This is a genomic window from Acidovorax sp. LjRoot204, from assembly GCF_056175785.1.
Genome location: NZ_JBGFFF010000021.1, coordinates 1 through 45,132, shown reverse-complemented (window position 1 = coordinate 45,132; position 45,132 = coordinate 1). Strand labels below are relative to the sequence as shown.

Genomic DNA, 45,132 nt, shown 5'->3' with positions numbered 1-45,132 from the left:
GGGCTCAAAACACCGGGGCAGCGTGGTTTTTCGGGGAATTTCAGGGCAAACCATAAGGTAAAATCTGGGGGTCTTTGGGGAGTAGCCCGCCCGGCCGCGCAATGCGCCGGGGGCATGCGTCAACACACTTGGGTTCTTTGAGACCTATGGCGTATGCGGCTTTTTGAGCTGGGCGAGACCATTGACTGCAAACCGATCCACGTGGCCGGAGTCGGGGTGCAGTCAATGCGTTTTCCACCCATCCGGCCGGATAGGACCCCCTCCCCCATGGAAGCCTTCTTCATTTCCACCGCCATCGTCGCGCTCGCCGAGATGGGCGACAAGACGCAGCTGCTCGCTCTGGTGCTCGCGGCACGCTTTCGCAAACCCTGGCCCATCGTGCTGGGTATCCTGGTGGCCACGCTGGTCAACCACGGCCTGGCCGGCGCTGTCGGTGCCTGGGTGACCACCTTCCTGGGCCCCCAGGTGCTGCGCTGGATTTTGGGCGCCTCGTTCATCGCCATGGCGGTCTGGATGCTGATCCCCGACAAGCTGGACGAAGGCGAAGCCGACGGATCGCCACGCTGGGGGGTGTTTGGCACCACCGTGGTCGCATTCTTCCTGGCTGAGATGGGCGACAAGACCCAGATCGCCACGGTCATGCTGGCTGCCAAATACAACGCTTATCTCTGGGTGGTAGCGGGCACCACGTTGGGCATGATGCTGGCCAATGCGCCCGTGGTCTGGCTGGGCGAGCGCATCACGCGCAAAGTGCCCATCCGCGCGGTGCATCTGGTGTCTGCCGCCATCTTTCTGGTGTTGGGGCTGCTGGCGATTTTTTCGTCTGCAGGCTGACCTGATCGGTGCGGCGGGCTGGGCGACGCGGCGCTGCTTTGGTATATTTGCCAGACGCGCCGATTTGCCACAGCTTGCGGGCGCTTTATAAATTCTGCTAAAGACCCGTCCGACACACCTGCCCGGCCTCGTTTTTAGCGACGCCGGGTATTTTTTTGCCGAGGTTTTGCCCTCGGTGACAGCGGCTCCTCGAGGGGCTTGCGGCGTGTGCAAGCGGTGGAACGTGAGGGCTTACCAGTTCCAACTATGTCGTTCATCGCCACACCCCAGTCCATGCATTTCCCGGATGCGCTGCCGCTGCAAAGCGGCGCGTCCATCCGCGACTACCACCTGGTCTTTGAGACCTACGGCGCGCTCAATGCCGACCGCTCGAACGCCGTGCTCGTGTGCCACGCCCTCAACGCCTCGCACCATGTGGCGGGCGTGTACGCCGGGCAGGACAAGAGCGAAGGCTGGTGGGACAACATGATCGGCCCCGGTAAGCCCGTGGACACCGACCGCTTCTTTGTCATCGGCGTGAACAACCTGGGCTCGTGTTTTGGCTCCTCCGGGCCCATGCACCACCACCCGGACACCGGCGAGGTTTATGGCGCGGACTTCCCCGTGGTCACAGTGGAAGACTGGGTCAACGCCCAGGCGCGGTTGCTGGACCGTCTGGGCATCCAGCAACTGGCGGCTGTGCTGGGTGGCAGCCTGGGCGGCATGCAGGCGCTCAGCTGGACGCTGCAGTACCCCGAGCGCATGCGCCACGCGGTGGTGGTGGCCAGTGCGCCCAACCTCACGGCCGAGAACATCGCCTTCAACGAAGTCGCCCGCCGCGCCATCGTGACCGACCCGGACTTCCACGGCGGCCACTTTTACCGCCACGGCGTGATCCCCAAGCGTGGCCTGCGCATTGCCCGCATGATCGGCCACATCACGTACCTCAGCGACGACGTGATGAACGAGAAGTTCGGGCGTCAGCTGCGTGAAGGCATCGACCTGAAATACAGCACGCAGGACATCGAGTTCCAGATCGAAAGCTACCTGCGCTACCAGGGCGACAAGTTCAGCGACTACTTCGACGCCAACACCTACCTGCTCATCACCCGGGCGCTGGACTACTTCGACCCCGCGCGCACCCATGCCGGCAACCTCACACGGGCCCTGGCCCGGGCGCAGGCCAGGTTCCTGCTGGTGAGTTTCACCACCGACTGGCGCTTTTCGCCCAAGCGCAGCCGCGAGATCGTGAAGGCCCTGCTCGACAACCGCCGCAGCGTGAGCTACGCCGAGATCGATGCGCCCCACGGGCACGATGCCTTTTTGCTCGATGACGCCCGGTACATGGGCGTCATGCGCTCTTACTTCGATAGCATTGCCAAGGAGTTGCAACCATGACCGAAAAAGCGGCGATGCAAGCCCTGGCGCGCCTGGTGCCCCCCGGCTCGCGCGTGCTCGACCTGGGCTGTGGCAACGGCGCCATGCTCGACTACCTGCAGCGCGAGCGCGGCTGCAGCGGCTATGGTGTGGAGATCGACGACGCCAACGTGCTGGCCTGCGTGCAGCGCGGAGTGGATGTGATCCAGCTCAACCTCGACGAGGGGCTGGCCATGTTCGACGACAACAGCTTTGACGTGGTGCTGCAGATCGACACGCTGCAGCACCTGCGCAATGCCGAAACCATGCTGCGCGAAACGGCGCGCGTGGGCCGCACGGGTGTGGTGGCGTTTCCCAACTTTGCGCACTGGCCCAACCGCCTGTCCATCCTGCGCGGACGCATGCCCGTGACGCGGCGCTTGCCTTACCAGTGGTACGACACGCCCAACATCCGCGTGGGCACCTACAAGGACTTCGAAGTGCTGGCCACCAAGAACAGCCTGCGCATCCTGGATGCCTTCGGCCTGCAGGATGGACAGGAAGTGCGCTGGCTGCCCAATGCGCGCGCGGGCACGGCCGTCTTCCACTTCGAACACGCGTAGCGCTTACCGGGGTGTACGCCCCGGCGACACGCCGCTGTCAACCGCATCGGCTAAGGTGCGGGCTCCGTTTGTAGGAGACCCGCATGAAACGCATTGCACTGCGCGCCGTGACCGCTGCCGCGCTGTTGACCACCTGGGCGCTGGGCGCCGTCGCCCAGGCCTGGCCGCCCACCCCCACCGTCATTGCCCACCGGGGCGCATCGGCCCTGCGGCCGGAGCACACGCTCGCCGCGTACCAGAAGGCCATTGACGACGGCGCCGACATCATCGAGCCCGACCTGGTCATCACCAAGGACGGCGTGCTGGTGGCGCGGCACGAGAACGCCATCGCCATCCTGGGCCCCGATGGCTCTGTGAAGGAAGCCACCACCGACGTGGTGGACCGCCCCGAGTTTGCGGGCCGCAAAACCACCAAGACCATCGACGGCCAGGCCATCACCGGCTGGTTCACCGAAGACTTCACGCTGGCCGAGCTCAAAACCCTGCGCGCCCGCGAACGCATCCCTGCACAGCGCCCGGCCAACGTGGCCTACAACGGCCAGTTCGAGGTGCCCACCTTGCAGGAAGTGATCGACCTGGCCAAGGCGGCCACGGCCAAGACCGGTCGCACCATCGGCATCTACCCCGAGACCAAACACCCCACCTACTTCCAGTCCATCGGCCTGCCGCTGGAGGCGCCGCTGCTGGCCGTGCTGGAGAAGAACGGCTGGAACCACAAGGACGCGCCCGTGTTCGTGCAGTCGTTCGAGGTCAGCAACCTGCAGGCGATCCGCAAGCTCAGCAGCGTGCGCCTGGTGCAGCTGGTCGCCCCTTCGGGCCGGCCGTATGACTTTGTGGCGCAGGGCGCGGCCAACACACGCGCTTATGCCGACCTGATCACGCCCGAGGGCCTGCAGCAGGTAGCCACTTACGCCAACGCCATTGGGCCATTCAAGACCCTGGTGGTGCCGGTGAAGGACGGTGTGCCCGGCGAGCCCACGCCGCTGGTCGCGCAGGCCCATGCCGCCGGGCTGGCGGTGCATATCTGGACGCTGCGTCCCGAAAACGCCTTCCTGCCCGCTGGTCTGAAGAAGGCGCCGATCACTGATGGCATCGTGCGCGGCGACAGCGTGGCCGAGATCACGGCCTACCTGCGCGCGCGCATCGACGGCTTCTTCACCGACGACTCGGCGGTGGGCCGTGCTGCAGTGCAGGCCTTCACGGCGAAGGCGACGAAGTAACAGGTGCCGGGCGCGGTTTGCCCGGTGCGGAACGCGCGCCCTGGCGCAACCCCAGTTGCCGCGCCTTTTCCACCCACAGTGCTAGCCGGTCGGCGCTGGCGCTGCGCACGGGGCCAAAGCTGTGCACCTGCACGGGCCGGATGCCGCAGAATTCCAGAATGGCCTTCTTCATCTGGTGGTGCCCCGGCATGCGCGTGACCCAGCGGAAGTACCAGGGCGGCGAGTCCATGGTCACCAGCAGCTCGGCCGATCGGCCGGCCAGCAGCTTGTCCCACAGTGATGAGCCTTTGCGGTACTTGAAGGCATAGCCGGGCAGCTGCACGCGGTCGATAAAACCCTTGAGCAGCGCGGGCATGGCGCCCCACCAGATCGGATAGACCCACACCAGATGGTGCGCCCAGGTGATGTCGGCCTGCGCGGCCAGCAAATCGGGTTCCAGCGGCTGGGCAGCGCCATAGCCCTGAAACAAGGGGTTGAAAACGAGCTGCCCCACGTCCAGAAACCGCACCTGCGCCCCTGCGCGCCTGGCGCCCTCGGCATAGGCACGTGCCATGCCTGCGCACAGGCTCTCGGCGGTGGGGTGGCCCAGGATGACCAGAATGTTTTGTTGCTCTGCCACAGACGCTCCATCACGGTGTTGTTGATGGCGCCATGGTCACCCTGCCCCACGGGGCAGAGTCAAGCGGTCAGGTCAAGTCGCGGTGAATCTCGCAGCGCCCGCCTTGGTAGCTGCACCAAATTGCGCGGGGTTGTGCGCTGGAGGTGCCACCGCCAGTGTGGAGGGCGCAGCGCAGGCTTCGGGTGCCACGGGCACGGCCAGCGTGTCGCAGGTGTGCAGCTCGGCTTCCAACAGCGCCAGCTGCGCGTCCAGCGCTGACAGGCGCGCCAGCTCCTGCGCCACGGCGGCCCGCCGCCCGGCCACCAGCTGGGCCATGCGTTCCCAGCCTGCAGCGGTGTCGATGTGGGGCAGGCCATCCAGCTCCGACAGCCGAAAACCCAGCGCCTGGGCCTGGCGGATCAGCAACACGCGGGCTACATCGGCCTCGCCATAGTGGCGGTAGCTGCCTGCGCGCGCCACCGTGCCCAGCAGGCCCCGTGACTCATACAGCCGTATGGCCTTGGGCGTGGTGCCGGTGCGTTGGGCGAGTTCTCCGATGCGCATGGGTGATCCTGAGATTGCTATAAAATATATAGCTGTAAAGGCATATGAAACTAGCGCTAGAGGCGAATTTGGCACAAATTCAGACTCCACGGCGCTCTGGGCGGGCAATGGGCTCGTTGGCTACACGATAAGCTGCGGCGCTTTGAAGTTGCCCCTTCGCACTGCCCCCATGCCCCAGTTTGCCGCCCACCTGAGCCTGATGTACACCGAGCTGCCCTTGCTCGACCGTTTTGCGGCTGCGGCGCACGACGGGTTCCGGGCGGTGGAACTGCACTTCCCCTACGCTTTCGATCCCCGCGAGATCGCTGCCCGGCTACAGGACAACGGCCTGCAGCTGGTGCTGTTCAACGCCCCGGCGGGCGGGTTCAAGCCCACCGACATGGCCCACGCCTGGGACCAGGGCGCACGGGGCCTCGCCGCGCAGCCGGGTCGGGAGGCGGAGTTTCGCGCCGGAGTGCTGGAGGCCCTGCGGTATGCCGAGCAACTGCGCTGCCCGTTCATCAACCTGCTGTGCGGCACCGTGCCGCCGGGGGTGGAGCGCGAGTCGCTCAAGGCCCTGTGCGTGGGCAACCTGCGCTGGGCGGCAGAGCAGGCCGCGCGTGCAGGGTGTGACCTCCTCATCGAGCCCACCAACCTGCGCGACGTGCCGCGTTATTTTCTGAACCGGCAGGACCATGCGCACGAGCTGCTCGACGCGGCCCAGGTGCCCCACCTGAAGGTGCTGATGGACCTGTACCACTGCCAGCTGGTGGAGGGCGACCTGCACGGCAAGCTGCAGCGTTACCTGCCCACGGGCCGCGTGGCCCACATCCAGGTGGCGGGTGTGCCCGCGCGCAACGAGCCCGACCGGGGCGAGCTGCACTACCCGTTCCTGCTCGACACCCTCGACGCCCTGGGCTACACGGGCTGGGTGGGTTGCGAATACAGCCCGTCGGCAGGGACATCGCAGGGGCTTGGCTGGCGGGACCTTGCCCTGCGCAACGGCCCCCAGCACCCGGCCTAAATCGTTTCGCGGGCCAGCTCCAGTACGCGCGAATGCGTAAGGGAATGCGTGAATAAATGTAACAAGGTGCTGGGCTTAGAGTGAATGCAGAGCGGCCCAGCCGGCTTTTCGCATTCCATTCCAGGAGACACCCCGCATGCCCGCATCCCTTGCCAACAACCGATCCGTCGCGCGCCAGGTCACGTTGACCGCCATTGCGCTGGTGGCCTTGGTGCTGGTGCTGGTGGGGCTGGCGATTGCCGTACTGACCGAGCGCAGCACCCGTGCCCAGGTGGTGGCCAGCGTGGGCGACACGGCGCAGAGCGTGGCGCAGTCGCTGGACGCGGCCGACAACACCAACCGCGAGCTGGTGCAGCTGACCATGAAGGGCTTTCAGCGCTACTTCGAGGCCACCATGCAGCTCGACGAAGCCTCGGGCGAGCTGCGCAGCTACGGCGCGCTGGTCAACGAGGACTATGGCTCGGTCGACAAATTCGCCAGCGAGACGGGCGGCATTGCCACCGTGTTCGCCAAGAAGGGCGACGATTTCATCCGCATCACCACCTCGGTCAAGAACGACAAGGGCGAGCGCCAGATGGGCACGCCGCTTGGCCGCACCGACCCGGCCTACGCCACGGTGTCCACGGGCGAGCCTTTTACTGGCGTCACGGTGGTGAACGGCAAGCCCTTCATGGGCCACTACCTGCCCGCCAAGGACGCCTCGGGCAAGGTCATTGCGCTGCTGTTCATCGGCAATGACATCAGCGTGTTCCACGCCATGCTGCAAAAACAGGTGGCGCAGACGAAGTTCTTCGAACACGGCGGCACCTATGTGATCAACCCTGGCACCTCGCTGGACCAGGCCGTATTTGTGTACCACCCCACAGCGCGCGGCAAGCGCGTGCTGGAGGTCTACCCGCAGGCGCGCCCCTTCTTTGAAGCGCTGGCCGCATCGCAGGACGGCTTTGTGCGCGAGGCCGCGGACGTGCTGGGCACCGGCGCCGAGAACCCCTGGGCCCTGGTGCGCAAGACCGGTGGCGGCTGGTGGGTGGTGGCCGAAGTGGCCGACGGCGAGGCCATGGCCAGCCAGCGGCGCGTCACGCTGGCAGTCTGGGGCCTGATGGCCGTGGCCGTGGTGCTGCTGGCCATCGGCCTGTTTGTCATGCTGCGCCGGGGCGTGAGCCGCCCGCTGCAGGACCTGACCCAGGCCATCACGCTGGTCGCGCAGGGCGACCTGACCGAGGCCTTCCACACCACGCGGCGCGACGAGATCGGCGCGCTGGTGCAGGAGGTGGAGGGCATGCGCCAGCGCTATACGCAGATGCTGCAGCAGGTGCGCAATGCCGTGGACAGCATCACCACCGCCAGCGCCGAGATTGCCAGCGGCAACCAGGACCTGTCGGCCCGCACCGAGGCCACGGCCAGCAGCCTGGCGCAGACCGCACAAAGCATGGAGCACCTGACCTCCACTGTGCGCCAGTCGGCCGACGCCGCGCGCCAGGCCAACCAGCTGGCCAGCACCGCCGCCGAAGTGGCTGCGCGCGGCGGCCAGGTGGTGGGCGAGGTGGTCACCACCATGGGCGACATCAACCAGAGCTCGCGCAAGATCGCCGACATCATCGGCGTGATCGATTCGATCGCGTTCCAGACCAACATCCTCGCGCTCAACGCTGCGGTGGAAGCCGCCCGCGCGGGTGAACAGGGCCGGGGTTTTGCCGTGGTGGCCAGCGAAGTGCGCAACCTGGCCGGGCGCAGCGCCGAGGCGGCGCGCGAGATCAAGGCGCTGATTGGTGCGTCGGTGGAGCGGGTGGAATCGGGCGCGCGCCTGGTGCAGAACGCGGGCAGCACCATGGACGAGATCGTGGGTTCGGTCAAACGGGTGGGCGACATCATTGGCGAGATCACCGCAGCCTCGACCGAACAGTCCGACGGCATCGGCCAGGTCAACACCGCCGTCAACCAGCTCGACCAGATGACGCAGCAGAACGCCGCGCTGGTGGAGCAATCGGCCGCCGCTGCGCAAAGCCTGCGCGAGCAGGCCACGCGGCTGGCCGGGGCGGTACAGGTGTTCAAACTCTCGCGGGGCGACGGCACGGCGACCCACGGTGGCCTGGGTTACTCGGCGCGCGAGGCCCTGGCTGCGCCCATGGCGCAGACCGGCGACGGCGAGGGACAGCACGCGCCCGGCAGCGGAGCCCGGGCGCCCGCCCAGCTGCAATAGGGCGCACGAACGGTGGGGGTGGTCATCCGGCGGTTTGCGGTCTGTGGCCCTTGGTTTATGCTGGTCTGATTCCTTTCACTCCCCCGCCCACCTGCATCCATGGCCGCCCACGTCCCCACCATGCTGGCAATGATCATTGCCAGCTCCCTCATGATGGCGGCCTCCATGGCCGTGGTGGGCTGGGGCCGGCGGCGCGATGGCCTGGGCCGCTGGGCGGCGGCCCTGCTGGTCAACGCCATCGGCCACCTGCTGATCATGCTGCGCGGCCTGATTCCCGATGTGTTGTCCATCGTGGTCGGCAACCTGATGTTGTCCAGTGTGTTCGTGGGCATGATCGCAGCGGTCTATCAGTTCCAGGGGCGCCCCGTGCGCTGGCCCCTGCTGCTGGCACCACCGCTGCTGGTGCTGGTTTTTGTCTCGGTGTTCATCGACAACTTTCCGGCGCGGGTGAGTTTTGTCGGGCTGGTCATCGGGCTGCAAGCCGTGTGGGCGCTGCTGGCAGCGCTGTCGCACCGGCATGCCACCGTGGGGCGCGGGCAATGGCTGCTGGTGGCGGGCCTGTTGCTGGAGGCCGTGGTGCTGGGGGGCCGTGCATTGGTAGCCATCAGCACGCATACCGAGGCCACGAACATCCTGCAAAGCAGTGCGCTGCAAACGCTGACCTTTCTGGCCACCTTCTCGGTGGTGCTCGTCAGCTCGGTGGGTTTTGTGTTCATGTCGCGCGACCGGGCCGACGAAAACAACCGCGTGCTGGCCGCGCTGGACCCGCTCACCGGCGTGGCCAACCGCCGCTCGCTGATCGCCGCGCTGGACCGCGACGTGGCCCGTGCCCAGCGCATGCGCGAGCCCATGGCGCTGATGATGGTGGACATCGACCACTTCAAGGACGTGAACGACCAGTACGGCCATCCGGCGGGGGACCGCGTGTTGTGCAGCGTGGTCAATGTGCTGCGCCAGCGCGTGCGTGCGCAGGACCTGGTGGGCCGCTACGGGGGCGAGGAGTTCATGGTGCTGCTGCCCGACACCGGCCTCACGGGCGCCGAGCAACTGGCGCGCGAGCTGTGCAAGGCGGTCGAGGAGTCCCGCTGCCCCGCCGATGGCGTACCCGGCCCCGGCATTGCGGTCACGGTGAGCATTGGCGTGTTTGGCGGGCGGCTGGAGTCGGGCGACAGCTGGGACATGCTGATTGCTGCCGCCGACCGCGCGCTGTACCAGGCCAAGAACAACGGCCGCAACCGCGTCGAGGTGGCCACGGGCTTGCGCCGCCCCAGCGCCCAGCTGGCGGCCCAGGCCAATCCCGAGACCATGCCCGAGTCTCTGTATTGATCGATGGCGCCCGGCGGGGGGTTGTGTTGGAATGGCGGATTGATCACCTTCCGCCTTCAGGAGCCCCACCATGAACGCCCGCGTGCCCTCCCAAGTCCTTCAGCCTGAGCTTGCCCTGCAGCGTGTCAGCCAGGCCTGGGACAGCGACATTGTTCGCCAGCTCACCGACTACATCGCCATCCCTGCCAAGTCCCCCACGTTCGCGGCCGACTGGGCCGAGTTGGGCTTGCTTGACGCCGTGGTGCGCAACGCCGCCGCCTGGGTGGAGTCGCAAAAGGTAGAGGGCCTGACGCTCGAAATCGTGCGCCTGGAAGACCGCACCCCGGTGCTGTTCTTCGAGATCGCCGCCACCCAGCCCGGCGCCACCGACACCGTGCTCATGTACGGCCACCTGGACAAGCAGCCCGAGTTCTCCGGCTGGCGCAGCGACCTGGGTCCCTGGACGCCCAAGTACGAAGACGGCAAGCTCTACGGCCGGGGCGGCGCCGACGACGGCTATGCGGTGTACGCCAGCATCGCTGCGGTGCAGGAACTCAAGCGCCAGAACGTGCCCCATCCGCGCATCGTGGGCCTCATTGAAACCTGCGAGGAAAGCGGCTCGCGCGACCTGCTGCCCTACATCGATGCATTGAAGCCCCGCATGGGCAGCGTGGCGCTGGTCGTGTGCCTGGACTCGGGCGCCGGCAACTACGACCAGCTGTGGCTCACCACCAGCCTGCGCGGCATGGCCAGCGGCACGCTCAAGGTCGAGATCCTCACCGAGGGCATCCACTCGGGCGACGCCTCGGGCCTGGTGCCCTCGTCCTTCCGCATCATGCGGCAGGTGCTCGACCGGCTGGAAGACAGCGCCACCGGCCGCCTGCTGCCCCAGAGCTTCCATTGCGAAGTGCCCGCCGACCGGCTGGCCCAGGCCCGCGCCACGGCGGCCATCCTGGGCGAAGAGGTGTACCGCCGCTTCCCCTGGGCGCACTACGACTGCGGCGGCTCCACCACGTTTGCACTGCCCACCACCACCGACCCGGTGCAGGCATTGCTCAAGCGCACCTGGGAGCCCACGCTCAGCGTCACCGGTGCCGAGGGCTTCCCGGCGCTGCAGGACGCGGGCAACGTGCTGCGGCCCTACACCGCCTTCAAGCTCAGCCTGCGCCTGCCCCCGCTGGTGGACGCCGCGCAAGCCGTGCAGGACCTGAAGGCGCTGCTGGAAGACAACGCGCCCTACCAGGCCAAGGTCACCTTCCAGAGCGGCGGCGGTGCCACGGGCTGGAATGCCCCGGCCACCACACCCTGGTTCGAGCAGGCGCTCAACGAAGCCTCGCAGGCGCACTTTGGCGCACCCTGCGGCTACATCGGCCAGGGCGGCACCATCCCGCTCATGAACATGCTCAGCGAAGGCTTCCCCACCGCGCAGATGATGGTGTGCGGCGTGCTGGGCCCCAAGAGCAACGCGCACGGCCCCAACGAGTTTTTGCACGTGCCCTATGCCAAGCGCCTCACCGCCTCCGTGGCGCATGTGATGGCCGCCATGGCCAAAAGCTCGGGTACAACCCCCTGAGTCGCTGCGCGCCTTCCCCTTCTCTCGAAATCGCTGCGCGACTTCGGGAAGGGGGACGATGCCCTCACTGCGGGGCGGCCCTTACTCGGCATCCCCGGTATTGCGCCCCGCCTGATCCGCGTTCTGTTCCCTAGTCCGTGCCAGCCCTTTCACCATGACCCTCAACGACGAAGAACTTGCGCCCTCCACCCTGACCACCTTCACCGCCAGCGACGGCGAGAACCTGGCCGTGCAGGACTGGCCCTTGCCGCAGGGCGAGCCCTGCCGGGGGACGGTGTTGCTGGTGCACGGCCTGGGCGAGCATGTGGGCCGCTACGACGCGCTGGCCCGCCGCCTCAACGACTGGGGATTTGCGGTGCGGGGCTATGACCAATACGGCCATGGCGAATCGGCCGGGCCGCGCGGCGGGCTCACGTCGGACATGCGCCTGCTGGACGATCTGGCGGACCTGGTGGACGCCATCCGCGCCCGCATGCCGGCAGGGCAACCCCTGGTGCTACTGGGCCACAGCATGGGCGGCTTGGTGGCCTCGCGGTTTGTGTCCCTGCACCTGCGGCCGGTGGATGCACTGGTGCTGTCCTCCCCCGCACTCGATGCCGGCCTGGGCGCCGTGCAAAAACTGCTGCTTGCCACGCTGCCGCGCATCGCGCCCAACCTGCGCGTGGGCAATGGGCTGGACGCACAGTACCTTTCGCATGACAGCGCCGTGGTGGCGGCCTACCTGGCCGATCCGCTGTGCCACGACCGCATCAGTGCCCGCCTGGCCCGCTTCATTGCCGAGGGTGGCCCCGCCACCGTGGCCCGCGCTGCGCACTGGAGTGTGCCCACGCTGCTGATGTGGGCGGGCAGCGACAAGCTGGTCAACCCCGCAGGCAGCCGTGCCTTTGCGGCCGGTGCACCCCAGGCCGTGGTGCAGTCGCACTGCTTTGAACCCCTGTTCCATGAGCTGTTCAACGAAAGCCCCGAGCTGGCGAAGCCGGTGTTCGACCTGCTGCGGCAGTGGCTGGTGCGGCGCTGTCCCGTGGTGGCCTAGGCGTACGGGCCATTTTTTGGATAAAAAGGCCTTCAAGCGCTAGTGCATCATGCGTTAGTAGCTATCATTTTTGACATGATGGAGATAGCGCCGGTAGTACGGACCGGCGCAACCGCCTGTGGTGGACGACAGTGCCATAGACGCCCAGCGCGTACACCACCAGCAGCACCGCGGCCATCAGCAGGCCGCCGCTGGTACAGGTGTCCAGGCTGTCCAGAAAATCACTCCAGCCGGGTTCGTCCCGCATCTCCAGGTCATTCCACACCCACAGCACCTTGGCGGCGGTGAAGTACACGAACATGAGCACGGCGGCGATGCGGCTGCGGCGGTAGATGCCCCACGCCAGCACCCCGCAGATACCTACGTCCAGCCACATCCACGGGGTGAACGTCACCCCGTTGGAACCCAGTGCGGCACCGGTCGTGTTGGCTGCGGTGAGTGCAAACGTCACCAGGGCAGCCCCCCAGGCCCAGCGAATGCAGTGTTGTGCGGCGCGGCTGGGGGTTGTGGGTTGGGGGCCGGGTGTCACAGCCAGCCGTTGTCGCCCAGCATGACCTTCTTGTAGTAGTCGCGGTTGGCCATCATGGCAAACAGGGCGACCCATGCGCCGGTGTAGTGCACCCGGCTCAGCAGGTGCCCAAAGCCCGCCACCGTCACCAGCGTTTCCAGCAGCAGGATGCCCGCAATGCCCAGCCCCCAGTACGCCAAGCCCTTTTTCCACATGCCCTTGGCGATGTAATAAAACGGGCCGAACAGGCCCGCCAGCAGGTTGAAGGTGCACGCCGTGCGCTCAAAGAAGCTCAGGTCCTTGAGCTTGGTGAGCTTGAGTCCCCCCGCCCGTTCTATCAGTGCAAAGCGTTTTTGCCAGACTTTGGGCAAGTCGGTGGGCACCGCCGTGGGGGTGCCACTGGCTGCGGCCGATGCCGCTTGGGGCGTTGCAAATGGAGTGCCTTCGTTCATGCTGAAAATTCCCTCGGTCGTGTGTTGTTGTGTGTGCCGCAATGCTTGCCAATGGGCTCGCCTTGCACGGCGCCCGCGATGCTAGGGGCACACCCGTGGGAATTTTTGTGAGCAGTCCTCTGAGTTGTTTGCAGCGGTAACGCGCTGGCCCCGCCGAGGGCGCAGGGTGGTGATGAAAATAGCTGCCAGTGCTTTCAAATCAAGTGCTGGCAGCTATCACTTTTGAAGCAATCCGCCCAGCATCCCCAGTAGATCGTTAGCATTGCCAAACCCGCCATGGGGCGCCTGGCCCTGGGGGCTCAGGTGGTCGACCAGGCCCGGCAACACCTGGGCCAGCTGCCCGGCGGCTGCACCGGGGGCCACACCCAGTTGCGCGGCCATCTGCGACAGGGGGCCGCTGCCCAACACCTGCGACAGCTGCTCACCCGAGATCGCCTGGTTGGGCCCAGCGCTCAGCCACGACGCAATCACGTTGCCCAGCCCGGCTTGCTGGAACTTGGCCATCAGCCCCGGCAGGCCGCCCACCGGGCCATCGTTGCTGATCAGGGACATCACGGCCTGCACCAGCTGCGGGTTTTGTGCGGCCAGGCTGATCAGCCCTCCCAGGCCACCACCGGCCCCACCCGCCGCAGCGGCGCCACTGCCGCCTTGCGACGCGTTGTTGATGACGGCACCCAGAACGGAATCGAGCAAACCCATGGTGTTCTCCTGTAGAGGAATGAAGGGCAGCAGTGCGCCAGCCCGGACGGAACCATCCATGGTACGCACCTCGGCGGCGCCTTCGTGTCAACAATCGTGAACGGGGTGACGCCGCTGGGGTGCCGCGCCACTACTTGGTGCGGGGGGGGCGCTTGTCGAGCAGCGGCGCACTCACACCTTGTACCCCCACCAGCCCCAGCACCGTGACCAACGATGTCTGCGCGCCCTTCCAGGCATCCGTCAGGTCGATCCACTCCGACAGTGCGTGGAAGCCGCCCGTCTTGCCGCCGCCCCCGATCACGATGGCGGGGATGCCCAGCGCCATGGGCACGTTGGCATCGGTGCTGGCACCGGCCAGCACCGTCTTGCGACCAAAGGCCGTGTTGGCGCGCACGGCGGCCTCGACGATCAACGCGTCGGCGGCGGTGCGGCCACCGGGCCGGTCGCCGATGAGCTTGGTCGATGCGCTCAGCGTGTTCACGCCCCAGCGTGCGTTCTCTTCGGTCACGGCGCTGTCCACGGCGGCCAGCACCTGCTTTTCAGTGGCCAGCAGCGGGGCCATCTCGTCGGAGCGGATGTCCACCGCCATGCGCGCATCCGGCGCGATGGTGTTGACGGACGTGCCGCCGCCCACGGTGCCCACGGTGAAGGTGGTCTTGGGGCTCTTGGGGGTGCGGATCTCGGCGATCTTGGCAATGGCGCGGCCCATGCCGTGGATGGCGCTGGGCACCTCGCCGAACGCGGCGTAGCTGTGGCCGCCCGGGCCCTTGAAGGTCACCTCGTGGCGGTGGCTGCCCGTGCCCAGCACCAGCACCGTGCCATCGGGCGCTGGCTCCAGCGCCACCATGCCGTCGATGTCGAGGTGTTCCTTGAACAGGTGCTTCATGCCGCGCAGGTTGCCCAGCTCTTCCTCGCCCACATTGCCCACAAACACCAGGTCGCCCACGGTGGCGATCTTCTGGTCGTTCAGCACCTTGAGCCACGACAGCAGCACGGCCAGTCCGCGCGTGTTGTCGGAGATGCCGGGCGCATACAGCTTGCCGTCGCGCTCCTTCACCTTCACGTCGGTGCCGGAGGGGAACACGGTGTCCAGGTGGGCCGAGATGACCAGCTTGGGCCCGTTGCCCGTGCCCTTGCGCACGCCCACCACATTGCCTTCGGCATCGATGGCGGCATTGGTCAGGCCGAGGGCCTGGAGCCGGGCCAGGAAGGCTTCGGCACGCTTTTGTTCCTTGAACGGCGGCGCCTCGATCTCGGTGAGCATGCGCAGGTCTTCGGTGGCGCGGTCGTGGTCGGCCTTCACGGCGTCGAGCAGCTGCAGGATCTGGGGTGCGGCCATCAGCTGGCCGTAGGCCTTGTCCACGGCGGGACGCAGCGTGGTGGGCGTGGGCGCCACGGCGCCGAACTGTGCATAGGCTGCAGAGGGCAGCAAGGCGGCGCAGGCGAGGGCCATGGCACCCGCAAGGGCTGTGGCACGGAAGGTATGGAGAGGGAGAGTCATGGTGATCCAGCGAAACACGAACACAAACGGAAGGAGCGACCGGCCTGTCCAGCCATCGTGGATGGAGCCGCGGGCCGGCATGCAGTGCCATGCAATTGTTGGACCGAACCCGGCCCCTGGGGTCTGCTTTAATCTGCCGAGCCGACAGTTTTTCTTACATGCGCAAACACATCCCCAGCACCCGTGCCCTGCTTGTTTTTGATGCTGTGGCGCGCCACCACGGCGTGAGCAAGGCCGCCGAAGAACTCTGCCTCACCCACAGCGCCGTGAGCCAGCAGCTGCGCCTGCTGGAGGGCCAGCTGGGCCTGCAGCTGGTGCAGCGCGGCGCACGCGGCTCCACCCTCACCGACGTGGGCCGCCACTACCACGCGCAGATTGTGGGCGACCTGCTGCGGCTGCAGAACCACACCCTCGAAGCCATGGCCCAGCGGCCCGATGGCGCGCGTCTGCTGGTGGGCTGCGTGCCGGTGTTTGCCGAGCGCTGGCTGCTGCCCCGTCTGCCGGCCTTCCTTGCACAGCACAAAGGCTGCAGCCTGCACCTGCAGGTGTACCCCACGCAGATCTACATGGCGGAGATACCGTTCGACGTGGCCGTGCAATATGACGACGCGGCCTGGCCCGGTGTGGTGCCAGCGCCCCTGATGCCCGAGGTCTGCGTGGCCGTGTGTGCACCGCAGTCGCGCCACCGGCGTGCGACAGAGCGCGGCGACTTCCGGGCCGTGCCGCTGTTGCAGCTCAGCTCCCGCCTGGGGGCGTGGGACGACTGGCTGGGCCGCGCGGGCATCACGCGCGTGCCGGCCCACACCCTGGGCGGCCACCGCTTTGATCTGTTCTCGATGCTGGTGGAGGCGGTGCGCGCCGATCTGGGTATTGGCCTGGTGCCCCGGTATTTTGTGGAGCGCGAACTGCAATCGGGCGAGCTGGTGCTGGCCCACCCGCACCACGACAGCGGTGCGCGGGGCTACAGCCTCTTTGTGGCGCCGGGGCGCCTGGAAGACCCTGCGGTGGCGGCCTTTGCACAGTGGCTGCGCACCACGGCGCAGGCCGAAGGTGCTGTGGCAGACCGGTCTTCAGGCACCGCTTGAAACACGCTGGCGTTGTAGGCCCAGCCAGGCCAGCGCCAGCCCCGTCACCACAATGGGCACCAGCGATCCGGCATTCAGCAGCGTCCAGCCCTGTGTGGTGACCAGCACGCCCGACGAGAACGCGCTCAGCGCCAGCGTGGCGTACACGCAGAAGTTGATGGCCGCCTGGGCGCGGTCTTTTTCCTCGGGGCGGTAGGCCGTCATGGCCAGCGTGGTGGAGCCGGTGAACAGGAAGTTCCAGCCCACGCCCAGGAAGAACAGCGCAATGCCAAAGTGGTGCAGCTCCACGCCCATCAGCGCCACCGCAACACACGCCAGGTTGAGCAACACCCCCGTGCCCATGATGGGCAGCACACCAAACCGCTTGATGAGGTGGCCAGTGACAAAGCCGGGAGCGAACATGCCAATCACATGCCACTCCAGCACCAGTGCCGAGGCATCAAAGTCAAAGCCACACACCTGCATGGCCAGCGGCGTGGCCGCCATCAGCAGGTTCATCACCCCATAGCCCAACGCGGCACCCACAATGGCCACGATGAAGGCAGGCTGGCGCATCAGCACCTTGAGCGGGCGCCCTTGCTCGCGCTGCCCCGCCGCATTGAGCACCACGGACTGCGTCTCGAAGCGGATCGCCGCCATGCACAGCATGGACAACAGTGCCACGCCGATGAGCGCGATGTACGCGCCCGCAAACGGCACCGGGAACAGCGTGCGCGTGGCGCTGGCCAGGTTGGGGCCCGCCACGGCGCCCAGCAGGCCACCAGCCAGCACCAGCGACACCGCCTTCTCGCGGTAGTCCGGCGCCGCCAGCTCGGCGGCCGCAAAGCGGTACAGCCCGCCATTGGCGCTGTAGTAGCCCGCCACCACCGTGGCCGTGCACAGCAGCCAGAAGCTGGCGCTGAACGCGGCCCAGGCACACAGCGCAGCCGACACGACGGCCACGGCCAGCCCGATCTGGAACGACACCTTGCGGCCCCAGCGCATCTGCGTCCTGGCCACCAGGGGCGTGGACAGCGCACCGCCCACCACGTAGCCCATCACCGGCAGCGTGGCCATCCAGCCAAAGGGCGCCAGCTGCAGGCCCACCAGGCCGTTGATGGCGATGAAGACGACGTTGTTGGTGAGGAAAAGGCCTTGGCACAGGGCCAGCAACCATAGGTTCTTGTTCACAGCAGAGGGCGCCTTTTTGGCGTCTTTATGAAATGGATGTCGCACGCAGGGCACTGGACGCAAGTCAAGGCCGGTGGGCAGTGTGGAACGCCGGGAGGGCTGGAGCACATCAAAACCCGACTGCTTTGCTCCGGCATTGTGCACTGCCGTTGATGAAGATCAGCGGATGCGCGGAGAGCCCCCCGTATGGTGGCGCCCAGTGCTGTGGCTCCCCACCGGGGCCAGCGTTTGAATGCTTGTGATGGATCCCTTGAAATCGACGGCCACCGCCTTGCCCGGGGCGGCTGGCCCTGGCATGGAACTGGTTTGCCCCGCCGGCAGCCTGCCCGCCCTGAAGGCCGCTGTGGATCACGGCGCCAACTGTGTCTACCTGGGCTTGCGCGACGCCACCAACGCGCGCAACTTTGCGGGCCTCAACTTCGACGAGGCGGCCATTGCCCAGGGCATTGGCCATGCGCATGCGCGCGGCTGCAAGGTCTTCATGGCGCTCAACACCTACCCGCAGGCGGCCAACCCCGGGCCGTGGCGCAGCGCACTGGACAAGGCGGTGGACCTGGGCGTGGACGCCGTCATCCTGGCCGACCCCGGCCTCATGCACTACGCGGTGCAGCACCATCCCCGGCTGCGCCTGCACCTATCGGTGCAGGGCTCGGCTACCAACTACGAGGCCATCAACTTCTACCGCGAGCAGTTCGGCATCGTGCGCGCCGTGCTCCCGCGTGTGCTGTCGATGGAGCAGGTACGCCAGGTCATCGACCGCACGCCGGTCGAGATCGAGGTGTTCGGTTTTGGCAGTCTGTGCGTAATGGTCGAGGGGCGCTGTGCGCTGTCGTCGTACGCGACGGGCGAATCGCCCAACACGCACGGCGTGTGTTCACCGCCGAAGGCCGTGCGCTGGGTGGAGACCCCGCAGGGCCGCGAGTCGCGCCTGAACGGCGTGCTCATCGACCGCTATGCGCCCGGCGAGAACGCGGGCTACCCCACGCTGTGCAAAGGCCGCTTCGACGTGGGGGATGACGAGAACTACTACGCCATCGAAGAGCCCACCAGCCTCAACACGCTGGAGCTGCTGCCCCAGCTGCTCAAGATGGGTGTGCGCGCGATCAAGATCGAAGGCCGGCAGCGCAGCCCCGCGTATGTGGCGCAGGTCACCCAGGTCTGGCGCGAGGCCATGGACCAGTGCCTGGCCTACCCGCACCGCTATGCGCCCAAGACGCGCTGGATGGCCAGCCTGGACCAGGTGGCAGAAGGCCAGCAGCACACGCTGGGCGCTTACCACCGCCCCTGGAAGTAGTGTTTCTCCACAATGACAAAACCCCCGGAGACCGCCCCATGAAACTCTCTCTCGGCCCGCTGCTGTACTACTGGCCCCGCGACACCGTGTTCGCGTTCTACGAGGCCATGGCCGCCACGCCCGTGGACGTGGTGTACCTGGGCGAGACGGTGTGCTCGCGCCGCCATGAGCTGCGCCTGACCGACTGGCTGGCGCTGGCGCACATGCTGCGGGACGCGGGCAAGGAGGCGGTCTTGTCCAGCCAGGTGCTCATCGAGTCCAGCGCCGACGTGGGCGTGATGCACAAGATCACAGGCAACGGCGAATTTCTGGTCGAGGCCAATGACATGGGCGCCGTGAGCTGTCTTGCGCGTGCACCCGCCGGGCCGCAGGCCTTTGTGGCCGGGCCGCACCTGAACCTGTACAACGCGCCCTCGTTGCAATGGATGGCGCAACGGGGCGCCACGCGCTGGGTGATGCCGCTGGAGATGTCGCAGGACGCGCTCGCTGCCGTGCTGGCGCAGCGGCCCGCAGGCATCGAGACCGAGGTGTTTGCCTACGGCCGCATGCCCCTGGCCTATTCGGCGCGCTGCTTCACCGCCCGCCACCGCAACCTGCCCAAGGACGACTGCCAGTTCAGCTGCCTGCAACACGCCGACGGCCTGCCGCTGCGCACGCGCGAGGGCGAGGGTTTTCTGGTGCTCAACGGCACACAAACGCAATCGGCGCGCGTCTACAACCTGGCCAACGAACTGGCGACGATGCAGGCCCTGGGCGTGGACATGGTGCGGCTGAGCCCGCAGGCGCAGCACATGGCGCAGGTGATCGCCGCGTTTGACGAAGCCCGCCGTGCCGCAGCCGCCAAAGCCACTGCTGAAAACGCGCCCGACTTTGTGGAGCGCATGCAACCCTTCATGCCCGATCTGCCCTGCAACGGCTACTGGTTCGGGCGCCCGGGGCTGGAGCAGGGGATGCACGGCGCGGCGGGCGGTGCAGCCGCTCAGCCCTCCATGCACCCGTAACCACAAGGCAGATCACCATGTACCCCGGAGAACGTTTTAACAGCATCAGCCACCTGGTGGGTGCCCTGCTCGCCACGGCAGGCACGGCCGTGCTCATCACCCTCGCGGCACGCCTGGGCGACCCGTGGAAGGTGGTGGCGTTCAGCATCTACGGCTCCATGCTGGTGGCGCTGTACGCGGCCTCCACCGCGTACCACAGCGTGCGCCGGCGCACCATCAAGGCCGTGCTGCAAAAGCTGGACCACTGCAGCATCTACCTGCTGATTGCGGGCAGCTACACGCCGTTTGCGCTGGTGTCGCTGCGCGGCGCCTGGGGTTGGTCGCTGCTGGGCGTGGTGTGGGGGCTGGCCCTGCTGGGCATTGCGCAAGAGATCTTGTGGGCGCGTGGTGCACGCGTGCTGTCGCTGGTCATCTATGTGCTCATGGGCTGGCTGGCGCTGGTGGCCGTGGTGCCGCTGTGGCAGGCGCTCACGCCAGCCGGGTTTGCCTGGCTGCTGGCGGGCGGGGCCTGCTACACGCTGGGCATCGTCTTCTATGCGCTGGACGACCGCGTGCGCCACGGCCACGGGCTGTGGCACCTGTTTGTGCTGGGCGGCAGCGTCTGCCACTTTTTCACCGTGTTTTTCTACGTGGCCTGAGTGCCCTTCTGTCTCATGGCGGCTTCTCCCCTTCCTTTCCCCCTGGTCGTTCCTGCGCCCGTGGGCGCTGTGCTGGCGCGCCTGCCCGCCTACCCCGGCTCGCAGCTGCTGGTAACCGCGCTCAACCTGGCGCTGGCGCGGCACCTGCCTGCGGACGTGGGCCAGGTGCTGCTGCACAAGAAGATGCGGGTGCAGGTGCGCGATGCGCGCGTGGCGTTCGACTTTGCCTGGACGGGCCAGCGCTTCGCCCCCCATGCACCGCTGGTGCCGCCGCAGGTGGCCGATGTCACGCTGAGCGCTACGGCCCATGATTTTTTGCTGCTGGCCCAGCGCCAGCAAGACCCTGACACGCTGTTCTTCAGTCGCCGCCTGTCGATGGAGGGCGACACCGAGCTGGGCCTGGTGGTGAAGAACGCGCTCGATGCGATCGAGCTGCCCGTGCTGGACCCGCGCCAGTGGGTCCACAAGCTGGCGCCGCGCCAGGTGCTGGGCCACCTGCGCCGCCGCCTGGACCCCACTCCACGCAACGGAGAGTGAGCATGACCACCGACACCCATCCCCAGAACCACCCCTTGGTCTATTCCTGCTCCGGCTGCTCCAGCGCCGCGCAGCTGGCCAACCACGTGGCGCTGCAGCTCGACCGGCGCGGCGTGGCCGAGATGTCGTGCATCGCGGGGGTGGGCGGCGACGTGCCGCACCTGATGAAGACCGTGCGCTCGGGCCGGCCCATCATCGCGCTCGACGGCTGTCCGCTGGTCTGCGTCAAAAGCACGCTGGCGCGCCACGGCATCGTGGCCGACCGGCATTACCAGCTGCAGCAATACGGTGTGAAAAAGCGCACGCACGAAGACTTTGACCCCGTGCAGGCCACGCTGGTGCTGGAGCAGGTGGAGGCCGACCAGCAGGCCCAGCCCTTGCAGCGCCCCACTGTGGTGGAGGCCTCCCATGGCTGAGCCCACCACCTTGCGCCGCATCACCGTGGGCATCTCCGGCGCCAGCGGCGCCGTGTATGGTGCGCGCCTGCTGCAGGTGCTGCAGGGCCAGAGTGGCATCGAGACCCACCTGGTCGTTTCCGACGCCGGCTGGCGCAACCTGCAGCACGAGCTGGACATGGACTGTCCCGCCGTCGAGGCCCTGGCCCACCGCGTGCACGACGTGGCCAACGTGGGCGCGGCCATCGCCAGCGGTTCGTTCCAGTGCCATGCCATGGTGGTCGCGCCCTGCTCCATGCGCACGCTGGCTGCCATAGCGCATGGGCTGGCCGACAACCTGCTCACGCGCGCGGCCGACGTGGCCCTCAAGGAGCGCCGCCGCCTGGTGCTGATGGTGCGCGAGTCGCCCCTGCACCTCACGCACCTGCGCAACATGGTGGCCGTGACCGAGATGGGCGGCATCATCTGCCCGCCGCTGCCCGCCTTCTACCTGCGCCCGCAGACCGTGGGCGAGGTGGTGGACTACAGCGTGGCGCGCGTGCTCGACCTCATGGATGTGCCGCACGCCCTGGCGCCCCGGTGGCAGGGCCTGGAGCTGGATGCTCCTTAATTTATAGCTGTTAGCGCAATCAATACCTGCACTACCGGCCGATTTCATTCAAATCCTGAACCTGACATGGCCTACAGCGACCTGCGCGACTTCATGGCCCAGCTCGAAGCCACGGGCGACCTGCGCCGCGTGGCGGAGCCCGTCTCGCCCCACCTGGAGATGACTGCGCTCAGCGACCGCGTGCTGCGCGCAGGCGGCCCGGCGCTGCTGTTCACCCAGCCCACGGGCCACCGCATGCCGGTGCTCACCAACCTGTTTGGCACCACAGACCGCGTGGCCCGCGCCATGGGCGTGGCCGACCTGCACGGCGTGCGCGCCCTGGGCGAACTGCTGGCCACCCTCAAGGAGCCCGAGGCGCCGAAAGGCTTCAAGGACATGCTGGGCATGGGCCAGCTGCTCAAGACCCTGTGGAACATGGCGCCGCACACCGTGGCGCGCGGCGCACCCTGCCAGCAGGAGGTGTGGGAGGGGCCGGACGTGGATCTGGCCCGCCTGCCCGTGCAGCACTGCTGGCCCGGCGACGTGGCCCCGCTCATCACCTGGGGTCTGACCATCACGCGTGGCCAGCGCAAGGCGCGGCAGAACCTGGGCATCTACCGCCAGCAGGTGCTCTCGCGCAACCAGGTCATCGTGCGCTGGCTGGCCCACCGGGGCGGGGCGCTGGACTTTGCCGACCACTGCGCCGCCCACCCCGGCCAGCCCTACCCCGTGGCCGTGGCGCTGGGGGCGGACCCGGCCACGCTGCTGGGGGCCGTCACGCCCGTGCCGGATTCTTTAAGCGAATACCAGTTCGCAGGTCTGCTGCGCGGCGCACGCACCGAAGTCACGCCCGCTCTGGGCATACCCCTGCAAGTGCCCGCCACCGCCGAGATCGTGCTCGAAGGCCACATCCAGCCCGATGCCCATCACCCGAGCGGCTGGCAGCATGCGCTGGAAGGTCCGTACGGCGACCACACCGGCTACTACAACGAATGCGCCGAGTTCCCCGTGCTCACCGTGGACCGCATCACCCTGCGCAAGGACGCGATCTACCACAGCACCTACACCGGCAAGCCGCCCGACGAGCCCGCCGTGCTGGGCCTGGCGATGAACGAGCTGTTCATCCCGCTGTTGCAAAAGCAGTTCCCCGAGATCGTGGACTTCTACCTGCCGCCGGAAGGCTGCAGCTACCGGATGGCGGTGGTCAGCATCCGCAAGGCCTACGCCGGCCACGCACGGCGCGTGATGATGGGCGTGTGGAGCCACTTGCGCCAGTTCATGTACACCAAGTTCATCGTGGTGGTGGATGCCGATGTGGACGTGCGCGATTGGAAAGACGTGATCTGGGCCATCACCACCCGCATGGACCCGGCGCGCGACACGCTGCTGGTGGAGCACACCCCCATCGACTACCTGGACTTCGCCTCGCCTGTCAGCGGCCTGGGCAGCAAGATGGGGATGGACGCCACCAACAAGTGGCCGGGGGAGACCCAGCGCGAATGGGGCCGCCCCATGGCCATGGACGCCGCCGTGCAGGCGCGCGTGGACGGGCTTTTCACAGCGCTGGGCCTGTGACCCGTCCGTGCACCACGGCGGTGCTGCGCTCTCCAGTCACGTAGAAGACAAGCACGCCCCGCGTTGTTTGCGACGATGCGCCAGCCCCGGCAAAGAGGGCTCTGCACCGGCATCCCACGGATGCCGCGATGCAGCACCGCGCACACCACAAGGAGACGACAGCAATGCAGCAGCCCGGCAGCATGATGGATCGGCCGTTACTGGTCTCGGCCATCCTCGAGCACGGTGAGAACCAGTACGGCGACCAGCAGATCGTCTCGCGCGACACCAATGGCAGCCTGCACCGCTACCGCTTTGCCGACCTGGCCCGGCGCGCCCGGCAGCTGGCCAACGCACTGCAGGCGCTGGGCCTGCGCCCTGGCAGCGTGGTGGGGTCACTGGCCTGGAACAACCACCGCCACCTGGAGGCGTACTACGCCGTGTCCGGCAGCGGCATGGTCATGCACACCTGCAACCCGCGCCTGCACCCCGAGCAGCTGGCCTACATCGTCAACCACGCCGACGACGAGGTGGTGCTGTTTGACACTACCTTCGCACCACTGGTGCGCGCCATTGCGGGGTCGTGCCCCCGCGTACGGCACTGGGTGGCGCTGTGTGATGCCGACACGCTGGGCAGCATCGACCTGCAAGGGGTGCCCGGGGTCGAGGCCTACGAGACCCTGGTGGCCGGCCAGCATGACCGCTTTGAGTGGCCCGAATGTGATGAAAAGACCGGCGCAGCGCTGTGCTACACATCGGGCACCACCGGCAACCCCAAGGGCGTGCTGTATTCGCACCGGGCGCTGGCGCTCAGCGCCCTGTCGGCCTGCATGCCGGGGGTACTCAGCATCAGCGCGCGGGAGACCATCCTGCCCGTGGTGCCCATGTTCCACATCAACGCCTGGTGCCTGCCCTATGCGGCCCTGATTGGGGGGGCCAAGCTGGTGCTGCCCGGCCCACGCCTGGACGCCGCCAGCCTGTACGAGCTGATGGAGACCGAGCGCGTTACCGTCAGCGCGGGCGTGCCCACCATCTGGATGGGCCTCATCCAGCATGTGGAGCAGCACGGGCTGCGCTTTACCACCATGCGGCGCACGGGCGTGGGGGGATCTGCCATGCCCAAGGCGCTGATCGCCAAGTTCAACGACGTGTACGACGTGGAGGTGCGCCACGGCTGGGGCATGACCGAGACCACGGCCATTGCCACCATGAGCGTGCTGGGCGCTGCCGATGCCGAACTGCCGCCCGAGGACCGCCACGCGCTGGTCGCCAAGCAGGGCAAGTCGGTGTTCGGCATCGAGCTCAAGCTGGTGGACGAAAACGGCGCCCGCCTGCCGCGCGACGGCGTGGCGCAGGGCGAGTTGATGGTGCGCGGCCAGTGGATCGTGGACCGATACCACAAGGCCGAGCGTTCGGCGCTGGCCGATGGCTGGTTCCCCACCGGCGACATCGCCACCATCAGCCCCCAGGGCGTGGTGCAGATTCGCGACCGCACCAAGGACGTGATCAAGTCGGGCGGCGAGTGGATCAGCTCCATCGACCTGGAGAACGCCGCCGTGGCGCATCCGGCGGTGGCCATGGCCGCTGTCATCGGCGTCAAGCACCCCCGATGGGACGAACGCCCGCTGCTCTTCATCGTGCGCAAGTCCGGCCAGTCACTCGACAAGGCGCAGATCCTGGACTTCCTCGCAGAGCGTGTTGCCAAGTGGTGGCTGCCCGACGAAGTGCTGTTTGTCGAAAGCCTGCCGCTGGGCGGCACCGGCAAGGTCCAGAAAAACGAGCTGCGGCAACGCCATGGCTCGGTGTTCGGCGGCGAGTGACATCGCCCCGCATTGACGCAGTTCCTACCCACCCACCCCACGGAGACACACATGAACATGGTTCCCAGGAAATGGCCTCATCAATGGCTCAAGGCCGGCGCATGCGCCGCAGCGCTGGTGATGGCTGCGCACGCCGGGGCTGCCGAGACGGTGAAGATCGGCTTCATCGACCTGCTGTCCGGCCCGTTTGCGCTCACCGGCCAAAGCTCGCTCAACCAGCTGCGTGAGGTGGTGGCCCAGGTCAACGCCAAGGCCGGGCCCAATGAGCCCAAGTTCGAGGTGATGGACTTTGACAACAAGGGCACGCCGCAGGAGAGCCTGAACGCCCTGAAGGCTGCCACCGACCGGGGCGTGCGCTACATCACCCAGGGCGGTGGCTCGGGCGTGGCGCTGGCGCTGGTGGATGCGCTGAACAAGCTCGCCGAGCGCGACCCCGAGCGCGCGACCGTGTACCTCAACTACGCCGCCATGGACCCGCAGCTTACCAACGAGCGCTGCAGCTTCTGGCACTTTCGCTTCTATCCGTCGAGCGAGATGAAGATGGAGGCGCTGACCACCTACCTGCAAGGCCGCAAGGACGTGAAGCGCGTGTACCTGCTCAACCAGGACTACACCCACGGCCGCCAGGTCTCCAAGGCTGCCAAGGAATACCTGGCGCGCAAGCGGCCTGACATTGAGGTTGTGGGCGATGACTTCATCCCCATCGCCCAGACGCGCGACTTCGCCTCGTACGTGGCCAAGATTGCCGCCACCAAGGCCGACACCGTCATCACCTCCAACTGGGGCAGCGACCTCACGCTGCTGTTCAAGTCCTCGCGCGACTATGGCCTGAACATCAACTACTTCACGCTCAATGCCAACAACCCCGGCACGCCCGCGCAGATTGGGCCCTGGGGCGAAGGCAAGGTCGGGGTCATCTGGAACTGGGTGCACAACGCCCCCACCCCCGAGCTGGAAAAGATCTACGTGGACTACAAGAAGAAGACCGGTGAAGACTTTGTGTTTGCCGCCCACTGGAACAGCGTGCACATGCTGCGCGAAGCAATGCGCAAGGCCCAGTCCACCGACGCCAAGAAGGTGGCCCTGGCCCTGGAAGGCATGACCTACAAGAGCCCCATGGGCGAGGTGCGCATGCGCAAGACCGACCACCAGCTTGAAGCCCCGCTGTACCTGGGCATCTGGGCCAAGCAGGGCAGCAAGGGCGTGAAGTACGACGCGGAAAAAACCGGCTACGGCTTCCGCTCCGAAGTGGCCTGGGACAACTACATCAGCGCCCAGCCGACGTCGTGCCAGATGAAGCGGCCGTCCTGAGCGGGCGCAGCCCAGGCCCCGTGCGGGTGGCGGCGACTGCCTTCAATCCAGCCACCCCTTGGGCACCTTGTCCGCCTTTTTTTCCACCGGGTTGGCCGTGAGCCACTGCGCCGCGTACTGGCGCATGAACTCCTTGGCCTTTTCCGGCCGGGCCGTGAGCCACGCGTCGTACGCGCCTTCGTTCAGGATGGCGGGCATGCTCTTCTCGCTGCCGGGCTGGCCGTAGCGGTGCAGCAGCGCGTGGTTGTTGGCGTTCACCGTGAGCAGGCAGTAGCTGACGATCACCTCGCCGTCAGCGCCCTGCCAGCGCGCCCACAGGCCTGCCACGCCCATCGGCTTGCCGTCCACGCGCGCGACGCGGGTGGGCACGGCCTTGCCGCTGCGCAGGTCGTCCTCATAAAACGCAGCCATGGGCACGATGCAGCGCTGGCCGTTCAGCCATGCGTCGCGAAACGCCGTGCCGGTGGAGGCGGTGTCGGACTTGGCGTTGACCAGCTTGGGTGCACGCAGCTTGGCGTCGGATGCCGACTTGACCCAGTGCGGCACCAGGCCCCATTGCGCAGGCACCAGTACCCGGTCGGGGGCGGCGTTGCTGGGGGTGTCTGATGCAGTTGTTGATGGAGCGGTCTCCTCGGCCGGGCTGGTGGGCCCTTGTGCCAGGGCGGCGGCCGTCGCGGCATACACGATAAACAAACCTGGCTTGCGGGGCCACAGGTGGCGTTCACCCAGCGCCGCAGGGGGCTCGACCGCAAACGCCTCGCGGTAGGTGTCGGCGTGTTGCAGGGTTTCGTAGTGGGTACTCATGGGGCCATGGTACCCGTGTGCAGGGGGGCGCTCAGCGAGATTTCAAGCAAAAGAGGCTGGTAGCGCTAGTGCAATATGCCTTGATAGCTATCAATAAAATAGCGCTGTGTTTGCCTCCCTAAGGGCGCTCCGGGCAGGCCGTGATGTGCGTCAAGCCCGTTGTCGCTTGCGTTGTGACGTGTGCTGGCGCTGTTTTCACAATGTCCGCATGGACTTCGCACTCTCCCCCCTGGCCCTTGAACTGCGTGATCGCCTGCTGGCTTTCATGGACCGCTATCTGCTGCCCTACAACGCCGCCTGGCACGCAGCCGTGGCGGCGGGCGACTACCCGCCGCCGTTTGTCGAAGACCTCAAGGCGCTGGCGCGCGAAGAAGGGCTGTGGAACCTTTTCTTGCCCACGCTGCGCGAGGACGAGCCGGGCACGCGCCTGTCCAACCTCGACTACGCACCACTGGCCGAGGCCATGGGCCGCCTGCCCTGGGCGGCCGAGGTGTTCAACTGCCAGGCGCCGGACACCGGCAACATCGAGCTGCTGCACCGCTTTGCCACACCCGCGCAGCGCGCCCGCTGGCTGGTGCCGTTGCTGGACTGCAAGATGCGTTCGGCCTTTGCGATGAGCGAGCCCGACGTGGCTTCGTCCGATCCCACGAACCTGCAGACCACGGTGCGGCGCGAGGGGGATGGCCTGGTGCTCAGCGGCCGCAAGTGGTTCATCACCGGCGCGGCACATCCGCACTGCCAACTGCTCATCGTGCTGTGCCGCAATGCGGATGCCGATGGTGCAGACAGCCATCACCGCCACAGCATGGTGCTGGTGCCCGTGGACACGCCGGGTGTGCAGATCGTGCGCAACATCCCCGTGCTGCACCACCATGCGCCCGAGGGGCATTGCGAGATCCTGCTGCAGGGCGTGCGTGTGCCTGCGGACCACCTGCTGGGCGACTGGGGGGCGGGGTTTGCGATGGCGCAGGCGCGCCTGGGCCCGGGCCGTGTGCACCACTGCATGCGCACCATCGGCCAGTGCGAGTTGGCGCTGCGCCTGGCCACCGAGCGCGCGCTGGAGCGCACGGCGTTTGGCAAGCCGCTGGCCGATCAGGCCAACGTGCAGGAGTGGCTGGCCGAGTCGCGCATCGAGATCGACCAGGCGCGCCTGCTGGTGCTGCACGCTGCGTGGATGCTGGACCAGGGCGAATCAGCCGATGCGGCGGACGCGCGCGCCGTGCGTGCCCAGGTCGCTGCCATCAAGGTGGTGGCTGCGCGCCTGCAGCAGCGGGTGGTGGACCGCGCCATGCAGATCTTTGGCGCCATGGGCCTGTCGCCCGACACGCCGCTGGCCGCCTTCTGGACCTGGGGCCGCGCGCTGCGGCTGATGGATGGGCCCGACGAGGTGCACCTGCGCACCGTGGCGCGCCACGAGCTGGCGCAGGCGCGTGCGGCCCTGGGGGCGTCGGCGGCCTACTTCACCACCCCCGAGCAGCTGCGCGCGCCGCCGCACCTGAGTGCTTGAGCCGTTCGGCGTCTTTCTGAGAGAGCGTGCCGTCGATCGTGGCCCCTGAAGTGCTCCGTCTCCACTTGGCAGCCGGGGCGTGCTTGCCGATACTGTGGTCCCAGCCGCTGGCACTGAGGCCCCCACACCATGCACACCACCATCCCCCGCACTTTCGTGTTTGCCGTTTCCTTCGCTGTGCTCTGCACTGCCCACGCCCAGCCCCAGAAGCTGCGGCCCGGCCTGTGGGAGAACAGCGTGACCATGAAAAGCCAGAGTGGCCAGCTGGAGGCCGCAATGGCGCAGATGCAGAAGTCCATGGCCAGCCTGACGCCCGCGCAGCGCAAGCAGATGGAGCAAGCCATGGCCCAGCAGGGTGTGAGCATGGGCCCCAGCGGCAACACCGTGAAGGTCTGCATCAGCCCCGAGCAGGCCGACCTGGACCGCATTCCGGCGCAGGAAGGCTGCACGCAGAACGTGCAACGCACGGGCCCCAACGCGGTGGCGATGACGTTCAGCTGCAAGGGCGCCCAGGGGCAGCCGCCCACCACGGGCGAAGGGACGATGACCTTCCAGGGTCCCACGGCCTACACGGGCAATTTCAAGGTCAAGACCACGTCGAACGGCAAGCCCGAGCAGATCGACATGGTGCAAAACGGCAAGTGGCTCGCCGCCGACTGCGGCACGATCAAGCCCGTGCGTTAGACCCTGCCGCCACGGTACGGTGGGCGGCAGGCGCCACCACCACACGGTTGCGGCCTAGGGCCTTGGCGTGGTACAGCGCCTGGTCGGCGCGTTCCAGCGTGTGCTCCACGGTGTCTCCGGGCAGGTGCTGCGCCAGGCCGATGGACACCGTGAGGTGCAATGAGCCTGCGCTGTGGGCAATCTCCAGCGCCTGCACGGCCTGACGGATGCGTTCGAGCAGCTCACGCGCGTGGTCTGCCGAGGTGTCGGTGAGCATCAGCACAAACTCCTCGCCACCCCAGCGGGCCAGCACATCGGTGTCGCGCACGCTGGCGCGCACGGTGCCCGCAAACGCCTGCAGCGCGCGGTCGCCGGTGGCGTGGCCGTGCTGGTCGTTGATGGGCTTGAAGTGGTCGATGTCCAGCTGCGCCAGCAGCATCGGGCGGCCACTGCGCAGGCTGCGGCGGTGCTCCAGCGCCATCAGGTCGAGCATGGCGCGGCGGTTGATGAGGCCTGTCAGCTCGTCGCGGGTGGCCAGTTCGCGGTTGACTTCGAGCGCCTGGGCCAGGGCCTCGCGCTGCTGCTGCAGCTTGGCGCGGATGCGCTGGATGCGCAGGTTCAGCGCAATGCAGCCGCTGAGCACGATGAGCACCATCAGCGCGTAGGCGGTGTCGAGGTACCCCGAGGCGTTGGCGTTGAAGCGCGAACTGACGCCGATGGCACTGGCAAAGGCCAGCAGCGCATACACGCCAATGCCGATCACCTCGGCCACCGTGAGGCCGAAGGTGCCAAAGAACAGGATCATTGCCAGCACGCTGGGCACCAGCCCGCGCGCATCGCCCGCCAGCACATAGGCCACGGCGCCGCTGGTGATGGTCCAGACCATTTGCGGGATGGTGAGCGAGGGGTCGCGCAGGCGGGCGGTTTCGCCGGAGCGGATGAAGGCCGTCATGACCACCAGGCCGCCCACCGACAGGGCGGCCCACCATTGCACGGCGGTCTGGTCCACGGTGGTGCTGGAATGTGCCACCAGCAGCATCACGCCGGCGCTGCCTGCCATCAGCGTGAGCGCCAGCAAGGCCATGCCCACCAGCGTGCGCCGCCGAGGGTCGGTGGAGAGGATCACATCCTTGAGGCGCTGCCAGCGGGCGGGTGGGCGCAAGGTGGGGGGCTCCGGCCAGGCGAGAGGGCCGCGCGGCGCGCGGGCGGGGTGGCCCGAAACCCGCGTGATCCTGGGTTACCGGCCGGTCGGAGATTTTACGGTGAGGTAGTGCCGTGCGTATAGCCCCCCAGGGCTTGTCCGGGCCTTGACCGGGCCTGGTGCCCGCGTGGCGAGCCCCTTCTGTGTGCGGGGGGGCGTTACAGCGTGAGCGCGGCCAAGGCGGCCAGCGGGGCCGTCTCGGCACGCAGCACACGCGGACCCAGCGTGACGGGGGCGAAGCCGTGTTGCAGCGCCAGGTCCTCTTCCGCAGCGCTCAGCCCGCCCTCGGGGCCCGAGAGGAACAGCACGGGGCGCTGGCCATTCGCGCTGCCCGTGGCCTCGCGCAGCGGCGCGGTACCGGCCCGCAGCGACAGCAACAGGCGCTGGGGGGTGTCCCGTGTCTCGGGAGACGTCAGGCCCTGCCCTGGTGAACGCAGCCAGCCCGCCAGGTCGATGGCGGGGTGCACCACGGGCACGCGGTTGCGGCCGCATTGCTCGCAGGCGGCCACGGCCACGGCCTGCCAGTGGGCGATCTTCTTGTCGGCGCGCTCGCCCTTGAGCTTGAGCACGCTGCGCTCGGCCACCAGCGGGGTGATGCTGGCCACGCCCAGTTCGGTGGCTTTTTCGACCAGCCAGTCCATGCGCTCATTGGCGGTGATGCCGGCCAGCAGGTGCACGGCGCGGGGCGCCTCGCGCTCAGTGGCGTGGTGGGCGCCGACCAGCACGCGCACATCGCTGCGGCCCATCTTGACCACCGTGGCATCGAACTCGCCGCCCGGGTCGGCCGCGCTCTGGCCGCCGTGGAACAGCGTGATGCCGTCACCAGGCTGCAGGCGCAGAACCTGCACATGGCGTGCAGCGCCCGGGGGCAGGTCCAGCTCGGCGCCGGTGGCCAGGGGGGCTGGGCAATGGAAACGGGGCATTTGCTATCTTTGTAATAGCTGCTAGCGCATGATTTGTGTGCGCTTGAGCCGGTTTTTGCTTGATTTATGGGGGTGTGCCGTGCGTGCAGGCGGCCAGGGCTACATCCGGCCGTACGCAAAGCCCACCACGGGCTCGGTGCCTTCGATCTGGTCCAGCATCTTGAGCAGGGGCCCCAGCTGGCGGTAGCGGTTGGCGGTGGCGCGGATGTAGGCGATGAAGCGGGGCGCATCGGCCAGGTACTTGGGCTTGCCGTCGCGCAGCGTCAGGCGCGCAAAAATGCCCGCGACCTTGAGGTGCCGCTGCAGGCCCATCCACTCCACCGCGCGGTAGAACTCGCCAAAGTCATCGCCCCAGCCGCTGGCGCTGGTGGCGCCCAGCAGTCCGGCCTTGCGCGCCTTTTCCCAGTAACGCACGGTAATGTCGATGACGAATTCTTCTTCCCAGCTGATGAACGCATCGCGCAGCAGGCTGGCAATGTCGTAGGTGATGGGGCCGTAGACCGCGTCCTGGAAGTCCAGCACGCCCAAGGGGGCGCCCTGTTCGGCAGGTGCCATCAGGTTGCGGGTCATGAAGTCGCGGTGCACATACACCTGCGGGGCGGCCAGGTTGTGCGCCACGATGGCGTCAAAGGCGCTGCTCAAGGTGGCCTGTTGCTTGTCATCCAGCGTGACGCTGCGGTGCTGGGCCAAGTACCAGTCGGGGAACAGCGCCAGCTCGCGGCGCAGCAACGCCTCGTCGTAGGCGGGCAGCACACCGGGGGTGGACGCCTTTTGCCACTGCAGCAGCACATCGGTGGCCTGCTGGTACCAGGCGTAGGCGTCCTGGGGTTTTTCAGGGTTCAGCCGCTCGATCACCGTCTGGTGGCCCAGGTCTGACAGCAGCATGAAGCCGGTGGGCGCATCAAACGCCAGGATCTGCGGTACGTTCAGCCCGGCGGCGGTCATCAGGCCCTGCACTTGCACAAACGGCTGGCAGTTTTCCTTGTCGGGCGGTGCGTCCATGACGATGCGGCTGGCGCCCGTGGCTGTGTCGATGCGCAGGTAGCGGCGGAAGCTGGCATCGGCCGAGGCGGGGCGCAGCGTGGCAGGCAGCAGCTGGTGGGGGCCGACGAGTGGCGCCAACCAGGCTTCGAAGGCTGCGCGGCGGGCTGCATCAGGCCAGCTGACAGGGGTGGAGGCGGCGGGCGCAGCAGGTGCGGCCACGGTGGCGCCCAGGGGCTGGCCGGCGGGCGATGGGGGGATGGGGTGGCTCATGGATAATCCGATTTTACAAACCGGTCGTGGCTGGCGCCGTGCGCGCTGACCAGGACCGGTCCCTTTGTCCGCTACCGCCCCTCAACACCCCACGTGCCACGCTGCCAGCCCCTCACCGTGCAGAACCTCACCTCCCTTCGCGCCCGGCCCGCCATGGCGAAGTCTGCACGGCTGCGGCCCCCCGTGCCCCGCGTGCTGGCCCTGGGCGTTGCGCTGGCCTGGTGTGGCCTGCCGCTGGCGGCTCTGGCCCAGGACGGAGCCGCGCCCAGCGCCTGGGATGCGCCGCCGGTGCTGCGCACATCGCCCCTGCTGCAGGAAAAGATTCCCGACGCCGTGCGTTCGCAATTGCCCGTCTTTGTGAAGGGCGACCACATCAGCGGCCAGACCGACCTGAACGCACTGATTGAAGGCAACGCCGAGCTGCGCCGGGGCGACACGGTCATCCGCGCCGACCGGCTCGACTACAACGTGCCCGAGGACCTGGCCAAGGCCAACGGCAAGGTGCGCATCAACCGCGCAGGCAACGTCTACGAAGGCACGGCGCTGGAGCTGCGGGTGGAGGCCTTCGAGGGCTTTTTCAGCGACGCGCGCTACCGCTTCCTGGCCACGCAGGCGCATGGAGATGCGACGCGGGTGGACTTTGTGGACCGCTACCGCGCCGTGGTGCACAACGGCACCTACACCACCTGCGAGCGTGGCAACGAGGAAAGCTGGCAGCCCGACTGGGTGCTGCGCGCCGCCACCATCCGCATTGACAACGAGGAAGAGGTGGGCACGGCCGAAGATGCGGTGCTGGAGTTCAAGGGCATCTCGGTGCTGCCCATTCCGTACATCAGCTTCCCGCTGTCGGAAAAGCGCAAGTCAGGCCTGCTGCCGCCCACCGTCGGGCTCGACAGCCGGGATGGCGTGACCTACATGCAGCCGTATTACTGGAACATCGCGCCCAACCGCGATGCCACCTTGCGCGCCGCGCTCATGACCAAACGAGGCGCCAACGTGGGCGGCGAGTTCCGCTACCTGGAGCCAACCTACAAAGGCCAGATCAGCGCCGACGTGATGCCCACCGACCGTCTGCGCGACCGTGTGCGCTGGAGCTTTAGCGGCAAACACGAAGGCGCGTTCGACACCGGCATCGGCGGGCTGGGGCTGAACCTCAACCTCAACCGCGTGAGTGATGACAACTACTGGCGCGACTTCAGCCGCGCCACCGAGCAGTTGCGCCAGCGCCTGTTGCCCAACGATGCCATCCTGTCCTGGGGCCGCAACGACATGTCGGCCACCGTGCGCACCCTCAAATGGCAGACGCTGCAAGACGTGAGCTCGCCCATCGTGCCTCCGTATGACCGCATGCCGCAGGTGCAATGGCGCTACAACCCCTCGCAGCTGGGCGGTGGATTCGATGCCAGCGTGGAGCTGGACACCACGCGCTTTGAAGCAGCCCGTGCGCTCACGGGCCAGCCCAATGCCGATCGCAGTTACGCCATGGCGCAGATCAGCCGCCCCTTCCTGTCGCCGGGTGGCTTCATCACCCCGCGCCTGCAACTGCATGCCACGCAGTACCAGTTTGACTCGGCCCTGTCCAACGGCCAGCGCTCGGCCAGCCGCACGCTGCCTACCTTCAGCCTGGACAGCGGCCTGGTGTTCGAGCGTGACACCGCCTACTTTGGTCGCGCCTTCCTGCAGACACTGGAGCCCCGGGCGTTCTACACCTACACGCCCTACCGCGACCAGAGCATGCTGCCGGTGTATGACACGGCGGCCAATGACTTCAACTTTGCGACCATCTACACAGAGAACGCGTTTGGCGGCAACGACCGGCTGGCCGACAACAACCTGCTGACCCTGGGCGTGACCACACGTCTGCTGGACCCCGACACTGGTGCCCAGGCAGCGCGCTTCGGCATTGCCCAGCGGGTGCGTTTTTCCGACCAGAAGGTCACCCTGCCAGGGGGCACGCCGGTCAGCGAGCGCCTGTCGGACCTGCTGCTGGGCGCGGGCATCAACTGGACACCGCAGTGGGGCTTTGACTCCACCGTGCAGTACAACCCCAAGACCGGACAGTCCATCCGTTCCACCATCGGCGCGCGCTACAGCCCCAGCAACTACCGCACCGTGAGCGCGGCCTACCGCCTGCAACGTGGCACCAGCGAGCAGATCGACATCGGCTGGCAGTGGCCGCTGAACGACCTGTGGGGCGACAAGGGCAAAGACCTGGGCCCCGGTCGCGGCCAGGGCGGCGGGCGCTGGTACAGCGTGGGCCGCCTGAACTACAGCATGAAGGACCGCAAACTCGTGGACACCGTGGTGGGCTTCGAGTACGACAGCTGCTGCTGGATTGGCCGCGTGGTGCTGGAGCGCCTGCAAAGCAGCGTGACCAGCTCCAACACGCGCCTGCTGTTCCAGATCGAATTCGTGGGCTTCTCCCGCCTGAGCCTGGGCTCCAGCCCGCTCGACTCCTTCAAGCAAAATGTGCCGCGTTACCAGAACCTGCGCGAGCAGGTCTCCACGCCCAGCCGCTTCAGCAACTACGACTAGACCATGAACCACCGTGTATTCGCACTGGCCTTGACGGCCGCGTTGGCATCCCTCGTGGCGCAAGGCGCTGCGGCCCAGGGCCTGCGCCCCTCGGGGACCTCGTCCTCGGGCAAGACAGGGTTGTCTTCCGCGCCGTCTTCGCTGAATGCGCGCCCTGCTGCCGTGCCCTCCATCACGCTGCCCGCGCCCTCCACCAGCACGGCCCCGCGCTCGGCCGATTTCATCGTGGCGGTGGTCAACTCCGAGCCCGTGACCAACTACGAGGTGCGCTCTCGCCTGGCACGTGCCGAGGCGCAGATCGCCAAGCAGGGCGGTGCCATGCCACCGCGCGATGCGCTGGCGCGCGAAGTCCTCGAACGCATCATCCTGGAGAAGGTGCAGCTGCAGCAGGCCCGCGAATCGGGCATCAAGGTCGATGACTACGCCGTGTCGCAGGCCGAGCAGGGCGTGGCCCGCCAGAACGACATGACAGTGGACGAGCTGTATGCGCGCCTGGCCCGCGATGGAATGAGCAAGGACCGTTTTCGCGAAGAGCTGCGCAACCAGCTGCTGCAGCAGCGCCTGCGCGAGCGCGAAGTCGAAGCGCGGGTGAAGGTGAGCGATCTGGACGTGGACCAGTTCCTGCGTGAAGAGCAAAAGGGCACGGATGTCGCCGCCATGGAGATCAACCTCGGCCATGTGCTGGTGCTGGTGCCTGAAAACGCCACCCCCACGCAGGTGGCCGAGCGGCAGGCACGGGCACAGCGGGCGGCCGACAAGGTGCGCGCGGGCGAAGACTTTGCAGCGGTGGCCCGCGAGTTCTCCGATGCGCCCGAAGGCCAGCGCGCTGGTGGATTGCTGGGCCTGCGGCCTGCGGATCGTTATCCGGAGCTGTTTGTGAACTCCACCCTCGGCCTGCCGGTGGGCTCCATCGTGGGCCCGGTGCGCTCGCCAGCGGGTTTTCACGTGCTCAAGGTGGTGGAACGTGTGACGGCGGGTATGCCGACCACCGTAGTGCAAAACCATGCGCGCCACATCTTGCTGCGCACGGGCCCCCAGTTGTCCGAAGCCGCTGCCGCCGCGCGGCTGGCCGACTACCGCCGCCGCGTGCTGGCGGGGCAGGCCGACTTTGCAGCCCTGGCGCGCGAGCATTCACAGGACGGCAGTTCCAAGGAGGGCGGCGACCTCGGCTGGGCCAACCCGGGCCGGTATGTCCCCGAGTTCGAGCAAGCGCTGGACGCCCTCAAGCCCGGTGACATCAGCGAACCCCTGGTTTCGCGTTTTGGCGTGCACCTGATCCAGCTGCTCGAACGCCGCGAGGCCAAGCTCACCCAGCGCGAGCAGCGCGACATGGCACGCAACGTGGTGCGCGAGAAGAAACTCGACGAGGCCTATGCCACCTGGGCGCAGGAGTTGCGCGGGCGCGCGTATGTCGAGTACCGCGAGCCACCCCAGTGAGTGCAGCGCACACGAGCTCCAAGCACTCTCAGACACGACAACAGGTAAGGCCGCGTTGAAACACATTCCCCGCAAGCGCTTCGGACAGCATTTCCTGTCCGACCAGGGCATCATCGACGGCATCGTGCAGGCCATTGCGCCGCTGCCCGGCCAACCCATGGTCGAGATCGGGCCCGGTCTGGCCGCGCTGACGCAGCCCCTGGTGGAACGCCTGGGGCACCTCACGGTCATCGAACTGGACCGCGACCTGGCGCTGCGCCTGCGCCTGCATGGCCAGCTCGACGTGATCGAGTCGGACGTGCTCAAGGTGGACTTCACCGCACTGGCGCAGACCCTGCGTGACAAGGCAGGACAGCCCGGTTTGCGGTTGCGCGTGGTGGGCAACCTGCCCTACAACATCTCCACACCCATCCTGTTCCATCTGCTGGGTCATGTGCAGGTCATTGAAGACCAGCATTTCATGCTGCAAAAGGAAGTGATCGACCGCATGGTGGCCAGCCCCGCCACGGGCGACTACGGTCGCCTGTCGGTGATGCTGCAATGGCGCTACGCGATGGAAAACGTGCTGTTCGTGCCGCCCGAGAGCTTCGACCCGCCGCCACGCGTGGACAGCGCCGTGGTACGCATGGTGCCGCATGCAGAGCCTGCGGCCTTGTCTGTGCCGCTGCTGGAAGAGCTGGTGCAGGTCGCCTTCAGCCAGCGCCGCAAGCTGCTGCGCCACACGCTGGGCCGCTGGCTCGAAGCACGCCAGTTCGCTGGTGAATTCGATACCCAGCGCCGTGCCGAGGAAGTGCCCGTGGCTGAATACGTGGCCCTGGCGCAGAATTGCTCTTAAATTGATAGCTGGCAGCGCTTGTTGAATGGGTGCTGGCGGTCTATGGGGCAAAAAAATGGGGTGCAGTGCACCAGCATCATCCGCATCAATGGCAGGAAAAGAGGCCTGCCTCGGGTGTGGCAGGCGCTTGATTCAACTCTGCCCTCGACGATGGGCGACATACCATGCCAGAGACACCGCGCAAGGGCCGCCCCGCCGCGCTGGTGTCGTCCCCCTTCCCGGCGAAGCCGAGAGAAGGGGGAAGCGGCGTAGCCGCTCAGGGGGATGTACCGAGTTATGCGGCGCTGAGCCAATACCCGGCATTGAAAGGGCTGCTCATGCGCAGCGCCATGGGCGACACGTCCACAAGCTTGTCGGTGGGCATCTTTTCAGCGGGTTCGCCGTTGATCTCGATGCCTTCCACGGCCTGGGTGTCGCTAGCCTCGTTCGCCCGTTCTGCTTGGCTGGTGGATGCAGAACGGGCTACAGAAAAGAATAGAAACACCGGAAGGGGATCTTGCGATCACCCCAGTAGTCGGCTGCATCACGGAAGATGTCGAGCAGCTGCTCGCGCGCTTCCTTGTCGAACTTGCCCGTGGCAGGAATCTGCTCCAGCACCACGATGAAACCAGGCTGCGGGCCTGATTTGTGCAAGGGGTCTGTCATGCAGTCGTACAACGCATCGAAGTTCTTGCCGAAGTGCGACGGGAACGTGAATTGGGCGGCAATCAGGTCCAGCACATCCTGCTTGGACTGCGCGTGAGCCAGATTGGCGTACAAGAAATGGTGACCCATGGAGGTGGCCGCATCTTGCAGGTCCTGCACGCGGAAGGCGCGAATGGACTGCACGATGTTGGTGCGCACGCCACGCAGTGGCGTTTCCAGGTCTTTACGAAGTGGCGTCTGCATCTCCGCTACTCTTTCTTTATAAAGTCCACAAACTTCTGGCATCTCACAGGCTGCAGGATGCGGCCTGTGAATGGGGAATTCAATGGGGCGCGGCGTACGCTTTCAGGGATGGGCTGGCGGGCGTACGACGCATTGGGGTTACTCGACGATCTCGCGAAAACTGGCGTAGTGGTCGCTGGTGTAGTAGCAGGCATCCGGCATCCGGGGCTTGCCGCCACACACTATGCGCCGGGCTCCCCGGTCGCGCGATCCTGGTGTTCTGACGGTGTATTCACGGTAGTAGCCCCGCTTTTGGGCGGGCAACAGCCGCTCGCGATTGCCAAAAACCGATCCGTCCTTGTCGTACGGAAAGGGCCCGCCCTCACGGATCAGCGCATACGTTGTCCGCCCTTGGGGCGGCAACTCGGCCAGTGCGATGGGGGTGATGGACCCGTCGGTGGACGGGGATTTCCGGGCATGTCCCGCGACCGGAGACAGCACGAAAGCAACACCCAAAACACACAATAACCCTGCCTTGCGCGCCCGGGTGGCTACAGCCTTCAGCATCAACGAACCTTTCAGAAACTACGGGTTAACCCGAAATTTCGACCCGCTAGTGTCGCTCAACGCTCCCCAAAAAGCAAGCGTCTGCACAAAGATTGGGCAGACGCTGAAGGGCTTTGCAAGGGTTTTAAGTTAGCGCTTGCTATTCTTTTAAGGCTTACCGCAAGGCGTTGGCATCGGCCACGGTGAGGGCTGTCATGTTCACAATACGACGCACGGTGGCACTGGGTGTCAGGATATGAACCGGCTTGGCAGCGCCCAGCAGCACGGGGCCGATGGCAATGCCGCCACCTGCTGCGGTCTTGAGCAGGTTGTAGGCAATGTTGGCGGCGTCGATGTTGGGGAACACCAGCAAGTTGGCGTCGCCGGTCAGCTCGCTGCTGGGCATGAGCGCCGAGCGGGCCTTGCCGTCCAGCGCCACGTCGCCATGCATTTCACCGTCCACTTCCAGCCAGGGGGCCTGCTGGCGCAGCAGTTCCAGCGTCCGGCGCATCTTCACAGCGCTGGGGCTGTTGCTGGTGCCGAAGTTGGAGTGCGACAGCAGCGCCGCCTTGGGCTTGATGCCAAAGCGCATCATTTCCTCGGCGGCCAGGGCGGTGATCTCGGCCAGCTCCTGTGGCGTGGGGTCGTAGTTGACGTGCGTGTCCACCAGGAACACCTGGCGGCCTGGCAGCATCAGGCCGTTCATGCAGGCGTACACCGGCACATCCTGCTCGGTGCTGTCGGCGCCGCCTGCATGCTTGCCGATGACCTGGTCGATGTACATCAGGTGGTTGGCGGTGGTGCCCCAAGTACCGCAGATCAGGCCGTCCACTTCGCCCTTGTGCAGCATCATCGAACCGATGAGCGTGAGGCGGCGGCGCATCTCGATCTTGGCAACCTGCTGGGTGATGCCCTTGCGCTCGGTCATGCGGTGGTAGGTCTGCCAGAAGTCGCGGTAGCGGTGGTCGAAGTCGGTGTTGACCACGTCGTAGTCCACGCCTTCCTTCAGGCGCAGGCCAAACTTTTCGATGCGCTGGGCAATGATGGCGGGGCGGCCGATCAGCGTGGGGCGCGCCACCTTTTCGTCCACCACGATCTGCGCAGCACGCAGCACGCGTTCTTCTTCGCCCTCGGCATAGGCCACCCGCTTCTTGGCGGCATTGCGGGCCGCGTCGAAGATGGGCTTCATCGTCGTGCCCGAGGCATACACAAAGGTCTGCAGCCGGTCGCGGTACGCGTCCATGTCAGCGATGGGGCGCTGTGCCACGCCGCTGTCCATGGCGGCCTGGGCCACGGCGGGCGCGATCTTCATCATCAGGCGCGGGTCGAACGGCTTGGGAATCAGGTACTCGGGCCCGAAGGTCAGCTTCTCGCCCACGTAGGCGGCGGCCACCACCTCGCTTTGTTCGGCCTGTGCCAGCTCGGCAATCGCGTGCACCGCGGCAATCTCCATCTCATCGGTGATGGTGGTGGCACCGCAGTCCAGTGCTCCACGGAAGATGTATGGGAAGCACAGGACGTTGTTCACCTGGTTCGGATAGTCCGAGCGGCCCGTGGCCATGATGATGTCGTTGCGCACGCTGTGCGCCAGCTCGGGCGTGATCTCGGGGTTGGGGTTGGCCAGCGCGAAGATCACCGGGCGCTCGGCCATGGTGGCCACCATCTCGGGTTTGAGCACGTTGCCGGCCGACAGGCCCAGGAACACGTCCGCCCCCACCATCACCTCGGCCAGCTTGCGCGCGTCGGTCTTCTGCATGAACTGGCGCTTGTCGTCGTCCATCAGCTCTTCGCGGCCTTCATACACCACACCAGCCAGGTCGGTGACGAAAACGTTCTTGCGCTGCACGCCCACCTTGAGCAGCAGATTCAGGCAGGCCAGGGCCGCCGCACCCGCGCCGCTGGTGACCAGCTTCACGTCTTCGATCTTCTTGTTGGCGACCTTGAGCGCATTCACGACGGCAGCCGCCACCGTGATCGCCGTACCGTGCTGGTCGTCGTGGAAGACCGGAATCTTCATGCGCTTGCGCAGCTCGCGCTCCACATAGAAGCAGTCGGGAGCCTTGATGTCTTCGAGGTTCACGGCGCCAAAGGTCGGCTCCAGTGCCGCAATCACCTCTACCAGCTTGGCGGGGTCCTTCTCGTCGATCTCGATGTCGAACACGTCCACGCCCGCGAACTTCTTGAACAGGACGGCCTTGCCTTCCATCACCGGCTTGGAGGCCAGCGCACCAATGTCGCCCAGGCCCAGCACGGCCGTGCCGTTGCTGATCACGGCGACCAGGTTGCCGCGCGAGGTGTAGCGGAAGGCGTTGGCCGGGTCCTTCACGATCTCTTCGCAGGGCGCGGCCACGCCGGGCGAGTAGGCCAGCGCGAGATCGTGCTGGTTGATCATCTGCTTGGTCGCGGCAATCGCCAGCTTGCCGGGCTTGGGAAACTCGTGGTACTCGAGAGCGGCACGGCGCAACTGGGCACGCTTGTCGGAATCGTTGTTGTTCTGGGCCGTGGTGTTCTCGGGCATTCAGTGTCTCCAACTCAGGGGTGAGGGGCCAAAACCGTACTCCAGCGGGTCTGCAGCAGGCTGTCAGCTTTGTAAGGGTCTGCGATTGTAGGGGGATGTGCGTAAAAACCCTAGTAAGCGAATCTGCTTACAGAGGGGCTGTTTGCCCATTGATTGTGTCGTGCGGGCAGGGTTTTGAGACCTCCGTATCCATGCACAAAAGCTATGAAGTGTTTTGCTTTTTGATGGGTAAGACCTCGGCATCCGAAAACGGGTCGCTTCATGGGCTCTTCTTGCGCCAAAAGACGGCATGCCACGCCAGCCATGCGCATTTGCATGGCTGGCCTTCAAACCCACTGGCACGGCACAAAACGAAAAAAGGCCCCACGTGGGGCCTTTTCGTCGAAAAGTGGATGCTGGTGCTTCAGCGGCTGCTCGGGAAGCTGAACACCGCCCCCTCACGCACGCCCGCCGAGGGCCAGCGCTGCGTGATGGTCTTGCGCTTGGTGTAGAAGCGTACGGCGTCGGGACCGTAGGCGTGCAGGTCGCCGAACAAGCTGCGCTTCCAGCCGCCGAACGAGTGGTAGGCAACCGGCACGGGCAGGGGCACGTTCACGCCCACCATGCCGACCTGGATGTGGTCGGTGAAGTAGCGGGCGGCCTCGCCGTCGCGGGTGAAGATGCAGGTGCCGTTGCCGTACTCGTGGTCGTTGATGAGCTGCATGGCTTCCTGCAGCGTCTTCACGCGCACCACGCCCAGCACGGGGCCGAAGATTTCTTCCTGGTAGATCTTCATGCCGGGCTTGACGTTGTCAAACAGGCAGGCGCCCAGGAAATAGCCGTTCTCGTGGCCTGCCGCCACCTTCACGCCACGGCCGTCCACAACCAGCGTGGCGCCTTCGGCCACGCCGCTGTCCACATAGGCCTTCACCTTCTCGAAGTGGGGCTTGGTGACCAGCGGGCCCATGTCGTTGCTGTTGTCGGTGCCGGGACCGACCTTCATCTTGGCGATCTCGGTCTTGAGGCCCGCGATCACGGCGTCACCCACTTCGTCGCCCACGGCGACCAGCAGCGGGATGGCCATGCAGCGCTCGCCACACGAGCCGTAGGCCGCGCCCATCAGCGCGCTCACTGCGTTGCCTACGTCGGCGTCGGGCATCAGCACGGCGTGGTTCTTGGCACCGCCCAGGGCTTGCACGCGCTTGCCGTGTTTGCAGCCTTCGGCGTAGATGTATTCGGCAATGGGGGTGGAGCCCACAAAGCTCACGGCCTTGACGCGGGGGTCGCGCAGCAGCGTGTCCACGGCCAGCTTGTCGCCGTTGACCACGTTGAGCACGCCGGGCGGCAGGCCCGCTTCCAACGCGAGCTGGGCGATGAACAGCGTGGAGGAGGGATCGCGCTCCGAAGGCTTGAGCACAAAGGTGTTGCCGCAGGCCACGGCCATGGGCCACATCCACAGCGGCACCATGGCCGGGAAGTTGAAGGGCGTGATGCCTGCGGTGACGCCCAGCGCCTGGAACTCGGACCATGAGTCGATGCTGGGGCCCACGTTGCGGCTGTGCTCGCCCTTGAGCAGTTCGGGCGCGTAGCTCGCGTATTCGACGTTCTCGATGCCGCGCTGCAACTCGCCGTGCGCGTCGGCCAGCACCTTGCCGTGTTCGGCGGTGATCAGGGTGGCGATCTTGTCGGCGTTTTCTTCCAGCAGCACTTTCAGCTTGCTCATCACGCGCGCACGCTTGAGCGGCGGCGTGTTGCGCCAGGCCGGAAACGCGGCCTCGGCCGAGGCAATGGCCGCCTCGACCGTGGCCTGGCTTGCCAGGGCCACGCTGGTGGTGGACAGGCCGGTGGCGGGGTCAAACACGGGCTGCGTACGGGCGGTGTCGGCGACGATCTGGCCGTCGATCAGGTGGCCGATGGTGGTGGTGACGTTTTTGTCGTGGTTCATGGTGATTTCAAGTAAAAAGTGCCACAAGCGCTAGTGAAACATGCGCTGATAGCTATCAAATTTATAGTATTCAAGCCGCAGCAGCCTGGGGCTCCAGCGCGGGCAGCACATGCCCCAAGGCGCGGTCGATGAACTCCTGCTTCTCGCCCACCGGGGCAAAGTAGTGCAGCACTTCGCGCGCGGCGTCCAGCCCCTTGAGGCGGGCGATCAGCCACGCCACCAGGTACTGCGAGGCCAGGCACCCGCCCGCCGTGGCCACGTTGCCGTGGGCCGCAAACGCGCGCGGCACCACGTCCACGCCCGACTCAACCACCCACGGCTTGCTGGTCAGGTCCGTACAGGCGGGCGTGCCGCTCAGCAGGCCCAAGCGGCTGAGCAGGAAGGTGCCAGAGCACTGCGCCGCCAGCAACTGGCGGGCGGGGTTCAGCACCCTTAGCTGTTCCATCAGCGCGGGGGTGTTGGCCACCTCACGCGTCTTCATGCCGCTGCCCACCAGCACCGCGTCGGCCTCAGCCAACTGGCTCAGGTCTTCGTGCGCGTCGATGGTCAGCCCGTTCATGGACGTGATGCGGGGCGTGGGGCTCGCAATGCGCACCTGCCAGTCCTTGTCGCCCAGCAGCGCGATGCGATTGAGCATGCCAAATGCCACCAGCGAATCCAGGTCGTTGAAGGCATCGAAGGTGAGGATGGAAATGCGCATGGAGGGGCAGGCTGGCTGGCGAAGGAAGCTCAGGCGGTTTCTTGCAAGGCGTCGCCCAGGGCGCTAATCAGGCGGTCGATTTCGGCCTGGGTGCTGATGAACGGCGGTGCCAGCTGGATGGTGTCGCCACCGTAGCGCACGTAAAAGCCCTTCTTCCAGCAGTTCATGGCGATCTCATAGGGGCGCTTGGCAGGCTCGCCGGGCAGCGCCGCAATGGTGAAGCCGGCCGCCAGGCCAAAGTTGCGGATGTCGGCCACATGCTTGGCGCCCTTGAGGCTGTGCACAGCCTGCTCGAAGTACGGGGCCAGCGCCTTCACGCGGCCGACCATGTCTTCGTTTTGCAGGATGTCGAGCGCCGCAATGCCCGCCGCGCAGGCCACGGGGTGGGCCGAGTAGGTGTAGCCGTGCGGGAATTCGAGCATGTACTCCGGCCCGCCCGCGGCCATGAAGGTGTCGTAGATTTCCTTGGTAGCCACCACGCCGCCCAGCGGCTGCGCGCCGTTGGTGACCTGCTTCGCAAAGTTCAGGATGTCGGGCGTCACGCCGAAGGCTTCGGCACCCGTCCAGGCGCCGCTG

42 protein-coding genes and 1 riboswitch are annotated in these 45,132 nt (G+C 66.7%); of the genes, 24 read left to right on the top strand and 18 right to left on the bottom strand.

The genetic code is table 11. The annotated features are described in order from the left end of the window. The first annotated feature begins 64 nt into the window (after positions 1–64). A riboswitch (yybP-ykoY riboswitch) is annotated at positions 65–258 on the top strand. A gap of 9 nt (positions 259–267) precedes the next feature. The 4 genes from AC04MI_RS06615 to AC04MI_RS06600 all read left to right on the top strand — a co-directional run bounded on the left by AC04MI_RS06615 (position 268) and on the right by AC04MI_RS06600 (position 4,012). Continuing rightward, positions 268–834: a TMEM165/GDT1 family protein gene (locus AC04MI_RS06615; RefSeq protein ID WP_056056786.1), complete on the top strand. Its 567-nt coding sequence runs from the start codon at positions 268–270 to the stop codon at positions 832–834. A gap of 246 nt (positions 835–1,080) precedes the next feature. After that, positions 1,081–2,211, top strand: a complete 1,131-nt coding sequence (gene metX, locus AC04MI_RS06610; RefSeq protein WP_436076684.1) for a homoserine O-succinyltransferase MetX — start codon at positions 1,081–1,083, stop codon at positions 2,209–2,211. After that, the gene (gene metW / locus AC04MI_RS06605) at positions 2,208–2,792 is read left to right on the top strand and encodes a methionine biosynthesis protein MetW (RefSeq protein ID WP_055402134.1); all 585 of its coding nucleotides are present in this window, start codon (positions 2,208–2,210) and stop codon (positions 2,790–2,792) included. Before metX ends, metW begins: the two co-directional genes overlap by 4 nt. Before the next feature lie 83 nt (positions 2,793–2,875). Further along, complete coding sequence (locus AC04MI_RS06600; protein WP_436076685.1) at positions 2,876–4,012, top strand: glycerophosphodiester phosphodiesterase; 1,137 nt, start codon at positions 2,876–2,878, stop codon at positions 4,010–4,012. On the opposite strand, the gene AC04MI_RS06595 is transcribed toward AC04MI_RS06600, so the two are convergent. Beyond that, complete coding sequence (locus AC04MI_RS06595; RefSeq protein ID WP_436076686.1) at positions 3,990–4,631, bottom strand: NAD(P)H-dependent oxidoreductase; 642 nt, start codon at positions 4,629–4,631, stop codon at positions 3,990–3,992. The genes AC04MI_RS06600 and AC04MI_RS06595 overlap by 23 nt on opposite strands. A 72-nt stretch (positions 4,632–4,703) precedes the next feature. Beyond that, positions 4,704–5,174 (bottom strand): MerR family transcriptional regulator, encoded by a 471-nt coding sequence (locus AC04MI_RS06590; RefSeq protein WP_055402140.1) that lies wholly within the window; start codon positions 5,172–5,174, stop codon positions 4,704–4,706. Positions 5,175–5,343: 169 nt separating this feature from the next. Here AC04MI_RS06590 and AC04MI_RS06585 point away from each other — a divergent pair, with 169 nt between their 5' ends. The 5 genes from AC04MI_RS06585 (at position 5,344) to AC04MI_RS06565 (ending at position 12,288) form a co-directional block, all read left to right on the top strand. Further along, the gene (locus AC04MI_RS06585) at positions 5,344–6,177 is read left to right on the top strand and encodes a hydroxypyruvate isomerase family protein (protein WP_436076687.1); all 834 of its coding nucleotides are present in this window, start codon (positions 5,344–5,346) and stop codon (positions 6,175–6,177) included. Positions 6,178–6,313: 136 nt separating this feature from the next. Beyond that, on the top strand, positions 6,314–8,377 hold the full coding sequence (locus AC04MI_RS06580; RefSeq protein ID WP_436076688.1) for a methyl-accepting chemotaxis protein: 2,064 nt from the start codon (positions 6,314–6,316) through the stop codon (positions 8,375–8,377). 99 nt (positions 8,378–8,476) lie between these two features. Further along, positions 8,477–9,703: a GGDEF domain-containing protein gene (locus tag AC04MI_RS06575; RefSeq protein ID WP_436076689.1), complete on the top strand. Its 1,227-nt coding sequence runs from the start codon at positions 8,477–8,479 to the stop codon at positions 9,701–9,703. Between the two features lie 70 nt (positions 9,704–9,773). Further along, the gene (locus tag AC04MI_RS06570; RefSeq protein ID WP_436076690.1) at positions 9,774–11,255 is read left to right on the top strand and encodes a M20 family metallopeptidase; all 1,482 of its coding nucleotides are present in this window, start codon (positions 9,774–9,776) and stop codon (positions 11,253–11,255) included. A 154-nt stretch (positions 11,256–11,409) separates the two neighbouring features. Continuing rightward, a complete protein-coding gene (locus AC04MI_RS06565) occupies positions 11,410–12,288 on the top strand; it encodes an alpha/beta hydrolase (protein ID WP_436076691.1) in 879 nt (292 codons plus the stop codon). A 64-nt stretch (positions 12,289–12,352) separates the two neighbouring features. Here AC04MI_RS06565 and AC04MI_RS06560 read toward each other — a convergent pair whose 3' ends face one another. The 4 genes from AC04MI_RS06560 to AC04MI_RS06545 all read right to left on the bottom strand — a co-directional run bounded on the left by AC04MI_RS06560 (position 12,353) and on the right by AC04MI_RS06545 (position 15,448). Beyond that, positions 12,353–12,739: a hypothetical protein gene (locus AC04MI_RS06560; protein ID WP_436076692.1), complete on the bottom strand. Its 387-nt coding sequence runs from the start codon at positions 12,737–12,739 to the stop codon at positions 12,353–12,355. A gap of 74 nt (positions 12,740–12,813) precedes the next feature. After that, positions 12,814–13,248 carry a DUF2628 domain-containing protein gene (locus tag AC04MI_RS06555; RefSeq protein WP_436076693.1) on the bottom strand — a complete coding sequence of 145 codons (435 nt, stop codon included), beginning with the start codon at positions 13,246–13,248 and terminating at the stop codon, positions 12,814–12,816. A 216-nt stretch (positions 13,249–13,464) separates the two neighbouring features. Next, positions 13,465–13,947 carry a YidB family protein gene (locus AC04MI_RS06550; protein WP_116748405.1) on the bottom strand — a complete coding sequence of 161 codons (483 nt, stop codon included), beginning with the start codon at positions 13,945–13,947 and terminating at the stop codon, positions 13,465–13,467. A gap of 130 nt (positions 13,948–14,077) precedes the next feature. Further along, on the bottom strand, positions 14,078–15,448 hold the full coding sequence (locus AC04MI_RS06545) for a M20/M25/M40 family metallo-hydrolase (protein WP_108497671.1): 1,371 nt from the start codon (positions 15,446–15,448) through the stop codon (positions 14,078–14,080). Positions 15,449–15,606: 158 nt separating this feature from the next. Here AC04MI_RS06545 and AC04MI_RS06540 point away from each other — a divergent pair, with 158 nt between their 5' ends. Further along, positions 15,607–16,533, top strand: a complete 927-nt coding sequence (locus AC04MI_RS06540; RefSeq protein WP_436076694.1) for a LysR family transcriptional regulator — start codon at positions 15,607–15,609, stop codon at positions 16,531–16,533. Here AC04MI_RS06540 and AC04MI_RS06535 read toward each other — a convergent pair. Continuing rightward, positions 16,519–17,703 (bottom strand): MFS transporter, encoded by a 1,185-nt coding sequence (locus AC04MI_RS06535; protein WP_436076695.1) that lies wholly within the window; start codon positions 17,701–17,703, stop codon positions 16,519–16,521. The genes AC04MI_RS06540 and AC04MI_RS06535 overlap by 15 nt on opposite strands. A 241-nt stretch (positions 17,704–17,944) precedes the next feature. On the opposite strand from AC04MI_RS06535, the gene ubiU reads away from it, so the two are divergent. From ubiU to AC04MI_RS06490, 9 genes are all read left to right on the top strand, one after another. Continuing rightward, the gene (gene ubiU / locus AC04MI_RS06530; protein ID WP_436076696.1) at positions 17,945–18,997 is read left to right on the top strand and encodes a ubiquinone anaerobic biosynthesis protein UbiU; all 1,053 of its coding nucleotides are present in this window, start codon (positions 17,945–17,947) and stop codon (positions 18,995–18,997) included. Positions 18,998–19,035: 38 nt separating this feature from the next. Continuing rightward, positions 19,036–19,998, top strand: a complete 963-nt coding sequence (locus tag AC04MI_RS06525) for a U32 family peptidase (protein WP_436076697.1) — start codon at positions 19,036–19,038, stop codon at positions 19,996–19,998. A 17-nt stretch (positions 19,999–20,015) separates the two neighbouring features. Beyond that, positions 20,016–20,636, top strand: a complete 621-nt coding sequence (gene trhA, locus AC04MI_RS06520) for a PAQR family membrane homeostasis protein TrhA (RefSeq protein ID WP_436076698.1) — start codon at positions 20,016–20,018, stop codon at positions 20,634–20,636. A gap of 15 nt (positions 20,637–20,651) precedes the next feature. Further along, positions 20,652–21,173 carry a ubiquinone anaerobic biosynthesis accessory factor UbiT gene (gene ubiT / locus AC04MI_RS06515; protein WP_121941436.1) on the top strand — a complete coding sequence of 174 codons (522 nt, stop codon included), beginning with the start codon at positions 20,652–20,654 and terminating at the stop codon, positions 21,171–21,173. Positions 21,174–21,175: 2 nt separating this feature from the next. Beyond that, positions 21,176–21,589 (top strand): putative zinc-binding protein, encoded by a 414-nt coding sequence (locus AC04MI_RS06510; RefSeq protein WP_436076699.1) that lies wholly within the window; start codon positions 21,176–21,178, stop codon positions 21,587–21,589. Further along, positions 21,582–22,178, top strand: coding sequence for a UbiX family flavin prenyltransferase (locus AC04MI_RS06505; protein WP_436076700.1), 597 nt, complete (start codon positions 21,582–21,584; stop codon positions 22,176–22,178). Before AC04MI_RS06510 ends, AC04MI_RS06505 begins: the two co-directional genes overlap by 8 nt. Before the next feature lie 66 nt (positions 22,179–22,244). Continuing rightward, a complete protein-coding gene (ubiD, locus tag AC04MI_RS06500) occupies positions 22,245–23,732 on the top strand; it encodes a 4-hydroxy-3-polyprenylbenzoate decarboxylase (protein ID WP_436076701.1) in 1,488 nt (495 codons plus the stop codon). A 164-nt stretch (positions 23,733–23,896) separates the two neighbouring features. Next, positions 23,897–25,531 carry a long-chain-fatty-acid--CoA ligase gene (locus AC04MI_RS06495; RefSeq protein ID WP_436076702.1) on the top strand — a complete coding sequence of 545 codons (1,635 nt, stop codon included), beginning with the start codon at positions 23,897–23,899 and terminating at the stop codon, positions 25,529–25,531. A 51-nt stretch (positions 25,532–25,582) separates the two neighbouring features. Further along, on the top strand, positions 25,583–26,842 hold the full coding sequence (locus tag AC04MI_RS06490; protein WP_082564848.1) for a branched-chain amino acid ABC transporter substrate-binding protein: 1,260 nt from the start codon (positions 25,583–25,585) through the stop codon (positions 26,840–26,842). A 42-nt stretch (positions 26,843–26,884) separates the two neighbouring features. Here the strand turns inward: AC04MI_RS06490 and AC04MI_RS06485 are convergent, their stop codons facing one another. Further along, on the bottom strand, positions 26,885–27,646 hold the full coding sequence (locus AC04MI_RS06485) for an SOS response-associated peptidase (RefSeq protein WP_436076703.1): 762 nt from the start codon (positions 27,644–27,646) through the stop codon (positions 26,885–26,887). 208 nt (positions 27,647–27,854) lie between these two features. Here AC04MI_RS06485 and AC04MI_RS06480 point away from each other — a divergent pair, with 208 nt between their 5' ends. Both AC04MI_RS06480 and AC04MI_RS06475 read left to right on the top strand, forming a co-directional pair. After that, entirely contained in the window at positions 27,855–29,153 is a 1,299-nt protein-coding gene (locus AC04MI_RS06480; RefSeq protein ID WP_436076704.1) for an acyl-CoA dehydrogenase family protein, read from the top strand. 129 nt (positions 29,154–29,282) lie between these two features. Continuing rightward, entirely contained in the window at positions 29,283–29,837 is a 555-nt protein-coding gene (locus AC04MI_RS06475; protein WP_436076705.1) for a DUF3617 domain-containing protein, read from the top strand. Here the strand turns inward: AC04MI_RS06475 and AC04MI_RS06470 are convergent. The 3 genes from AC04MI_RS06470 to AC04MI_RS06460 form a co-directional block, all read right to left on the bottom strand. Then, complete coding sequence (locus AC04MI_RS06470; protein WP_056056740.1) at positions 29,821–30,978, bottom strand: diguanylate cyclase; 1,158 nt, start codon at positions 30,976–30,978, stop codon at positions 29,821–29,823. The two genes, AC04MI_RS06475 and AC04MI_RS06470, sit on opposite strands and share 17 nt — an antisense overlap. 197 nt (positions 30,979–31,175) lie before the next feature. Next, positions 31,176–31,940 carry a 16S rRNA (uracil(1498)-N(3))-methyltransferase gene (locus AC04MI_RS06465; RefSeq protein ID WP_436076706.1) on the bottom strand — a complete coding sequence of 255 codons (765 nt, stop codon included), beginning with the start codon at positions 31,938–31,940 and terminating at the stop codon, positions 31,176–31,178. Positions 31,941–32,039: 99 nt separating this feature from the next. Beyond that, positions 32,040–33,194, bottom strand: a complete 1,155-nt coding sequence (locus AC04MI_RS06460) for an aminoglycoside phosphotransferase family protein (RefSeq protein WP_436076707.1) — start codon at positions 33,192–33,194, stop codon at positions 32,040–32,042. 153 nt (positions 33,195–33,347) lie between these two features. Between AC04MI_RS06460 and AC04MI_RS06455 the strand changes: the two genes are divergently transcribed. Genes AC04MI_RS06455 through rsmA form a run of 3 tightly spaced genes read left to right on the top strand, consistent with a single transcriptional unit; the run spans position 33,348 to position 38,001 of the window. Continuing rightward, complete coding sequence (locus tag AC04MI_RS06455; RefSeq protein WP_108497390.1) at positions 33,348–35,729, top strand: LPS-assembly protein LptD; 2,382 nt, start codon at positions 33,348–33,350, stop codon at positions 35,727–35,729. Between the two features lie 3 nt (positions 35,730–35,732). Continuing rightward, on the top strand, positions 35,733–37,166 hold the full coding sequence (locus tag AC04MI_RS06450) for a peptidylprolyl isomerase (protein WP_288852435.1): 1,434 nt from the start codon (positions 35,733–35,735) through the stop codon (positions 37,164–37,166). A 55-nt stretch (positions 37,167–37,221) separates the two neighbouring features. Continuing rightward, positions 37,222–38,001 (top strand): 16S rRNA (adenine(1518)-N(6)/adenine(1519)-N(6))-dimethyltransferase RsmA, encoded by a 780-nt coding sequence (rsmA, locus tag AC04MI_RS06445; protein WP_436076708.1) that lies wholly within the window; start codon positions 37,222–37,224, stop codon positions 37,999–38,001. Positions 38,002–38,275: 274 nt separating this feature from the next. Here rsmA and AC04MI_RS06440 read toward each other — a convergent pair whose 3' ends face one another. The 7 genes from AC04MI_RS06440 to AC04MI_RS06410 form a co-directional block, all read right to left on the bottom strand. Further along, positions 38,276–38,485, bottom strand: a complete 210-nt coding sequence (locus tag AC04MI_RS06440) for a hypothetical protein (RefSeq protein WP_015016367.1) — start codon at positions 38,483–38,485, stop codon at positions 38,276–38,278. Continuing rightward, positions 38,464–38,889, bottom strand: coding sequence for a barstar family protein (locus AC04MI_RS06435; RefSeq protein WP_015016366.1), 426 nt, complete (start codon positions 38,887–38,889; stop codon positions 38,464–38,466). The genes AC04MI_RS06440 and AC04MI_RS06435 overlap by 22 nt, the downstream gene beginning before the upstream one ends. A 138-nt stretch (positions 38,890–39,027) precedes the next feature. After that, the gene (locus AC04MI_RS06430; RefSeq protein ID WP_056056729.1) at positions 39,028–39,435 is read right to left on the bottom strand and encodes a guanyl-specific ribonuclease; all 408 of its coding nucleotides are present in this window, start codon (positions 39,433–39,435) and stop codon (positions 39,028–39,030) included. 154 nt (positions 39,436–39,589) lie between these two features. Next, positions 39,590–41,932, bottom strand: coding sequence for an NADP-dependent malic enzyme (locus AC04MI_RS06425; RefSeq protein WP_056742688.1), 2,343 nt, complete (start codon positions 41,930–41,932; stop codon positions 39,590–39,592). A gap of 403 nt (positions 41,933–42,335) precedes the next feature. After that, the gene (locus tag AC04MI_RS06420) at positions 42,336–43,856 is read right to left on the bottom strand and encodes a CoA-acylating methylmalonate-semialdehyde dehydrogenase (RefSeq protein ID WP_436076709.1); all 1,521 of its coding nucleotides are present in this window, start codon (positions 43,854–43,856) and stop codon (positions 42,336–42,338) included. Between the two features lie 70 nt (positions 43,857–43,926). Continuing rightward, entirely contained in the window at positions 43,927–44,556 is a 630-nt protein-coding gene (locus AC04MI_RS06415; protein ID WP_116748379.1) for a DJ-1/PfpI family protein, read from the bottom strand. A 29-nt stretch (positions 44,557–44,585) separates the two neighbouring features. Continuing rightward, positions 44,586–45,132: aminotransferase class III-fold pyridoxal phosphate-dependent enzyme (locus tag AC04MI_RS06410; protein WP_476497390.1), on the bottom strand; the 547-nt coding region annotated here is incomplete at its 5' end.

Excerpts from the sequence above, each read along its gene's own strand:
- AC04MI_RS06615 (WP_056056786.1), top strand. The coding sequence starts at position 268 with ATGGAAGCCTTCTTCATTTCCACCGCCATCGTCGCGCTCGCCGAGATG.
- metX (WP_436076684.1), top strand. The coding sequence starts at position 1,081 with ATGTCGTTCATCGCCACACCCCAGTCCATGCATTTCCCGGATGCGCTG.
- metW (WP_055402134.1), top strand. The coding sequence starts at position 2,208 with ATGACCGAAAAAGCGGCGATGCAAGCCCTGGCGCGCCTGGTGCCCCCC.
- AC04MI_RS06600 (WP_436076685.1), top strand. The coding sequence starts at position 2,876 with ATGAAACGCATTGCACTGCGCGCCGTGACCGCTGCCGCGCTGTTGACC.
- AC04MI_RS06590 (WP_055402140.1), bottom strand. The coding sequence starts at position 5,174 with ATGCGCATCGGAGAACTCGCCCAACGCACCGGCACCACGCCCAAGGCC.
- AC04MI_RS06585 (WP_436076687.1), top strand. The coding sequence starts at position 5,344 with ATGCCCCAGTTTGCCGCCCACCTGAGCCTGATGTACACCGAGCTGCCC.
- AC04MI_RS06580 (WP_436076688.1), top strand. The coding sequence starts at position 6,314 with ATGCCCGCATCCCTTGCCAACAACCGATCCGTCGCGCGCCAGGTCACG.
- AC04MI_RS06575 (WP_436076689.1), top strand. The coding sequence starts at position 8,477 with ATGGCCGCCCACGTCCCCACCATGCTGGCAATGATCATTGCCAGCTCC.
- AC04MI_RS06570 (WP_436076690.1), top strand. The coding sequence starts at position 9,774 with ATGAACGCCCGCGTGCCCTCCCAAGTCCTTCAGCCTGAGCTTGCCCTG.
- AC04MI_RS06565 (WP_436076691.1), top strand. The coding sequence starts at position 11,410 with ATGACCCTCAACGACGAAGAACTTGCGCCCTCCACCCTGACCACCTTC.
- AC04MI_RS06555 (WP_436076693.1), bottom strand. The coding sequence starts at position 13,248 with ATGAACGAAGGCACTCCATTTGCAACGCCCCAAGCGGCATCGGCCGCA.
- AC04MI_RS06550 (WP_116748405.1), bottom strand. The coding sequence starts at position 13,947 with ATGGGTTTGCTCGATTCCGTTCTGGGTGCCGTCATCAACAACGCGTCG.
- AC04MI_RS06545 (WP_108497671.1), bottom strand. The coding sequence starts at position 15,448 with ATGACTCTCCCTCTCCATACCTTCCGTGCCACAGCCCTTGCGGGTGCC.
- AC04MI_RS06540 (WP_436076694.1), top strand. The coding sequence starts at position 15,607 with ATGCGCAAACACATCCCCAGCACCCGTGCCCTGCTTGTTTTTGATGCT.
- ubiU (WP_436076696.1), top strand. The coding sequence starts at position 17,945 with ATGGATCCCTTGAAATCGACGGCCACCGCCTTGCCCGGGGCGGCTGGC.
- AC04MI_RS06525 (WP_436076697.1), top strand. The coding sequence starts at position 19,036 with ATGAAACTCTCTCTCGGCCCGCTGCTGTACTACTGGCCCCGCGACACC.
- trhA (WP_436076698.1), top strand. The coding sequence starts at position 20,016 with ATGTACCCCGGAGAACGTTTTAACAGCATCAGCCACCTGGTGGGTGCC.
- ubiT (WP_121941436.1), top strand. The coding sequence starts at position 20,652 with ATGGCGGCTTCTCCCCTTCCTTTCCCCCTGGTCGTTCCTGCGCCCGTG.
- AC04MI_RS06510 (WP_436076699.1), top strand. The coding sequence starts at position 21,176 with ATGACCACCGACACCCATCCCCAGAACCACCCCTTGGTCTATTCCTGC.
- AC04MI_RS06505 (WP_436076700.1), top strand. The coding sequence starts at position 21,582 with ATGGCTGAGCCCACCACCTTGCGCCGCATCACCGTGGGCATCTCCGGC.
- ubiD (WP_436076701.1), top strand. The coding sequence starts at position 22,245 with ATGGCCTACAGCGACCTGCGCGACTTCATGGCCCAGCTCGAAGCCACG.
- AC04MI_RS06495 (WP_436076702.1), top strand. The coding sequence starts at position 23,897 with ATGCAGCAGCCCGGCAGCATGATGGATCGGCCGTTACTGGTCTCGGCC.
- AC04MI_RS06490 (WP_082564848.1), top strand. The coding sequence starts at position 25,583 with ATGAACATGGTTCCCAGGAAATGGCCTCATCAATGGCTCAAGGCCGGC.
- AC04MI_RS06485 (WP_436076703.1), bottom strand. The coding sequence starts at position 27,646 with ATGAGTACCCACTACGAAACCCTGCAACACGCCGACACCTACCGCGAG.
- AC04MI_RS06480 (WP_436076704.1), top strand. The coding sequence starts at position 27,855 with ATGGACTTCGCACTCTCCCCCCTGGCCCTTGAACTGCGTGATCGCCTG.
- AC04MI_RS06475 (WP_436076705.1), top strand. The coding sequence starts at position 29,283 with ATGCACACCACCATCCCCCGCACTTTCGTGTTTGCCGTTTCCTTCGCT.
- AC04MI_RS06465 (WP_436076706.1), bottom strand. The coding sequence starts at position 31,940 with ATGCCCCGTTTCCATTGCCCAGCCCCCCTGGCCACCGGCGCCGAGCTG.
- AC04MI_RS06460 (WP_436076707.1), bottom strand. The coding sequence starts at position 33,194 with ATGAGCCACCCCATCCCCCCATCGCCCGCCGGCCAGCCCCTGGGCGCC.
- AC04MI_RS06455 (WP_108497390.1), top strand. The coding sequence starts at position 33,348 with ATGGCGAAGTCTGCACGGCTGCGGCCCCCCGTGCCCCGCGTGCTGGCC.
- AC04MI_RS06450 (WP_288852435.1), top strand. The coding sequence starts at position 35,733 with ATGAACCACCGTGTATTCGCACTGGCCTTGACGGCCGCGTTGGCATCC.
- AC04MI_RS06435 (WP_015016366.1), bottom strand. The coding sequence starts at position 38,889 with ATGCAGACGCCACTTCGTAAAGACCTGGAAACGCCACTGCGTGGCGTG.
- AC04MI_RS06430 (WP_056056729.1), bottom strand. The coding sequence starts at position 39,435 with ATGCTGAAGGCTGTAGCCACCCGGGCGCGCAAGGCAGGGTTATTGTGT.
- AC04MI_RS06425 (WP_056742688.1), bottom strand. The coding sequence starts at position 41,932 with ATGCCCGAGAACACCACGGCCCAGAACAACAACGATTCCGACAAGCGT.
- AC04MI_RS06420 (WP_436076709.1), bottom strand. The coding sequence starts at position 43,856 with ATGAACCACGACAAAAACGTCACCACCACCATCGGCCACCTGATCGAC.
- AC04MI_RS06415 (WP_116748379.1), bottom strand. The coding sequence starts at position 44,556 with ATGCGCATTTCCATCCTCACCTTCGATGCCTTCAACGACCTGGATTCG.